The organism is Rhodococcus sp. KB6 (assembly GCF_001445685.1).
Taxonomy (GTDB): domain Bacteria; phylum Actinomycetota; class Actinomycetes; order Mycobacteriales; family Mycobacteriaceae; genus Rhodococcus_F; species Rhodococcus_F qingshengii.
The window spans coordinates 229,703-286,517 of record NZ_LNAK01000134.1; the positions used below are offsets into that span (position 1 = coordinate 229,703).

At 63.2% G+C, this 56,815-nt stretch carries 60 protein-coding genes (2 of these 60 cut by a window edge); 42 read left to right on the forward strand and 18 right to left on the reverse strand.

What is annotated here, in order from left to right; translation table 11 throughout:
- On the reverse strand, window positions 1-14 hold the 5' portion of the coding sequence (locus ASU23_RS21010) for a hypothetical protein (protein WP_050656479.1). 1,432 nt of this gene lie to the left of the window's left edge; the window shows 14 of its 1,446 coding nt (coding positions 1-14); the start codon lies at window positions 12-14; its stop codon lies beyond the left edge, outside the window.
- Window positions 15-89: 75 nt separating this feature from the next.
- The gene (locus tag ASU23_RS21015) at window positions 90-488 is read right to left on the reverse strand and encodes a hypothetical protein (RefSeq protein ID WP_007734954.1); all 399 of its coding nucleotides are present in this window, start codon (window positions 486-488) and stop codon (window positions 90-92) included.
- Between the two features lie 430 nt (window positions 489-918).
- Here ASU23_RS21015 and ASU23_RS34940 point away from each other — a divergent pair, with 430 nt between their 5' ends.
- Complete coding sequence (locus ASU23_RS34940; protein WP_232330026.1) at window positions 919-1,245, forward strand: GNAT family N-acetyltransferase; 327 nt, start codon at window positions 919-921, stop codon at window positions 1,243-1,245.
- A gap of 17 nt (window positions 1,246-1,262) precedes the next feature.
- Here ASU23_RS34940 and ASU23_RS21025 read toward each other — a convergent pair whose 3' ends face one another.
- From ASU23_RS21025 to ASU23_RS21040, 4 genes are all read right to left on the reverse strand, one after another.
- Window positions 1,263-2,339: an iron-siderophore ABC transporter substrate-binding protein gene (locus ASU23_RS21025; RefSeq protein WP_223304443.1), complete on the reverse strand. Its 1,077-nt coding sequence runs from the start codon at window positions 2,337-2,339 to the stop codon at window positions 1,263-1,265.
- Between the two features lie 142 nt (window positions 2,340-2,481).
- Window positions 2,482-3,318, reverse strand: coding sequence for an AraC family transcriptional regulator (locus ASU23_RS21030; protein WP_058038643.1), 837 nt, complete (start codon window positions 3,316-3,318; stop codon window positions 2,482-2,484).
- Window positions 3,319-3,373: 55 nt separating this feature from the next.
- Window positions 3,374-3,700 (reverse strand): multidrug efflux SMR transporter, encoded by a 327-nt coding sequence (locus ASU23_RS21035; protein ID WP_003942819.1) that lies wholly within the window; start codon window positions 3,698-3,700, stop codon window positions 3,374-3,376.
- A complete protein-coding gene (locus ASU23_RS21040) occupies window positions 3,697-4,047 on the reverse strand; it encodes a multidrug efflux SMR transporter (protein WP_003942817.1) in 351 nt (116 codons plus the stop codon). The genes ASU23_RS21035 and ASU23_RS21040 overlap by 4 nt, the downstream gene beginning before the upstream one ends.
- A gap of 53 nt (window positions 4,048-4,100) precedes the next feature.
- Here ASU23_RS21040 and ASU23_RS21045 point away from each other — a divergent pair, with 53 nt between their 5' ends.
- From ASU23_RS21045 to ASU23_RS21065, 5 genes are all read left to right on the forward strand, one after another.
- Entirely contained in the window at window positions 4,101-4,820 is a 720-nt protein-coding gene (locus ASU23_RS21045; protein WP_058038644.1) for a transglutaminase domain-containing protein, read from the forward strand.
- 29 nt (window positions 4,821-4,849) lie between these two features.
- Window positions 4,850-5,707, forward strand: coding sequence for a type I methionyl aminopeptidase (map, locus tag ASU23_RS21050; RefSeq protein ID WP_007734970.1), 858 nt, complete (start codon window positions 4,850-4,852; stop codon window positions 5,705-5,707).
- An 8-nt stretch (window positions 5,708-5,715) separates the two neighbouring features.
- Complete coding sequence (locus tag ASU23_RS21055; RefSeq protein WP_058038645.1) at window positions 5,716-7,227, forward strand: cobyric acid synthase; 1,512 nt, start codon at window positions 5,716-5,718, stop codon at window positions 7,225-7,227.
- A gap of 84 nt (window positions 7,228-7,311) precedes the next feature.
- The gene (locus tag ASU23_RS21060) at window positions 7,312-7,881 is read left to right on the forward strand and encodes an RNA polymerase sigma factor (protein ID WP_058038646.1); all 570 of its coding nucleotides are present in this window, start codon (window positions 7,312-7,314) and stop codon (window positions 7,879-7,881) included.
- A 76-nt stretch (window positions 7,882-7,957) separates the two neighbouring features.
- Window positions 7,958-8,791: a GAF and ANTAR domain-containing protein gene (locus tag ASU23_RS21065; protein WP_058038647.1), complete on the forward strand. Its 834-nt coding sequence runs from the start codon at window positions 7,958-7,960 to the stop codon at window positions 8,789-8,791.
- Here the strand turns inward: ASU23_RS21065 and ASU23_RS21070 are convergent.
- Both ASU23_RS21070 and ASU23_RS21075 read right to left on the reverse strand, forming a co-directional pair.
- Entirely contained in the window at window positions 8,788-9,213 is a 426-nt protein-coding gene (locus tag ASU23_RS21070) for a DUF6069 family protein (RefSeq protein ID WP_058038648.1), read from the reverse strand. The genes ASU23_RS21065 and ASU23_RS21070 overlap by 4 nt on opposite strands.
- An 85-nt stretch (window positions 9,214-9,298) precedes the next feature.
- Complete coding sequence (locus ASU23_RS21075; RefSeq protein WP_253741425.1) at window positions 9,299-10,168, reverse strand: PhzF family phenazine biosynthesis protein; 870 nt, start codon at window positions 10,166-10,168, stop codon at window positions 9,299-9,301.
- A 121-nt stretch (window positions 10,169-10,289) separates the two neighbouring features.
- Here ASU23_RS21075 and ASU23_RS21080 point away from each other — a divergent pair, with 121 nt between their 5' ends.
- Window positions 10,290-10,751, forward strand: coding sequence for a PPOX class F420-dependent oxidoreductase (locus ASU23_RS21080; protein WP_042925813.1), 462 nt, complete (start codon window positions 10,290-10,292; stop codon window positions 10,749-10,751).
- Between the two features lie 209 nt (window positions 10,752-10,960).
- Entirely contained in the window at window positions 10,961-11,506 is a 546-nt protein-coding gene (locus ASU23_RS21085) for an alpha/beta fold hydrolase (RefSeq protein WP_003942671.1), read from the forward strand.
- 77 nt (window positions 11,507-11,583) lie between these two features.
- On the opposite strand, the gene mtr is transcribed toward ASU23_RS21085, so the two are convergent.
- Both mtr and ASU23_RS21095 read right to left on the reverse strand, forming a co-directional pair.
- Window positions 11,584-12,960, reverse strand: coding sequence for a mycothione reductase (gene mtr, locus ASU23_RS21090; protein WP_042925811.1), 1,377 nt, complete (start codon window positions 12,958-12,960; stop codon window positions 11,584-11,586).
- Window positions 12,957-14,006, reverse strand: coding sequence for an alpha/beta hydrolase (locus ASU23_RS21095; RefSeq protein ID WP_058038650.1), 1,050 nt, complete (start codon window positions 14,004-14,006; stop codon window positions 12,957-12,959). Before ASU23_RS21095 ends, mtr begins: the two co-directional genes overlap by 4 nt.
- A gap of 146 nt (window positions 14,007-14,152) precedes the next feature.
- Here ASU23_RS21095 and mqo point away from each other — a divergent pair, with 146 nt between their 5' ends.
- From mqo to ASU23_RS21145, 10 genes are all read left to right on the forward strand, one after another.
- Window positions 14,153-15,691: a malate dehydrogenase (quinone) gene (gene mqo, locus ASU23_RS21100; RefSeq protein WP_003942820.1), complete on the forward strand. Its 1,539-nt coding sequence runs from the start codon at window positions 14,153-14,155 to the stop codon at window positions 15,689-15,691.
- A gap of 11 nt (window positions 15,692-15,702) precedes the next feature.
- The gene (locus tag ASU23_RS21105) at window positions 15,703-16,179 is read left to right on the forward strand and encodes a GNAT family N-acetyltransferase (RefSeq protein WP_003942808.1); all 477 of its coding nucleotides are present in this window, start codon (window positions 15,703-15,705) and stop codon (window positions 16,177-16,179) included.
- A gap of 224 nt (window positions 16,180-16,403) precedes the next feature.
- Complete coding sequence (locus ASU23_RS21110; protein ID WP_050656494.1) at window positions 16,404-18,365, forward strand: magnesium chelatase subunit D family protein; 1,962 nt, start codon at window positions 16,404-16,406, stop codon at window positions 18,363-18,365.
- 21 nt (window positions 18,366-18,386) lie between these two features.
- On the forward strand, window positions 18,387-19,001 hold the full coding sequence (gene cobO, locus ASU23_RS21115; protein WP_003942784.1) for a cob(I)yrinic acid a,c-diamide adenosyltransferase: 615 nt from the start codon (window positions 18,387-18,389) through the stop codon (window positions 18,999-19,001).
- Complete coding sequence (locus tag ASU23_RS21120; protein WP_030535626.1) at window positions 18,995-20,371, forward strand: cobyrinate a,c-diamide synthase; 1,377 nt, start codon at window positions 18,995-18,997, stop codon at window positions 20,369-20,371. The genes cobO and ASU23_RS21120 overlap by 7 nt, the downstream gene beginning before the upstream one ends.
- The gene (locus ASU23_RS21125; protein ID WP_253741428.1) at window positions 20,355-20,768 is read left to right on the forward strand and encodes a cobalamin biosynthesis protein; all 414 of its coding nucleotides are present in this window, start codon (window positions 20,355-20,357) and stop codon (window positions 20,766-20,768) included. The genes ASU23_RS21120 and ASU23_RS21125 overlap by 17 nt, the downstream gene beginning before the upstream one ends.
- Window positions 20,765-21,991: a uroporphyrinogen-III C-methyltransferase gene (gene cobA, locus ASU23_RS21130; protein ID WP_047271356.1), complete on the forward strand. Its 1,227-nt coding sequence runs from the start codon at window positions 20,765-20,767 to the stop codon at window positions 21,989-21,991. The genes ASU23_RS21125 and cobA overlap by 4 nt, the downstream gene beginning before the upstream one ends.
- 107 nt (window positions 21,992-22,098) lie before the next feature.
- A complete protein-coding gene (locus ASU23_RS21135) occupies window positions 22,099-23,499 on the forward strand; it encodes an MFS transporter (protein WP_228402275.1) in 1,401 nt (466 codons plus the stop codon).
- Between the two features lie 80 nt (window positions 23,500-23,579).
- The gene (locus ASU23_RS21140) at window positions 23,580-24,008 is read left to right on the forward strand and encodes a CBS domain-containing protein (protein WP_007735005.1); all 429 of its coding nucleotides are present in this window, start codon (window positions 23,580-23,582) and stop codon (window positions 24,006-24,008) included.
- Between the two features lie 35 nt (window positions 24,009-24,043).
- Window positions 24,044-25,552 carry a YdiU family protein gene (locus ASU23_RS21145; protein WP_058038651.1) on the forward strand — a complete coding sequence of 503 codons (1,509 nt, stop codon included), beginning with the start codon at window positions 24,044-24,046 and terminating at the stop codon, window positions 25,550-25,552.
- A 12-nt stretch (window positions 25,553-25,564) separates the two neighbouring features.
- On the opposite strand, the gene yaaA is transcribed toward ASU23_RS21145, so the two are convergent.
- A complete protein-coding gene (gene yaaA, locus ASU23_RS21150) occupies window positions 25,565-26,308 on the reverse strand; it encodes a peroxide stress protein YaaA (protein ID WP_047271360.1) in 744 nt (247 codons plus the stop codon).
- Window positions 26,309-26,363: 55 nt separating this feature from the next.
- Between yaaA and ASU23_RS21155 the strand changes: the two genes are divergently transcribed.
- The 5 genes from ASU23_RS21155 to ASU23_RS21175 all read left to right on the forward strand — a co-directional run bounded on the left by ASU23_RS21155 (window position 26,364) and on the right by ASU23_RS21175 (window position 32,107).
- Window positions 26,364-28,109, forward strand: coding sequence for a proline--tRNA ligase (locus ASU23_RS21155; RefSeq protein ID WP_054188575.1), 1,746 nt, complete (start codon window positions 26,364-26,366; stop codon window positions 28,107-28,109).
- Between the two features lie 79 nt (window positions 28,110-28,188).
- Window positions 28,189-28,860, forward strand: coding sequence for an O-methyltransferase (locus tag ASU23_RS21160; protein ID WP_058038652.1), 672 nt, complete (start codon window positions 28,189-28,191; stop codon window positions 28,858-28,860).
- A gap of 22 nt (window positions 28,861-28,882) precedes the next feature.
- The gene (locus ASU23_RS21165; protein WP_003942804.1) at window positions 28,883-29,542 is read left to right on the forward strand and encodes a rhomboid-like protein; all 660 of its coding nucleotides are present in this window, start codon (window positions 28,883-28,885) and stop codon (window positions 29,540-29,542) included.
- A 58-nt stretch (window positions 29,543-29,600) separates the two neighbouring features.
- Window positions 29,601-31,331 (forward strand): acyl-CoA dehydrogenase family protein, encoded by a 1,731-nt coding sequence (locus tag ASU23_RS21170; RefSeq protein ID WP_007735018.1) that lies wholly within the window; start codon window positions 29,601-29,603, stop codon window positions 31,329-31,331.
- The gene (locus ASU23_RS21175) at window positions 31,328-32,107 is read left to right on the forward strand and encodes a ketosteroid isomerase family protein (protein ID WP_030535621.1); all 780 of its coding nucleotides are present in this window, start codon (window positions 31,328-31,330) and stop codon (window positions 32,105-32,107) included. The genes ASU23_RS21170 and ASU23_RS21175 overlap by 4 nt, the downstream gene beginning before the upstream one ends.
- 75 nt (window positions 32,108-32,182) lie before the next feature.
- Here ASU23_RS21175 and ASU23_RS21180 read toward each other — a convergent pair whose 3' ends face one another.
- On the reverse strand, window positions 32,183-32,608 hold the full coding sequence (locus ASU23_RS21180; RefSeq protein ID WP_003942732.1) for a pyridoxamine 5'-phosphate oxidase family protein: 426 nt from the start codon (window positions 32,606-32,608) through the stop codon (window positions 32,183-32,185).
- A gap of 159 nt (window positions 32,609-32,767) precedes the next feature.
- Between ASU23_RS21180 and ASU23_RS21185 the strand changes: the two genes are divergently transcribed.
- A complete protein-coding gene (locus ASU23_RS21185; protein ID WP_042450882.1) occupies window positions 32,768-34,060 on the forward strand; it encodes an aromatic acid/H+ symport family MFS transporter in 1,293 nt (430 codons plus the stop codon).
- Between the two features lie 91 nt (window positions 34,061-34,151).
- Window positions 34,152-35,108 carry a DMT family transporter gene (locus tag ASU23_RS21190; RefSeq protein ID WP_007735024.1) on the forward strand — a complete coding sequence of 319 codons (957 nt, stop codon included), beginning with the start codon at window positions 34,152-34,154 and terminating at the stop codon, window positions 35,106-35,108.
- Here the strand turns inward: ASU23_RS21190 and ASU23_RS21195 are convergent.
- The 3 genes from ASU23_RS21195 to ASU23_RS21205 all read right to left on the reverse strand — a co-directional run bounded on the left by ASU23_RS21195 (window position 35,070) and on the right by ASU23_RS21205 (window position 37,126).
- Window positions 35,070-35,903, reverse strand: a complete 834-nt coding sequence (locus tag ASU23_RS21195; RefSeq protein WP_058038653.1) for an SDR family NAD(P)-dependent oxidoreductase — start codon at window positions 35,901-35,903, stop codon at window positions 35,070-35,072. The genes ASU23_RS21190 and ASU23_RS21195 overlap by 39 nt on opposite strands.
- Complete coding sequence (locus ASU23_RS21200; RefSeq protein WP_058038654.1) at window positions 35,900-36,397, reverse strand: nuclear transport factor 2 family protein; 498 nt, start codon at window positions 36,395-36,397, stop codon at window positions 35,900-35,902. Before ASU23_RS21200 ends, ASU23_RS21195 begins: the two co-directional genes overlap by 4 nt.
- A 93-nt stretch (window positions 36,398-36,490) precedes the next feature.
- Complete coding sequence (locus ASU23_RS21205) at window positions 36,491-37,126, reverse strand: TetR/AcrR family transcriptional regulator (protein WP_003942694.1); 636 nt, start codon at window positions 37,124-37,126, stop codon at window positions 36,491-36,493.
- An 83-nt stretch (window positions 37,127-37,209) separates the two neighbouring features.
- Between ASU23_RS21205 and ASU23_RS21210 the strand changes: the two genes are divergently transcribed.
- Window positions 37,210-38,634 (forward strand): MFS transporter, encoded by a 1,425-nt coding sequence (locus ASU23_RS21210; protein ID WP_047271367.1) that lies wholly within the window; start codon window positions 37,210-37,212, stop codon window positions 38,632-38,634.
- 53 nt (window positions 38,635-38,687) lie between these two features.
- Here the strand turns inward: ASU23_RS21210 and ASU23_RS21215 are convergent, their stop codons facing one another.
- Together ASU23_RS21215 and ASU23_RS21220 are read right to left on the reverse strand one after the other, a co-directional pair.
- Window positions 38,688-39,143 carry a ferritin-like domain-containing protein gene (locus tag ASU23_RS21215; protein ID WP_058038655.1) on the reverse strand — a complete coding sequence of 152 codons (456 nt, stop codon included), beginning with the start codon at window positions 39,141-39,143 and terminating at the stop codon, window positions 38,688-38,690.
- A complete protein-coding gene (locus ASU23_RS21220; RefSeq protein ID WP_042450877.1) occupies window positions 39,140-39,589 on the reverse strand; it encodes a hypothetical protein in 450 nt (149 codons plus the stop codon). The genes ASU23_RS21215 and ASU23_RS21220 overlap by 4 nt, the downstream gene beginning before the upstream one ends.
- Window positions 39,590-39,860: 271 nt before the next feature.
- Between ASU23_RS21220 and rimP the strand changes: the two genes are divergently transcribed.
- The 12 genes from rimP (at window position 39,861) to ASU23_RS21280 (ending at window position 51,580) form a co-directional block, all read left to right on the forward strand.
- Window positions 39,861-40,481 carry a ribosome maturation factor RimP gene (rimP, locus tag ASU23_RS21225; protein ID WP_050655155.1) on the forward strand — a complete coding sequence of 207 codons (621 nt, stop codon included), beginning with the start codon at window positions 39,861-39,863 and terminating at the stop codon, window positions 40,479-40,481.
- On the forward strand, window positions 40,478-41,509 hold the full coding sequence (nusA, locus tag ASU23_RS21230; protein ID WP_003942738.1) for a transcription termination factor NusA: 1,032 nt from the start codon (window positions 40,478-40,480) through the stop codon (window positions 41,507-41,509). Before rimP ends, nusA begins: the two co-directional genes overlap by 4 nt.
- A 44-nt stretch (window positions 41,510-41,553) precedes the next feature.
- Entirely contained in the window at window positions 41,554-41,904 is a 351-nt protein-coding gene (locus tag ASU23_RS21235; protein ID WP_019748063.1) for a YlxR family protein, read from the forward strand.
- Between the two features lie 108 nt (window positions 41,905-42,012).
- On the forward strand, window positions 42,013-44,967 hold the full coding sequence (infB, locus tag ASU23_RS21240) for a translation initiation factor IF-2 (RefSeq protein WP_058038656.1): 2,955 nt from the start codon (window positions 42,013-42,015) through the stop codon (window positions 44,965-44,967).
- 113 nt (window positions 44,968-45,080) lie between these two features.
- Window positions 45,081-45,371 (forward strand): DUF503 domain-containing protein, encoded by a 291-nt coding sequence (locus tag ASU23_RS21245; RefSeq protein ID WP_003942205.1) that lies wholly within the window; start codon window positions 45,081-45,083, stop codon window positions 45,369-45,371.
- Window positions 45,372-45,682: 311 nt separating this feature from the next.
- Window positions 45,683-46,162 (forward strand): 30S ribosome-binding factor RbfA, encoded by a 480-nt coding sequence (gene rbfA, locus ASU23_RS21250; RefSeq protein ID WP_003942248.1) that lies wholly within the window; start codon window positions 45,683-45,685, stop codon window positions 46,160-46,162.
- A gap of 12 nt (window positions 46,163-46,174) precedes the next feature.
- On the forward strand, window positions 46,175-47,167 hold the full coding sequence (locus tag ASU23_RS21255; RefSeq protein WP_058038657.1) for a bifunctional oligoribonuclease/PAP phosphatase NrnA: 993 nt from the start codon (window positions 46,175-46,177) through the stop codon (window positions 47,165-47,167).
- Window positions 47,168-47,243: 76 nt separating this feature from the next.
- A complete protein-coding gene (locus tag ASU23_RS21260) occupies window positions 47,244-48,581 on the forward strand; it encodes an MATE family efflux transporter (protein WP_301336404.1) in 1,338 nt (445 codons plus the stop codon).
- A complete protein-coding gene (locus ASU23_RS21265) occupies window positions 48,566-49,489 on the forward strand; it encodes a metallophosphoesterase (protein WP_058038658.1) in 924 nt (307 codons plus the stop codon). The genes ASU23_RS21260 and ASU23_RS21265 overlap by 16 nt, the downstream gene beginning before the upstream one ends.
- Before the next feature lie 13 nt (window positions 49,490-49,502).
- Window positions 49,503-50,162: a 4'-phosphopantetheinyl transferase gene (locus ASU23_RS21270; protein ID WP_003942126.1), complete on the forward strand. Its 660-nt coding sequence runs from the start codon at window positions 49,503-49,505 to the stop codon at window positions 50,160-50,162.
- A 24-nt stretch (window positions 50,163-50,186) separates the two neighbouring features.
- Entirely contained in the window at window positions 50,187-51,107 is a 921-nt protein-coding gene (gene truB, locus ASU23_RS21275) for a tRNA pseudouridine(55) synthase TruB (RefSeq protein ID WP_058038659.1), read from the forward strand.
- Window positions 51,104-51,580, forward strand: coding sequence for a GNAT family N-acetyltransferase (locus tag ASU23_RS21280; protein WP_058038660.1), 477 nt, complete (start codon window positions 51,104-51,106; stop codon window positions 51,578-51,580). The genes truB and ASU23_RS21280 overlap by 4 nt, the downstream gene beginning before the upstream one ends.
- A 9-nt stretch (window positions 51,581-51,589) precedes the next feature.
- Here ASU23_RS21280 and ASU23_RS21285 read toward each other — a convergent pair whose 3' ends face one another.
- Window positions 51,590-52,336, reverse strand: a complete 747-nt coding sequence (locus ASU23_RS21285; RefSeq protein ID WP_058038661.1) for a metal-dependent transcriptional regulator — start codon at window positions 52,334-52,336, stop codon at window positions 51,590-51,592.
- Window positions 52,337-52,453: 117 nt separating this feature from the next.
- On the opposite strand from ASU23_RS21285, the gene ASU23_RS21290 reads away from it, so the two are divergent.
- From ASU23_RS21290 to ASU23_RS21305, 4 genes are all read left to right on the forward strand, one after another.
- Window positions 52,454-53,434, forward strand: a complete 981-nt coding sequence (locus ASU23_RS21290) for a bifunctional riboflavin kinase/FAD synthetase (protein WP_003942148.1) — start codon at window positions 52,454-52,456, stop codon at window positions 53,432-53,434.
- Window positions 53,435-53,591: 157 nt separating this feature from the next.
- Window positions 53,592-53,861, forward strand: coding sequence for a 30S ribosomal protein S15 (gene rpsO, locus ASU23_RS21295; RefSeq protein ID WP_003942254.1), 270 nt, complete (start codon window positions 53,592-53,594; stop codon window positions 53,859-53,861).
- Window positions 53,862-54,313: 452 nt separating this feature from the next.
- On the forward strand, window positions 54,314-56,584 hold the full coding sequence (locus tag ASU23_RS21300; protein WP_020907444.1) for a polyribonucleotide nucleotidyltransferase: 2,271 nt from the start codon (window positions 54,314-54,316) through the stop codon (window positions 56,582-56,584).
- Window positions 56,585-56,711: 127 nt separating this feature from the next.
- Window positions 56,712-56,815 carry the beginning of a pitrilysin family protein gene (locus ASU23_RS21305; RefSeq protein ID WP_003942169.1) on the forward strand. 1,255 nt of this gene lie beyond the right edge of the window, so the window shows 104 of its 1,359 coding nt (coding positions 1-104); its start codon is at window positions 56,712-56,714; its stop codon lies beyond the right edge, outside the window.

Here is a 56,815-nt window from a genome sequence, read left to right on the forward strand (position 1 = left end):
GTGCCGTTTGCCATGATGGTCCTCCCGGGACGGAAACTACTGGCGCACAGTTGAAATGCTGAACTGCGAAGATGATTCGGCGGGTGACCTCAGATGACCTCGGGATTCCAGGTCGCGACGGCCCAGATGACGAATACGTCGAGCGCGATGATGATGATCGACCACCACGGCGAGTGGGGTAGCCACAGGAAATTCGCGAGGATCGACAGAGAACAGATGACTATCGCGCCTACCCGTGCCCACGTCGCGCCGGTGAAGAGCATGATTCCGACAGCGGTGACGAGCACACCGAGTACGAGGTGGATCCATCCCCACGAAGTGAGGTCGAATTGGTACGTGTATTCCGGGCCGACGACTGTCACGTCGTCCTCCGATATCGCCGAGATGCCTTGGAGGATTTCGAGCACGCCGACTGTGATGAGGAGAACGGCTCCGCCCAGCGCGCTTCCTTTTGCCACACCCTGCTTTACCAGTGAATCCTCGGACATGACCGCCCCTAGATTTCAAGCGCGAAATAGCCTGGCATATTTCCCTGTCCCGACCTTTTACGGTGGTGAAGTAGCCCGTCGGAGGGCAAATCAAACATTGAGCGCTGCACAGCATTGCGATATTCATTCGCCTACGAATTCGAAAGAACCTACCGTGACGGCATGGATATGGCGGACGTAGGTGTGGCGATGAGGCCTGCACCGGGTGTGATCCGGACGGACCGGCTGGTGCTCCGTACCTACCGCCCAGGCGATCACCGGGATCTTCTCACCTTCTACGGGCGCAGCGACGTATGCCGATATTTGCTCAACGAACCCTGGAGTCTCGCGGAGGCTCGAGAGGCCGTGCAGACCAGAATGTCTCGCCGCGACCTGGCATCGGGCGCGGTGGCACTTGTTGTCGAGTACGGGGGGCCGGGTTGTCGGAAGCGTGAGTGCTTGGCGAGTCGAAGAATCTGATTGCACAGCCGAAGTCGAGCACACCGCCGAACTCGGGTGGGCATTTTCGCCCGAGTTCGGCGGCCGAGGATTCGCGACGGAAGCAGTGACCGCTCTGATCGACCTCGCGTTCGCGACACCCCGATTGCGCCGCGTGGTCGCGCGAATGGATTCGAGAAACGAATCCTCGGCGCGACTCGCGCAGCGGATCGGTATGAGGCGAGAGGGACATTTTCGGCAGAACGCGTGGATCAAGAACGAGTGGACCGACACCGTGGTTTTCGCGACACTTCGCGGTGAGTGGCCCTCAGTTGCTTGATCAGACCGAGCGGGCTGCTATTTTGCGACCAGTTCGGTCAACTGTGGCACGAGTTCGTCGGTCGCCCACGGAACACTCAGAAGGCTGACGTACATTGTCGCTGCAGTCAGGCGATTGTCGGTGATCCACAGGTCCTTGCCGTTGGCGATGACCGGCCACCGCGAGAACAGAGTGTTGGCCAATGTGCTGTCGACTTCCGACTGATCGCTTGCCCAACCGAGATACACGTCGGTGTCGATCGTGTCGAGCTTTTCCATACTGATGCCGAAAAGGAACGAGTCGCCGGCAAAGTTCTTGGCGCCGTTCACCACGTCGGGAGCGACTGTGAGCCCGAGGTTTTCGACAAACTTGACGCGCGGATCGTCCGGACCGTAGATGGCGGTTTCGGTTTCTCCTTCACGGATGTAGGAACCGAAGGCGAAAGTGACTCCGTTGAATTCGGGATGACTCGCCTTCGATTCCTGGACCGATTCCTCAACCGACTTGATCAGCGCCGCGGTTTGAGCGGGACGCCCGAGTGCCTTGCCGACATCGGTGGCGAGGTTTTGCCACGAGCTGGGCTGATACGGCTTGGTGTCGTACGGGAGGGTCGGGGCGATCGAGCTCAGGCGCTGGTAATCCTGCTCGGAGAAGCCCGAGTACGGGGCAAGAATCAGATCAGGCGCGGCATTGAGAATCTGCTCGAACAGTAGCTCGCCGCTGTCGGAGTAGTACGGCGCAGGCGTGGGCAGCGTCTGGCCCGACTTTTCGAGTTCGGCGCGGGTCCACGGCAGGAACCCGTCGGCGTCGCCGGCCCAAGAGTCCTTCTGCATCGCGATCGGAGTGACACCCAGGGCGATGACCGTGTCTGCCGCTGCGGAATCGAGGGTGAGGATCCGTGTCGGCTCCTTGTCGATGGTGGTCCCGCCGAAAGCGTGCTTGATCGTCACGGGATAGGCGCCGTCCTCGACGGCGGATGCCGATGAATTGTTTTCCTGGGCGTCCGATGACGACTGTGTGCAGGCGGTCAGAGGCAGTGCCGCCGCCAGCATGAGCGCAACAACGATTCGTCGCCTCCGCTGGGGACGAATTCTCTGACGGGCAGATCTGAACACGCGAAACTCCTCGGGATTGATCAGGGAAGTGCTTGCACGACTCAGCGCAGTACGCGCATGAGAGCAGGCTTACCTAAGTGAATGTAGGGCGCGTGCGTGTAGCGAAGGGGCCAGCCGATGTCGACAACAGGTCAGGCTCGAGTCAGTTGACAGCGGCGAGCGCATTGCCGGGGGTGTAGCCGACCGTCTTGCGAAAAGCGGCGATGAAGGAACTCGACGTCCCGTAACCGACACGGCGGCTGACGGCGTTCACACTCATTCCGGTCCCGAGCATGCCGAGGGCCGTGCTCATACGAACCAGAGTGCGCCACTGCGCAAAGCTCAAGGCGAGTTCCGCGGCAAAAATCCGGGTGACCGTACGTCGGCTGAGATTGAGAACGTGAGCCCACTGATCGAGTGATCGATCGTCGGCGGGATCCGACAGCACTTTGTCGACGAGCATCCGTAGCCGCGGATCTCGGGGGATCGGTACGTCGAAGTGAGGTGCCGATGCCGGGGTGAGGAGATCGACACAAACCTGCTGAGCCCGAAGGCGTTGTTCTGCAGGCATTCCGGTGTGGGCGAGGTGTATCAGCAGTGCCCGGGCTGCCTCACTCAGTGTCACGATGCACGGTTCGTTCCAGGCGGGAGTCCACAGCTCGGGGGTGAAGAGCGTGGCGCGGAATGCGACGTGGGGATTTGCCTGACCTTCGTGCAGGACCCCGCGGGGGATCCACAGGCCGACGCCGGGCGTGACGGTCCAGAGTTGATTGTCGATGATCATGTTGACGACACCGCGGTCGGACCAGATCAGTTCGTGCTCGATGTGAGCGTGCTCTGGCCACCGGGTGATGTGGTCGGTCTCGACGATGTACGTCGTGAGTTGGAACGGCGCCGGGACGGCGCGCGCCATCGGAGTGTGGCGGTCGGATTCCCGTAAGTGGGAATCGTCGTCCAGCTGTGGACCGTCGGCGATTTCACGAAGGGCAGGGATCAGCACCGTGGACTACCTCCAGAGCAAAGTTAGGTAAACCTTACACTGATGTGTGCAGCGATCAGTGACTCGCACCGAGTTCGATGAGAAGCACGCCTGCCGCGATGAGGCCGATCCCGACCATCATGAGCCTGGTCAGCGGTTCGCGAAAGAGAATGCGGGATGCGATTGCCGTCAACGCCACTCCACATGCGGTCCAGATTCCGTAGGCGACGCCGATGGTGAGGCCCGCGTCGAGCGCGAGGGTCAGGAAGGCGAAAGCGGCGAGATACCCCACGGTGACAACCGCGAGCCATCGTTTGTCGCTGCCGTCCTGCGACGCCATCCGTAGTGACAACGTCGCGGTGACCTCGGAAATAATTGCAGCGATCAGAAATACGAAGGTCATGCTGGGTCCGCCGGCCCGCTGTCGGCGGCAGCCTGAGAGCCGAGTTCGACGCACAGCACTCCGCCGATGACCAGTGCAATCCCGACGCCCATGGTGGCCGTCAGAGGATCTCCGAAAAGGGCCGTTGCGAATACTGCGGTCAGGACAACTCCGGTTGCGCCCCAGATTCCGTATGCAACACCGAGTCCCATGCCCTCCCGCAGGACGAACGACAAGGCGGTGAATGCTGCGAGATATCCGCCGACGACCACGATGTACCAAGCCGGGTGATCGAGGGCGGCGCGCAACGACAGCGTCGCAGACACCTCGGTGAGGATCGCGGTGATCAACAACAGCCATTTCTTCACGGTTGGGATTCTGTCAGGCTCCACCGATTCCGGTCGCGCACTACGGTTGAGACATGACGTGCGTACTGCTCGGTGGAATCCGCAAAGGTGACATCCGCCACGACGCGTCGGGTGGCGATGTGGCCGCAACTCCGATCCTCGACTGGGGCCACGACGACGTGGCCCGCCTCTACGAGGACATTGCAGAAGGTGCGATCCAGTCGGCGCAGGAGTTCCTGGTGTCGGCGCATCGCAGCGTCGCTGCAAATATTCGGCCGGTGTACGGCCTCGACGACCGGCAACCCGTCTCGGTGACATTGAGTCGAGAGCGCGGATCCTGCAGTCAGAGACTGGCTGTCGTCGAAGCGTTGGCTCGCCGCCGAGGTATCGCCACCCGAGTACGCGGTCTCGTACTACGCGGGGAATTCTGGTACCCGAGATTTCGGCGTCTACATGCGGTGATTCCGAAGTCAGTGCTGCTGGCGTGGCCGGAATTTCTGGTCGACGGACGCTGGCAGGACATCTCCGAGATCGTTTCACCTGCGGTGGTCTCAGCGCTCGAACCGTTCACGAATACCGGCAAGGAGACACTGTTCGACGCGATCGGACGCGCTCCGATCAGTTGGGGCAAGTCTGTTTCGTGTGATTGCTTGGACTTCTCCGAATTCGTCGACCGCGATCTGGGCACCTTCGAATCTCGCGACGTGCTCTTCGAGGAATTCGGACAGACGATGTCGACCCCCGTCAGAATTCTCGTCGACCCGGTTTTCCGGAACTGGAGTGCATCCGGCTGACGCGCGACGCGAGGTCTAGGCTGTTCTGCATGTCTGTGCGTACCCCATTGGTCCCTGGAACCGTCTCTCCCGTCCTCGCTGTGCCCTCGAAGATCGAGCGGCCCGAGTACGCGTGGAAGCCGACCGCCAAAGAGGGCAACGAGCCCTGGGTTCAGACGCCGGAAACGATCGAGGCGATGCGCATCGCCAGCAAGATCGCTGCAGGCGCGCTGCAGGAAGCCGGCAAGGCTGTCGCTCCCGGTGTCACGACCGACGAACTCGACCGCATCGCACACGAGTTCATGCTCGACCACGGTGCATACCCGTCGACGTTGGGCTACAAGAGCTTTCCCAAGTCGTGCTGCACGTCTCTCAACGAGGTGATCTGCCACGGAATCCCCGACTCGACTGTGATCCAGGACGGCGACATCGTCAATATCGACGTCACCGCGTACATCAACGGGGTACACGGCGACACCAATGCGACATTCCTCGCCGGTGACGTGTCCGAAGAGAACCGCTTGCTCGTCGAGCGCACACACGAGGCAACGATGCGGGCCATCAAAGCCGTCAAGCCCGGCCGCGCGCTCAACGTGATCGGACGTGTCATCGAGTCCTACGCCCATCGGTTCGGGTACGGCGTCGTCCGGGACTTCACCGGACACGGAATCGGCGAGACCTTCCACAACGGCCTCGTGATCCTGCACTACGACGAGCCCGCGGTCGAGACGATCATCGAACCGGGCATGGTCTTCACGATCGAACCGATGATCAACCTCGGTGGTATCGACTACGAGATCTGGGAGGACGGTTGGACCGTCGTCACCAAGGACCGTAAGTGGACGGCGCAGTTCGAGCACACCTTGGTGGTCACCGAGACCGGTGCAGAGATTCTCACCCTGCCTTGAGTTCGGAGATGCGCGGCGCTCTGCTGGTAGCCGGCACTACTTCCGACGCAGGCAAGAGCGTTCTTGTGGCCGGATTGTGTCGCATGTTGGCGCGTCGAGGCATCCGAGTGGCGCCGTTCAAGGCGCAGAACATGTCGAACAACTCCGTGGTCACGCTGGACGGCGGAGAGATCGGCCGTGCGCAGGCACTTCAGGCGCGTGCATGCGGTCTGGAGCCGAGTGTTCGATTCAATCCGGTGCTGCTCAAGCCTGGAAGTGACCGCACGTCGCAATTGGTTGTTCGGGGCAAGGCGATGACCACAGTGGGTGCTCGCGACTACATGCAGCATCGGCAGTGGCTTCGCGCCGTCGTGGCCGAAGATCTCGAATCGCTTCGATCCGAGTTCGACGTCGTGATCTGTGAAGGCGCCGGTTCACCCGCCGAAATCAACTTGCGCGCAACGGATCTTGCCAACATGGGATTGGCTGAGGCTGCGCGGATTCCGGTCGTCGTCGTCGGTGACATCGATCGCGGCGGCGTCCTGGCCCATCTGTTCGGGACCGTTGCTGTGCTCTCGCCCAGCGACCAGGCATTGATCGCGGGATTTGTGATCAACAAATTCCGCGGTGACGTTGCACTGTTGGAACCCGGACTGGAACAACTGCGCAGCCTCACCGGTCGACCCACTCTCGGAGTGATCCCGTTTGCCGACGATCTTTGGCTCGACGCCGAGGATTCGCTTGGCGTCACCGGCAATGCCCCGGTAGGGCGCCCGGGCCCACCCGTCGGTTCGGCCTGGCTCACCGTTGCTGCGGTTCGGCTCCCGCGCATCTCCAACTCCACGGACGTCGAGGCACTGGCATGTGAACCGGGCGTGGCAGTTTCGTGGGTGACCGATCCGTCGCGAATTCGCGACGCGGACCTCGTGGTGATCCCCGGTAGTAAGTCCACCGTGAGTGACCTCGAGTGGTTGCGAAGTACCGGCCTGGCCGACGAGATCGTCGCGCGAGCAGGACGCGGGCAAGCAGTCCTGGGAATCTGCGGCGGTTACCAGATGCTGGGTAATTCCATCGTCGACGACGTCGAATCAGGATCAGGGACCACCGCGGGACTGGGTCTGCTGGACCTCGATGTCGAGTTCGCTCCGGACAAGGTGCTGGCGCAGATGACCGGTACGGCAGACGGTATCTCGGTGTCCGGGTACGAGATTCATCACGGACGCGTCGTGCGCAACGGGGACCACCCATTGCTGGCGGACTCGAGCGGTATGCCGGAAGGCAGTGTGCGAGGGCCTGTTCGAGGGACACACTGGCACGGTCTCCTGGAAAGTGACGACTTTCGGCGCAGCCTGCTGCGTGAGCTCGCGGTTCCCGGTTTTGTTGCTGCACCCGACACCGCGGTTGCCGCGGTGCGAGAACAACAACTCGACCTTCTCGCTGATCTCGTCGAGCAGCACCTCGATCAGGATCTACTCGAGAAACTGATCAACGGTGGGGCGCCTATCGGGCTCCCCGTCATTGCTTCCGCACTCGAAGCCTGAGAGCGCTCCCGCGGGCGTCGACGTGGACGCGGTAGAATAGCCAGGCCTCACTCCCGCGACGGCTCCCTAGTAGGAGTGTGCGCGGTGACAGATCAATTCGACGGCTTGCTGACCGACTTCAGTGACGAGGTGCTGGTCGACTCGGCAATGCTCGGCGATCACGCGGCCTTCGACGTCATCGTCCGCCGATACGGCCCGCACTTGTATCGATTTGCCCGTCGACTGCTCGTGAGCGAGAGTGACGTCGACGACATCGTCCAGGAAACCTGCGTCGCTGCGTGGCGCCAACTTCCGGGGTTTCAGCGGCGCTCGAGCACCAAGACCTGGTTGTTCGCGATCTGTTCTCGCAAGATCTCGGATTTCTATCGAAAAGTCGGCTCCTGCGCCGCCGATATGGACGAACTCCGGGAAGAAGCTGATCCCCGTTTGCGTGATCCGAGCGAAGAAGTCTGCGGCACAGCATTTCTCGACGCCCTGGAATCCGAACTCGATCGCCTGCCACTGCGTCAGCGTGCTGCCTGGGTCTTGCGAGAAGTGGAGGGCATGACGTATCCACAGATCGCTGTTGTCCTGGAACTGAGTCCGGACGCGGTTCGTGGCCATCACACTCGGGCGAGGCGGAATCTGGGTCTCGCGCTCGACCGATGGCGATGACGACTCGGCGGTTTGCCGGGTTCTGTCACCGAACTCACTCTCCTGACGGCCCGGGTAGCTGGAAGAATGCTTCGTCGTGGATACCGCTTTCGACCCCAGAGGCTTCGACCCGAGAACCGAGGATTCGGTGCCGTCGGTACTGCCGGACGATGCGACGGCAACTGGTGCTGACGTCGCCGTCGAGGCTGCGGAAACTCGGCTGACGGCACGTGCGGTCAGAGAGTTGCTGGCAGCGCTCGGGGGAAGTATCGGCGACGAGGACGAACTCGTGGTTCTACTCCAACGCGCCGTCGAAATCGCGAACGACGCCATCGACGGCGCCGACAGCATCGGCGTCACCATCGATCTTGCCGGGCAGACCTACACCGCCGTTCACACCGATTCGCGGACCCTGCGCGTCGACATCGAGCAATACGACGCCGGCGACGGACCATGTCTGCACGCGGCTCGAACCGGTGAAACCGTAGTCGTTGATGCCGAGACCAGCGCAGATCGCTGGCCGCGGTTCGCGGCGGCCGCGAAGGACGAAGGGATCAAGTCCTTTCTCGCGGCGCCGCTCTTCACGCCGGATCAGCGACTCGGTTCGTTCAACTTGTACGGACGTGCCCCAGCGGCCTTCGACAGCGTCGACGCGGAAGTCATGGAGATTCTCACGACAACAGTCTCACGCGCGATCGGAGACTTCTCCCGTTTCAAATCTGCCAAGGCGGTAGCTGACGCCCTGCAACGCGCGCTCGAGACTCGGGCGCCGATCGAACAGGCCAAAGGCATGCTGATGGCCATCCATCGGATCGACGCCGACACCGCATTTCACATGCTGCGCAGGCAGTCTCAGACCACGAACACCAAGTTGCGTGACGTGGCAGCCGAGATCGTCGAGACGTATTCCGCGCCGCCTACCGCGGTCTAGTTCGACGGAGACCGACGTACGGCCTCGAGCGCGACGACCACGCTCGCGGCGACAACCACGTGCATCAGCGCGAGCGTGACCGTGCTGGCGGCGTCGAAGTCCGCGGCGATCGTCAGGGCGATGGTGCCGAGCGCAAACACTGCACCCACGACCTGAGCGATGCGGATGATCGGCTCCCACTTCAGTGAGATCAACATTGCGAACGACAAACCGACCAGCAACGGCACTACCGTAAGTGTGATGACCCCGCCGGGAGCTACGCTCGCCACCTTTCCCTGATCTGTCATCTCGAACGATCCGCCCGATGCCAGGCCGATCAACCACAGGATCAGGTTGGCGACGAGGGCCATGACCGTGGCCCCGAGTACGGCACGCGGCTTGGTGAGGTGGAGGTTGTGTGCGGTTGAAGCGATTGTAGACATGATGTTCTCCCGGCTCGATGCGATGCTCTTGTGACGTCGCTCTGGTGAATAGACCCGCCGGCCGGGAGAAACTCATCGCTGGTGGTTACCGGGGGTCGTCTGTCGGCACGGCGGTGCCGGTGACCGCGATACCGCCGTCGACCGGGATCTCGACCGCGAGAACGCTGGGTCGCCCGACGTGTCGGCCCTGGTGGATGGTGATCCGCCGCGGAGTGGCTGCGGGTTCGAGTTTGCGCAGGTAACCGCCGGTCGACGCCGCTGCGGACCCGGTTGCAGGATCCTCGACGATGTTTCCCACCGGAAACAGATTTCGAGCTTCGAAGGTGTTGTCGTCGAGGGGATGCAGGATCGTCACCGTGCCCGCCCACCCCTGCGCGTCCATCAGAGTTCGCATTGCGGATGGATCGAAGGTGAACTCGTCGAAGGCTGCCTGATCACGAAGTACGACAATCGGGTGCGTGTTGCCGGCGTACGAGAGCATTGCGGGATACCGCGCGTCGAGCGCAGACGAATCGACGCCGATGAGCCCGAGCAGTGCTGTCAGTACAGCATGATCGATCGGCGAGACCGATGGTTCGACGCTGGTGAAGGTCGCGGTGGACGTTCCGTCCTCGTCGGTCGCCGTGTCGATGGATACCGGTCCGATCGGTGTTTCGAATGTGAAGGTTCCGTCACCGTCTCGCTCGGTGAGAGCGATGGCCGTCGCAATAGTGGCATGACCGCAGAACGGTACTTCGGCGATGGGGGAGAAGTACCGGATCCGGCTGTGGCGCGGGTTGCCTCCGAGTTCCGGTTCGATGAGGAACGCCGTCTCGGCATACCCGACTTCGGCTGCAACAGATTGTAATTCGGAGTCGTCGAGTCCACGCGCGTCGAGCAGCACGCCGGCGGGATTACCGCCGGCCGGATCCGAACTGAACGCAGTCAGTCGGAGGATGTCGCGAGAAGTTGCCATGTCGACCATCTTTGTCCGCTGTCGTCCATCGGGGGAAGAGACATTGCGCGATTGCGGTCCGCGATCTTCGAACTGGACTGCCTCCGGAACAAACCGGCCGCACGGCGTCGTTGGTGCAGACATGAGCAATGACACAGACACCGACGACGCGTTGTTCGCACTCGTGGCCGAGGGAAAACAAGGTGTGTTGGCAACCGTCAAGCGTGACGGCCGCCCACAGTTGTCCAACATCATTTACCGCTGGGATGACGAGTCGAAGACGGCTTCCGTGTCCGTCACGGCCGATCGCGCCAAGAGTAAAAATGCGATCCGCGATCCGCGGGTTTCCCTTCACGTCAGCGCGCCCGACTTCTGGAGCTACGCCGTGATCGAAGGACTTGCCGTGGTGACACCCGTCGCGGCCGATCCTCACGATGAAGTGTCGGACGCCCTGGTCGAGCTGTACCGGGACATCAGCGGTCAGGAGCATCCTGATTGGGAGGAGTACCGCGAAGCGATGGTTGCGGAGCGTCGACAGATCCTCACGGTGCGCGCTGATCACGTCTACGGAATGACGAGGCTCCCCAAGCCGTCCGGTACCTAGAGCCGCGCCCCACTGGAGTTCGGCCCACCCCCACTTTCGAGCGAACGGTACGTCCGTCGCCTCAGATGCGCCGAAAGCCACTTTCGCTCCGAGTGGAGGCGGTACAGAGCGAACAATTCGGGCTCGTAGCGGCGCGTGAATGTATGAGTGGTCATACTTCTGTCGACTCCAGGGTCCTCCACTGTGTGGATCGCGTACCGTTTCCAGACATGGAATTGACTCGAGTAGCGGTGGGCAGTGGTTCGTGCACCGTTCGGATCGACGGGCCGGTCAGCAAGCATGCGGTACTCCTGCTTCCCGGCAAGGGCGACCCCGTCGACTTGTACGACGATGTGTGTGAGCGACTGCACCATTCGGATCTGCGGACCGTCGCGGTGGAATCGATCGAGAATCTCGACGAGACCTCGGCAGTGGTACTTCTGGACGAGTTGAACATCGCCTGGGTGAACCTGGTCGGTCACCGGGAGGGCGCCGATCTCGCGTGGCTGTTGGCTGCACGTCAGTTCGGCCGCTTCGCGAGTTTGATCGCCGTGGACCGTGGACATCCGTCGGCCAGCGATATTGCCGGCGTACCGCCGGTCGAGGTTCCGACCACCGTAGTCGTGGGCAGTGGAGGTCGGGCCATCGCCGACGCCAGCGGTCGTTTCGTGTACTCCGACTTCCGCGTGACGGAACTTCCGGGTGTCGACGACGTCGTCAAGTCGGCACCGGCCGAACTCGCAACCGAGATCGTGCTGCGTACCAGCCCCTGGTGAAACTCTGACCGACGAAAAGGCGGGCACTCCCATTGCGAGGAGTGCCCGCTTTTTCGGCGTCATAAGGGCTGCGGGGCTCAGATGTCGAGGCCGAGCAGCGCGTTCTCGACCACTTCGGCCAGGGCCGGGTGGATCCAGTACTGGCCGCGCGCCATGTCCTGAGCTGACAAACCGAAGCTCATCGCCTGAATGAGCGGCTGGATGACGGTCGGAGCCTGCGTACCCATGACGTGGGCGCCGAGGATGCGTCCGGTGCCGCGCTCGGCGATCACCTTGCAGATGCCCTCCTGATCCTCCATCGCCCAGCCGTACGCGACGTCGCCGTAAGCCTGCACCTTGACGGTGATGTCGAGCCCGGCGTCGCGAGCCTGCTTCTCCGTCATTCCGACGTCGGCGATCTGCGGGTCGGTGAACACGGCTGCCGGTACGAAGCGGTGATCGGTGCTGCGAAGCCCGGACGTGTCCTTCCACGCGTCCTGGAGCAGGTTGTGTTGAACAACGCGCGCTTCATGGTTGGCGACGTGCTTGAGCTGGTACGGCGAGGAGACGTCACCGAGTGCGAAGACGCCCTCGGCGGTGGTGCGTTGGTATTCGTCGACCACGATCGAGCCCTTGTCGTCGAGTTCGACGCCGGCCTTGTCGAGACCGAGTAGGTCACCGTTCGGCTGACGACCCACCGCGACGAGGAGAACGTCACCGGAAACGACTGTGCCATTTGCCAGTTCGACGGCGATGTTGTCGCCATCGCCGCGTACCGACGTGAGGGGGGAGCCCAGATGGACGTCCCACTTCTGTTCGGCCAACTCGGTGAAGCGCTCGGAGATCTCGTCGTCGAGGTGCCGCAGCAGTCGCTGGCTGCGACCGATGATCGACACGCGAGAACCCAACGCGGAGAACACGTGTGCGAACTCGGTGGCGATGAATCCGGAGCCGACGATCACGAGGTGCTCGGGAAGTTCGGGCAGTCGCATGATGTCTTCGTTGGTGTAGTACTTCACACCACTCGACGCGATCTCGTCCGGGATGATCGGACGCGAACCGGCTGCGATGACCACCTGGTCAGCGGTGATCGTCTCGCCGGTTCCGGTGTCGATCGTCTTGTCGCCGGTGAACGTGGCGTGGCCGCGGTAGACGGTGGTGTTGGGACTGTCTTCGCTGCGGTACCGCTCACCACCTGCAGAAATGGGATCGATGCGGCCGAAGACGCGCTTGACGATGTCGGACCAACGAACGCCGTCGAGCGTGGCGTCGACGCCGTACTTCTCGGCAGTGGTGACGGTGCGTGCCACCTCGGCGGCGTAGACGAACATCTTGGTCGGGATACACCCGACATTGAGGCACGTTCCGCCGAAGGTGCCCTCTTCGAGGATTGCGATCTTCTTGCCGTCGAACCGCTCGTCTGGCAGCGAGTTTCCGGATCCGCTGCCGATGATTGCAAGGTCGTAGTGCGTCACTGCGCGATCTCCTGTGTGTTGCTTGCTGTGCTTGCCGAATTTTCTGCGGCCGGCGTGAGGTGGCCGTCGAGCCACTCCAACCACAGGTCGAGTTCGGAAAAGGCTGTGGCCAAGGGCTTCTCGGTCGAAAGGAACACGTCGTGACGGGCGCCGTCGATCGGGACTATGGTGGTGCGATCGCCGAGGCAACCGGCCCAACGTGCGATCTGCTTGACGTCGAGCACGGAATCGGCGAGGTCGACGCTCGGGTTGTACGCCTTCGCGAACTGTGACTTCTTCGAGCGCAGAATCAGCGCGGGCACTCCGATGTCGAGGCCGCGGTGAAGTTTTGCGTGACCCGCTCGGACGGCCCGCATCCAGCCGAAGGTAACGGGGCAGCCGGCCAGTGGCTTCCAGTCGAGGTTGTAATCCCAGACGCCGTTGGCCGAAACATGAAGACTGGAACCGTAAGTCGGTAATCCAGTTCCCGGGATCACCGTCTTCGCCGATACCCGTCCGAGCGCATCGATCGCCGTAGTACCGACGTTGCGCACCACTGAGGGACCCTGAAGGTCGAACCAGGGGCTGTTGAGTACCAGCCCGCAGATTCCGGCGCCGTCGCTGCCACCGGGCTTGCGCTGCAAACGGTTCAGCCAGAGCGGAACGATCAGACCGCCGGTGGAGTGCGCCATGAGCAGCACCTCGCTGCCCTCGGTCTCGCTGCGGACGATGCGCAGCGCTTCGTTCAGTTCGGCGTCGTAGAGCGCAAGGTCGGAGACGTAATGAGCTGTGTGCCCCGGTTTGAGGGAGCGGCCGCACTTACGCAGGTCGAGTGCGAAGAAGGCGTAACCCTGCTCGGCAAAGTGCTCGGCGAGGTGCTTCTGGAAGAAGTAATCGGTGAAGCCGTGCACGTACAAAACGGCACGGTGTGTCTTCACCGCCTCCTTCTGCGGTTGGTAGCGGACCAGTGTTGCGTCCACCTCGCCTTCGCCGTCCGGATCCGCTCCGAGCGGGATCGTCAGCTGCTGATATCCGTCACCGAGGACGTCTGGAACCCAAGTAGTCACAAATCACAATCTAATCGTCGTTTCGAGTGCGCGTTGTAGAGCACAATTGGGGGTGGTGAACCGCGCGTGTACGCACGGGTAACCTATTCGGCGTAACACAGCAGGCGGATGCGCGCACGGCTAATGACAAGGAAGTCGATTCTCCAGTGTCGAATCAGAACGCGGTAGAGACGAAGACGGATGTAGTGCTCGTGGGCGCAGGCATCATGAGCGCCACGCTGGGTGCATTGCTGCGCCAGCTGCAGCCCGATTGGTCGATCTCGACCTTCGAGCGGCTCGATGCCGTCGCAGCCGAGAGCAGCGACCCCTGGAACAACGCGGGAACCGGTCACTCAGCCCTGTGTGAGCTCAATTACACACCTGAGAACTCGGACGGCACGGTCGACATCAAGAAGGCCGTCAACGTCAACGAGCAGTTCCAGGTGTCACGCCAGTTCTGGGCACACGCGGTAGAGCAGGGCGTCCTGACACAGCCCAAGGAATTCATCAACCCCATCGCGCACGTGAGCTTCGTTCACGGTGAGGCCAACGCCAAGTACCTCCGTGCTCGTTACGACGCACTTGCCGGCCACACGCTCTTCCGCGGTATGGAGTACATCGACGATCCGGCCGAGTTCAGCAAGCGTTTGCCGCTCATGGCCAAGGGACGCGACTTCTCCGATCCCATCGCCCTGAACTGGAGCCAGGACGGCACCGACGTCGATTTCGGAGCGCTCACCAAGCAGCTCATCGGCTACATCGGCAAGACCGGCGGCAAGATGTACTTCGGCCACGAGGTCACCAACCTGACCCAGAACTCGGACAAGTCCTGGACCGTCAAGGTCACCAACCGTCGCACCGGTGAAAAGCGCACCGTTCGCTCGCGCTTCGTGTTCGTCGGTGCCGGTGGCGGCGCCCTGCACCTGCTGCAGAAGTCGGGCATCAAGGAAGCCAAGGGCTTCGGTGGCTTCCCGGTCAGCGGTGCCTTCCTGCGATGCACCAACCCCGAACTCATCGACCAGCACAGCGCCAAGGTCTACGGCAAGGCTGCCGTCGGCGCCCCGCCCATGTCGGTGCCTCACCTGGACACCCGTGTCATCGGCAACAAGCCGGGTCTGCTGTTCGGTCCCTACGCTGGTTGGTCGCCGAAGTTCCTCAAGCAGGGTCGCGTCACGGACCTGCCCGGCTCGGTCAAGCCGAACAACATCCTCTCGATGCTCGGTGTCGGTGTCAGCGAGCTCGGCCTGGTCAAGTACCTGGTCAGCGAGCTTGCCAAGAACGAAGCCGGTCGCATCTGGGATCTGCGTGAGTTCGCGCCCAAGGCGCAGGCCCAGGACTGGGAACTCATCACCGCGGGCCAGCGCGTCCAGGTGATCCGCCGTGCCAAGGGCAAGGGTGGTGTCCTCGAATTCGGTACCGCTGTGGTCGCCGCTGAGGACGGTTCCATCGCCGGCCTGCTCGGTGCTTCGCCCGGTGCGTCCACGGCCGTCCCGGCGATGCTGGACGTACTCGAGCGCTGCTTCCCGACCGAGTTCCAGGGTTGGAAGGGCAAGCTCCGCGAGATGGTTCCGTCCATCGGCGTCAAGCTCACCGACAACGAAGGCCTGTTCAACCAGGTCTGGGATTGGTCCTCGAAGGTTCTCGAGCTCGATTCCGCCGGTGCTTCCGAATCGGCTCCGGTCGCGGATACCGCCGCGACTGTGTGATAGTCCAACCCATGACGGCAACAGCAGCTTTGAAGCGTTCATGGGCACTCGATCTCGACAACAAGACGTTCTACGAGTTGTTGAAGCTTCGAGTGGAGGTCTTTGTCGTCGAGCAGGCTTGCCCGTATCCCGAGTTGGACGGGCGGGACCTGCTGACGGAAACACGCCACTTCTGGCTCGAGCAGGACGGCCAGGTGGTGTGCACGCTCCGGCTGCTCGAAGAGCACGACGACGGAAACAAGAGCTTCCGAATCGGACGCCTGTGCACGTCGCGTCAGGCTCGCGGCCAGGGCCACACGACCCGTCTCCTGCAGGCCGCACTGGCCGAGGTCGGCGAAGCGCCGTGTCGGATCAACGCCCAGACCTACTTGGTCGAGATGTACGCCAAGCACGGATTCAAGGCTGACGGCGAAGAGTTCATCGAAGACGGCATCCCGCACACCCCGATGCGTCGTGGTGGGGGAGAGCCTTTCGTGGCCGTCAGCTAGTTTGTCGGAGAATTGACCCTGGTCGGCTCGTGGGAAAGCGAGCCGACTAGGGTTTTTTCGATACCGAATGTTCGCGGGGAAGTCCTGTTCGATCCAGGCGCGGTCCCGCCACTGTGAAAGATCTCTCCTCTACCGATAAACCAGGAGATCTCAGCCAGGTTGCCGCGACATTCGAGTGCAGCCAAATTCTCGGCGAGGAAACCGAGAGGTGGAGGGATATCGACGTGCGAAGTGAAGAAGATCGACCAGTGGCGGGCTTCCCGTTCAGTGCTGTGGTCGGCCAGGATCAATTGCGATTGGCGCTGATCCTGTGTGCGGTGCATCCAGGGATCGGCGGGGTCTTGGTCCGCGGTGAGAAGGGAACTGCCAAGTCGACGGTCGTGCGCGCGCTGACTGCGCTGCTGCCCGCGGTCGACGACGCCGGAACGACACGACCGGCCCGCTTGGTCGAACTGCCCGTGGGCGCCACCGAAGACCGGGTGATCGGTTCGATCGACCTGGAGAAGGTTCTGCGTGACGGTGAGCGCGCATTCCAACCTGGACTGCTCGCCGCCGCTCACCAGGGTGTTCTGTACGTCGACGAGGTGAATCTGCTTCACGACCACCTGGTCGACGTGCTTCTCGACGCCGCGGCGATGGGCCGGGTTCACATCGAGCGTGACGGCATCTCCCATTCGCATCCGGCCAAGTTCGTACTCGTCGGCACGATGAATCCCGAAGAGGGAGAACTGCGTCCGCAACTTCTGGACCGTTTCGGTCTGGCTGTCGACGTCGCCGCTTCCCGCGACGTCGACATTCGCATGGAAGTGGTGCGTCGCCGACTCGACTACGAGCGTGACCCCGAGGCATTTGTCGCTCGGTACGTATCCGCCGATGAGGAGTTGGCGTCCGAAATCCTCACGGCGCGTGAGAAATTGGACTCGGTCGAGCTGAGCAACCGCGAACTGCGTCGTATCGCCTCGCTGTGTGCGTCGTTCGACGTCGACGGTATGCGCGCGGACTTGGTGCTGGCGCGCACCGCGACGGCCCACGCTGCCTGGCGCGGCGACAGTGAAGTCACTGCGGAGGACGTACGAGTAGCGGCGGAACTGACGCTGCCGCATCGCCGCCGCCGCGATCCGTTCGACGAGCCAGGCTTGGATCAGCAGCAGTTGGACGATGCGCTCGAGCAGGCCGATCAGGATGCTCAGTCGCAGGTAGAGGACGACGCGCGCGACGGAGAGCCCGAACCTCCCGAAAATCACGAAGACCGTGGCCCGGAAGATGGCGGCTCCGATGACGGCGGTCCCGGAGACGAAGGGCCGGACGACGACGGGCCTGACGACGACGGCCCGGACGACCCTGACGGACCTGGTGGGGGAGTACGCGCCACCGATCGCCCCTCGGCTCCACCGGCCGGCGAATTCAAGGCCAAGCTCCTCGAAGTTCCGGGAGTCGGTGAAGGTGCACCGGGACGACGCTCGCGGTCCATGTCGTCCCGTGGACGAGTTGTGCGGTCCACGCGGGAGCGTGGGCACGGATTGCATCTGACGAGCACGGTCTTTGCCGCAGCCGAGTCTCAAGTTGCCCGTGGTCGCACTGCTGGACGGTTGCGGCTGGCACCGGCTGACCTCCGCGGCGCGATACGTGAAGGGCGAGAAGGCAATCTGATCGTCTTCGTTGTCGACGCGTCGGGGTCGATGGCAGCACGCGACCGCCTCTCCGCGGTCACCGGTGCGGTTGTCTCGTTGCTCCGCGACGCCTATCAGCGCCGCGACAAGGTCGCCGTCATCACCGTCCGTGGTCGTGAAGCGGAGCTCGTACTGCCGCCGACATCTTCGGTGGACATCGCTGTCCGTCGCTTGCAGTCGATGCGTACCGGCGGCAAATCCCCACTCGCAGAGGGATTCCTGCGTGCTCGCGAAGTGGTTCTGCGTGAACGACTTCGTGACCCGCAGCGTCGCGCCCTCGTCGTCACACTCACCGACGGCCGGGCTACCGGCGGCAAGGACGCGCTGCACCGCGCCCGCGTCGCCGCGCATCTTCTCGCCGACGCGTCCGTCGCGTCCATCGTCGTCGACTGCGAGACCGGCCTCGTGCGTCTGGGGCTGGCGGCGGAGTTGGCGCGAGAACTACGTGGCGGATACGTCCGCCTCGCCGAATTGTCAGCGCAGCAGGTCGCGGGTGTCGTCCGCGCCGCAGCCTAGATCCCAGTTCAGGAGTTCACGATGCCCAAGGGTGTTCCCGAGACAGTTCCCGACGACGGTCTGACCACGCGTCAGCGTCGTAACGCGCCGGTACTTGCCGTGCACACCGGCCCGGGAAAGGGTAAGTCCACCGCCGCTTTCGGCATGGCGCTGCGTGCCTGGAATCAGGGGTTCGACATCGGCGTGTTCCAGTTCGTGAAGAGTGCCAAGTGGAAGGTCGGAGAGGAAGCCGCGTTCCGCGCGCTCGGAAACCTGCACGACGAAACCGGCGTCGGTGGGCCGGTGCAGTGGCACAAGATGGGCGAAGGTTGGTCATGGACACGCAAGGCCGGTAGCGAGGAAGATCATGCTGCTGCCGCTGCGGAGGGTTGGCAGGAGATCGCGAGAAGGCTTGCGAGCGAGGAACATCGATTCTATGTCCTCGACGAGTTCACCTATCCGCTCAAGTGGGGCTGGGTCGACGTCGACGAGGTCGTGCAGACACTGCGTGATCGTCCGGGCAACCAGCACGTTGTCATCACGGGACGCGACGCCCCGCAGGCGTTGATCGACGCCGCCGACCTCGTGACCGAGATGACCAAGATCAAGCACCCGATGGATGCCGGCCGAAAGGGCCAACGGGGCATCGAATGGTAAGTCCTTCCACTCCGGCCGTGGTGATCGCCGCTCCTGCCTCGGGTAGCGGAAAGACTACGGTGGCAACGGGATTGATCGGCGCGCTGCGACGGTCCGGTAGCAGCGTTGCGCCCTTCAAGGTGGGGCCGGACTACATCGACCCGGGTTATCACGGACTCGCGGCAGGGCGGCCCGGACGCAACCTCGACACTGTTCTGGTGGGCCCGGATCGCATCGGACCGCTCTACCGGCATGGAACCGCTGGTTGCGACATCGCCGTGGTCGAAGGCGTCATGGGTCTGTTCGACGGGAAGATCGACGAGGCAAACTCGCAGCCGTCGGCGGAGGGATCGACGGCGCAGGTCGCGTCGATCCTCGGTTCGCCGGTAGTCCTCGTGATCGACGCCCGTGGGCACAGTCAGAGTCTGGCCGCCGTACTCCACGGCTTCGCGACCTACGACGCAGGTGTGCGCATCGGCGGCGTCATTCTCAATCGCGTCGGGAGCGCTCGTCACGAGCAGGTGTTGCGTCATGCGTGCGACAAGGTCGGCGTCGCAGTGCTCGGAGTTGTGCCACGGTTGACGGAACTCGAAGTTCCCTCCCGGCACCTCGGCCTGATTCCGGCGGCCGAGCACGGCGCCGCCGCTGTGGCCGCAGTGGACGCGATGTCCGACTTGATTGCCTCGCACGTCGATCTGGGTGCTGTTCGCGCACTCGCCGCCTCGAACGTGAGTGCAGCTGCATGGGATCCGGTTGCCGAGGTCGGCGCACACGCAGAGTCTCGGCCTGTGGTTGCCATGGCGGGCGGCCCTGCCTTCACCTTCGGCTATGCCGAGCACCGGGAGCTGTTGACCGCAGCCGGCGCGGACGTGCAGGTGTTCGACCCGTTGCGGGACGAGCTTCCTGCGGGAACTGCCGCTCTTGTCCTTCCTGGCGGGTTCCCGGAAGAGCATGCGGTGGACCTCGCGGCCAATACCGTTCTGCTGCAGCAGGTTCGTGACCTGGCGGACGGCGGCGCACCGATCCACGCCGAGTGTGCCGGTCTGCTCTACCTCGCTCGCAGCTTGGACGGTCACAGCATGGCCGGTGTTGTCGGGGTGGATGCGACGTTCGGGAAACGCCTGACCCTCGGGTACCGCGAAGCAGTGGCGATCAGCGACTCCAGCCTCTTCGAAGCAGGCTCCCGCGTCACCGGTCACGAGTTCCACCGAACGTCTCTCGTCTCGGCAGACGCGGACGGTTGCGGAAGTGCGTGGGGGTGGCGGCCCTGGGACGGCGGCAGTGTCCGCGAAGGATTTGTTCGCGGCGGCGTCCACGCGTCGTATCTCCACACTCATCCGGTGGGGCAGCCCGAATCGATCGCGAAGTTCGTCGATGCCGCACGGGGATGACCTCTGTATCGGCGTGGGATTCACGACGAGTGTCACCGCGAAGGACATCGTCGCTGCGGTGAAGGCTGTGCCCGCGGCGCAAGGGAAGATCGTGGTACTCGCCACTGTGGCGGCAAAAGCTGCGTCTTCGGCTCTTCTGACAGCGGCCCATGAACTGAACGTCCCGATTGTGAGTTTCGCCCCGGACGTACTTGCGCGAGTTCAAGTTCCGTCACCATCGCCTCGCGTCGAGAACGCCGTCGGAACGGCAAGCGTCGCGGAAGCGGCTGCGATCCTCGCGTCCGGGGGCGGCCGACTTGTGCTGGCCAAGACTGCCAGGGATGGAGTGACCGTGGCCGCGGCCCGTAAAGTTCCCTCCAGCTTGACCAATTCTGACAACGAAACGGAGTGCGAGTGAGCGAGTCCACCGCAGACGAGACCAACTACCTGGTCGGCCTCAACCTGACCGATCGACGCGTGGTCGTGTTCGGTGGCGGCACTGTGGCTCAGCGCCGACTCGGACTGCTGGTCGCCTCTGGTGCCCGCGTTCACGTCATCAGTCGCGCGTTCACTCCAGCCGTCGAAGGTATGGCCACTGCCGGTCAGATCACGGTCGAAGAGCGCCCGTACGCCGACGGCGACCTCGAAGGTGCGTGGTACGCCATCGCCTCGACCGACGAGCCGGAAACCAATGCGGCGATCGTCGCCGAAGCGGAGCGTCGCCACATCTTCTGCGTGCGCGCCGACAACGCGAAGCACGGCACCGCCGTCACTCCCGCCAGCGCCGAGTACGACGGTATGAGCATCGGAATTCTGGCGGGCGGCGATCACCGTCGTTCGGCAGCAGTCCGCACCGCCGTCGTCGAAGGTCTTCAGTCGGGCGTGCTCGCCGATACGGCCGAGCCTGCCGCTGCGGGTGTTGCTCTCGTCGGTGGTGGCCCCGGTGATCCCGATCTGATCACCGTGCGCGGACGCCGTTTGCTCGCCCGCGCCGACGTCGTCGTGGCCGACCGATTGGCTCCGCCGGAGTTGCTCGCCGAACTGGGTCCGGACGTAGAGGTGATCGACGCCGCGAAGATCCCGTACGGCCGTGCCATGGCTCAGGAGGCCATCAACGCCGCGCTGATCGACAACGCGAAGGCAGGCAAGTTCGTGGTCCGTCTCAAGGGCGGGGACCCGTACGTCTTCGGACGGGGATACGAAGAACTCGAAGCGTGTGCCGCTGCCGGCGTTCCGGTGACCGTAGTGCCCGGAATCACGAGCGCGATCTCGGTCCCGTCGGCCGCAGGCATCCCGGTCACCCACCGCGGCGTCACCCACGAGTTCGTCGTCGTCAGTGGGCACGTGGCTCCGGATCATCCGGATTCGCTGGTCGACTGGTCGGCACTGGCCAAGTTGCGCGGCACGATCGTGCTGCTCATGGCGGTCGAGCGCATCGATCAGTTCGCGAAGGCACTCGTCGACGGTGGACGCCCGTCAACCACGCCGGTCACCGTGATCCAAGAGGGCACTCTGCGCACCCAGCGTGAACTTCGGGCCGATCTGGCGACCGTTGCTCAGCGCGTCAAGGACGAGGAGATCAAGCCTCCGGCGATCATCGTGATCGGGCCGGTCGCGGGCTTTTCCGTCGACGCTGGGTAACGTGAAGTCTTGTGTCTGATTCCCCAACATCTGAAACCGCTTCGGCGAATGCCCCGGTAGCGACTCGAGTCATCGGGCTCGCCATCATCGTCCTGAGTGGTTTGCAGATGATGGTGGTGCTCGACGGCACCGTCGCGAACCTCGCGCTGGCGCCATTGCAGGCAGACCTCGGGCTGAGCGACAGTGGTCGCAACTGGGTGTTGACCTCGTACGCGCTTGCGTTTGGTGGGCTCATGCTCCTCGGTGGTCGGCTCGGCGACGCGTTCGGACGCAAGAAGATGTTCATCGCGGGAGTCTCGCTGTTCACGGTGGCGTCGTTGCTCTGTGGACTCGCCCTGAACGAGGGCATGTTGATCGCAGCGCGGGCGCTTCAAGGTGTCGGCGCAGCCGTGGCGTCGCCCACTGCCTTCGCCCTTGTTGCCACGACTTTCGCCGCGGGTCCGGCTCGTAATCAGGCCATCGCGATTTTTGCCGCCATGACGGGCGTCGGATCGATCGCCGGTCTGATCATCGGCGGCGCATTGACCGAGGTGTCGTGGCGTCTGATCTTCCTCATCAACGTCCCGATCGGCATCGCGCTCGTCGGCATGGCGTTCCGCGCCCTTCGCGAGACGAATCAGACGCGTCTGGCTTTGGATGTCCCCGGCGCGATCCTCGCGACCCTCGGTTGTACCGGTGTTGTTTTTGCTCTCACCGAAGGCCCGGAAATGGGATGGGGGAGCATCGCCGTCATCGGTGCATTGGCGGCCGGATTGGTCGCCCTCGCCGCCTTCCTCTTTGTCGAGCGAACTGCAGACAACCCGCTCTTGCCCTTCTCGTTGTTCGCCGATCGCAACCGTGTCGCGACGTTCCTCGCCATCTTCTTCGTCGGTGGCGCGATGTTCAGCATGACGGCCTTCGTCGCACTGTTCGTGCAGGACATCATGCAGTATTCGCCGTTGCGTGCCGGTATCGCGTTCATTCCGTTCGCGTTCGGATTGGGCGCCGCCGCGTCGGTTGCTTCCAAGCTCGCCGTGAAGGTTCAACCCCGCTGGCTGGTCCTCACCGGCGTCGTGATCATGATCGTCGGACTCCTCTACGGCTCTACTCTCGATTCCGACTCCACCTACCTGGCCAACTTGTTCGTGCCCGTGATCGGGATCGGATTCGGTATCGGCCTCGCGATGGTGCCCTTGCCACTGTGCGCGATCGCCGGTGTCCCGGAGACCGAGATCGGCCCGCTGACCGCAATCTCCCAAGTTGCCCAGACGCTCGGTGGACCATTGGCGCTGTCGGTGATCGGTGCAATGGCGACGTCCAAGACGCTCTCGCTCGGCGGCACTTCGGGCAAGGCAGCGGACATGAATCCGGCGCAATTGATTGCACTCGGAGAGGGGTACACCTTCGCACTTGTGGGCTGCGCGGTCTGCGCCGTGTTCGCCGGTATCGCGGCGCTGTGCATCAGGTTCACACCTTCTCAGGTAGCCCAGGCTCAGGCTGCGGAGAAGGCAGCTCAGGGAATCGCCTGATCAGTCCTGTTTTTCCGCTTCGCTAGCCGATACGATCGTTGCAGGACGTGCCGAGAGTCTCGACGGATCGGGGTGCCGTGATGCGGATCGCGGACATATTGCGAAACAAGGGCAACAGCATCGTCACGATCGACGCCCACACGACGGTCAACGGGCTGCTGTGCGATCTTGCCCGCCACAACATCGGAGCCATGGTGGTGGTCGACGACGACGCGGTGGTCGGCATCATCTCCGAACGCGATGTCGTTCGACGCCTGCACGAGCGTGGCCCGGACCTTCTCGGGATCCAGGTTTCCGAGGTCATGACCGCTCTGATGTACACGTGCGTTCCGGCAGACGCAGTGGACAGCATTGCCGCGATCATGACCGAGCGTCGAATCCGGCATCTGCCGGTGATCGAGGATGGCAACCTCCTCGGCATCGTCAGTATCGGTGACGTGGTGAAGAGCCGCATCGACGAGCTCAAGAGCGAACGCGATCAGCTCGAGTCGTACATCGATCAGGGCTGATCGATAGGTTGTCGCACGGTGACTACTCTCGTGTGATGGCCGCATTCCAGGAATCCACAGCAGACACGGTCACCATCGTGGCCGGCCTCGAGAGCACGTTCGCCGACGAACTCGGCGCTCTGACGGTGCCGTGGCAAGGTGCTGCCGCCCCTGACCCGCAGTTGCTCGTGGTGAACGAGCAGCTGGCTGCGTCGTTGAGATTGGACGTAGCAGCGCTGCGAAGTGTGGACGGGATCGGCGTCCTGTCCGGGTCGACGGTGCCGGTCGGGGCCACACCGGTGGCGATGGCGTATGCGGGTCATCAGTTCGGTGGGTACGCACCGATTCTCGGGGACGGTCGGGCGTTGTTACTCGGCGAACTCGTCAGCAGTGCCGGGCAGCGAGTGGACTTGCATCTGAAAGGCTCCGGGCGCACACCGTTCTCTCGGGGCGGCGACGGGTATGCGGTCGTAGGGCCGATGCTGCGCGAATATCTCGTCAGCGAGGCGATGAATGCCCTCGGTGTCCCCACTACACGCGCGCTGTCGGTGGTGGCGACGGGCCGAGACGTTCGCCGCAACGGCGCAGAACCCGGTGCCGTGCTTGCACGGATCGCGTCGAGTCACCTACGCGTTGGGACCTTCGAGTTCGCGGCCCGGCAGGGCGAGGTCTTGCAGCCGCTCACCGACTACGCGATCGCCCGGCACTACCCGGAGCTGACCGAACTTCCGTCAACGGGTACACACAATCGCTATCTGAGGTTCCTCGAGGCGGTCGTCGAGGCGCAGGCGTCACTGGTGGCGAGGTGGATGCTCATCGGTTTCGTGCACGGGGTCATGAACACCGACAACACGACAATTTCGGGAGAGACCATCGATTACGGTCCGTGCGCCTTCCTCGACGCATTCGATCCGGCGGCAGTGTTCAGCTCGATCGACCACGGGGGCCGCTATGCGTTCGGCAATCAGCCCGCTGTACTGAAGTGGAATCTGGCGCGCTTGGCAGAAACACTGTTGCCGCTGATCGATTCCGCACCCGACAATGCGATTTCCGCGGCGTCGGCAGTTCTCGAGACCTTCGACGAGCGCTACGAGGGACACTATGCGGCCGGTCTCGCGGCAAAGATCGGTCTGGCCCAGCCGTTTGTCGATCGGGCGCTCGTCGACGATCTGCTGACGTTGTTGGCGGAACACGGAGCTGATTGGACAGGCAGTTTCCGCGCACTCGCGGACGAATTGCGCGGAAATTCGGCGCCTCTCGACCAACTCGTGCCACGGGAGCACATCGCGCCCTGGTTGCAGCGGTGGCAGGGAGCCCTGACCGAAAACGGACAAGGGGCCGCGGAGACCGCGAGCGCGATGGATCGCGTCAACCCGCTGTACATTCCGCGTAATCATCGGCTCGACGCTGCCCTGCGCGCCGCGACCGACGGCGACCTCGCTCCATTCGAGAAGCTGCTGGAGGTTGTCACGCATCCATTCGACCGACGCGACGAGTGGGCTGACTACACCGAGGCGGCTCCGCGGTCTTTCAGCGAGACGTTCCAAACCTTCTGCGGCACTTGACAGACGAAGCCATCAATCCGTCAGGATGATCAGTTCACGCTCCGACGCGATTTCCACCCGCAGGCCGGCCTTCGACGCCACCCGCGCGACACCCTTGATATCGGTCGGTTCGGCGCGCGAGACCACCAGCGCACGGGCGAGCAGACCCTTGTGGTGCTTGTTGAAGTGACTGACCACCGTCCGGGTGCCGTCCGGCTTCTCGGTGAGGACTGTTGCAATCAAGGCGTCCGGAACGGGACCGAGGTCTTGGTACGTACCCGATCGCAGATCGACGACCAGCCCGTCGGCTTCGGCAGCCAACGCCTTCGGCAGTTCCGGCTTCCACAGGGAGCGGAGCGTGCCCATTCCGGGCAGCTTGGACCCGCCGGAAAGGCGGTAGGCGGGGATCAGATCTCCTGCGCGGACAGCACCGAACAGAGCGGAACCAATGGCGATCCGATCGAGCGCCTTCGCCTTCTGGGCGCGGGTGAACGACTTTGCGTCGAGGGCGTCGAAGAGCACGCCGGTGTAGCGCTGCAGTGCGGGCCGCGTCGCGGACACCCACAGCTTGGCGTTGCGTTCCACTTCGTCTGCTTGCGTCGGACCGAGCCCGAGCGCTTCGCACGACGCCTCGACGTCAGCGGCCAGATCGACCAGCGTCTGAACCAGCAATTCGCGCGTTTCGGTCAACTGTGGCATCGACAGTTCGGCCAGATCGAGGGGCGCATCCTTGCCGCCGTCGGACTTGGTTTCTGAGGGAGGCAGCAGTACAAGCACGCTGTAACCGTACCGAGGCCCGCTCGGCCGACTGCGGCGACTATCCTTACACCTCGTGATTACCCGTCTGTCCCACCTGTTCCTGCGTACCCTGCGTGACGATCCCTCGGACGCCGAAGTTGCCAGCCACAAACTGCTGGTTCGTGCCGGCTACGTGCGTCGTATCGCTCCAGGCGTCTACTCGTGGTTGCCGCTGGGATTGCGGGTGCTGCGCGAGGTAGAGCGTGTCGTCCGTGAAGAAATGAATGCCATTGGCGGACAGGAAATCCTGCTGCCTGCGCTGCTCCCGCGCGACCCCTACGAAGCGTCGAACCGCTGGACCGAGTACGGCCCCAACCTGTTCCGCCTCAAGGACCGCAAGGGCAACGACTACATGCTCGGCCCGACCCACGAGGAGCTCTTTGCTCTGACGGTCAAGGGCGAGTACAACTCCTACAAGGACTTCCCGGTCACCCTGTACCAGGTGCAGACCAAGTACCGCGACGAAGAGCGTCCGCGTGCCGGCATTCTGCGTGGCCGCGAGTTCCTCATGAAGGATTCCTACTCCTTCGACCTGACCGACGAAGGCCTGACGGAGTCGTACCAGGCGCATCGCGGCGCCTACGAGAAGATCTTCACGCGTCTGGGCGTCAAGTACGTCATCGTCTCGGCCACCTCCGGTGCGATGGGCGGCAGCGCGTCCGAGGAGTTCCTTGCCGAGAGCGAGATCGGCGAAGACACCTACGTGCGCTGCCTCGAATCCGGCTACGCCGCCAACGTCGAGGCCGTCAAGACTGTCGTTCCCGACTCGATTCCGTTTGACGGGCTGCCCGAAGCCAAGGTGTACGACACCGCGAACACACCCACCATCGACACCCTGGTGGACTGGGCGAACGGCGCTGATCTCGGCCGTACCGTGACCGCCGCCGACACTCTCAAGAACATCATGGTCAAGACCCGCCTGCCCGGCGGCGAATGGGAACTTCTCGGCATCGGCATCCCCGGCGACCGTGAGGTCGACGAAAAGCGCCTCGAGGCTTCGCTGGAGCCGGCCGAGTTCGTGATGATCACCGAGACCGACTTCAAGAACAACCCGTTCCTGGCCAAGGGTTATATCGGCCCGAAGGCGCTGCAGGCCAACGGAGTTCGCTACCTTGTCGACCCGCGCGTCGTCGACGGCACCAGCTGGATCACCGGCGCCGACGAAGACGGCAAGCACGTGGTCGGCCTCGTTGCCGGTCGCGACTTCACCCCTGACGGAACCATCGAAGCCGCCGAGGTTCGTGACGGCGACGCCTCTCCCGATGGAGCCGGCACGCTGGTCTCGGCTCGCGGTATCGAGATCGGGCACGTCTTCCAACTCGGCCGCAAGTACACCGACGTCTTCACCGTCGACGTCCTCGCCGAGAACGGCAAGCCCGTCCGCCCGACCATGGGTTCGTACGGCGTCGGCGTCTCGCGTCTGGTGGCCGTCATTGCCGAGCAGCACCATGACGAGAAGGGTCTGCGTTGGCCCGCTGAGGTCTCACCGGCCGACGTTTACCTCGTCATTGCGAACAAGGACGAGACCGCTCGCGAAGGCGCCGAAGGCCTCGCCGCGCAGCTCGACCGCGCGGGACTCGAAGTGATCCTCGACGACCGTAAGGCGTCGCCGGGCGTGAAGTTCAAGGACTCCGAGCTGATCGGCGTTCCGCTGATCGTTGTCGTCGGCCGTGGTTGGGCCGACGGCAAGGTCGAGATTCGCGACCGCTTCACCGGCGAGAGCCGTGAGATCGACGCCGACTCGGCGATCGAGGAGATCATCAGCGCAGTTCGCGGCTGATTCGAATAGTCGTCAGGGCCGCCGCAGCCACCTTCCGAGGTGTCTGCGGCGGCCCTTCTTTTCTGCCACAATCGTGGCTATGGAACGCGAACCGGATTGGGCAGAAGTCGACGGCTATCTCGTTTCCACGTTGGTAGGTGAAGATCCGGTTCTCGACGCGGCACTCGCCGCCAATTCCGAGGCAGGTCTCCCGCCCATCGACGTGGCGCCGAACCAGGGCAAGCTCCTCAACCTTCTGGCGCGAATGTGCTTGGCGCGCAATGTTCTCGAGATCGGAACGCTCGGCGGATACAGCACGATCTGGCTCGCTCGCGCGGTCGGTCCCTCGGGCCAGGTCATCACGCTGGAATTCGATCCCACCCACGCGGATGTCGCTCGGGCAAATATCGAGCGCGCCGAACTGGCTGACCGTGTCGACATCCGCGTCGGGGCTGCGCTCGACAGTCTCCCGTTGATCGCGAAAGAAGAGTTGGGACCTTTCGACTTGGTCTTCATCGACGCCGACAAGGAGAACAACACCGAGTACGTGCGGTGGGCGCTGGCTCTTTCGCATCCCGGAACCGTCATCATCGTGGACAACGTGGTGCGTGGGGGACACGTGTCCAACCCGGAGATCGACGACGAGCGCGTCAAAGCGAGTCGAGCGGTGTTGGAGATGATCGCGGCCGAGCCAAAACTCGACGGCACCGCCATTCAAACCGTGGGTTCGAAGGGATGGGACGGGTTTGCCGTTGCAGTAGTGAACGAGTGAGCGCAGACTCGAAGCGGTGAGGATGCTGGGGGCAGCAAAGGCGGCATGGCGATGGGTGCGCAGTGCTCCCGGTACCTACGTCTGGTTGCTGGCCCTGCTGTTCACCACGCTGTTCCTGCGGCATCTGCCTGACAATGTCGAGGAGCGTTTTCTCGGCAAGCGCTCGACCAATCTGCATCACCTGGCCGAAGACCCGCTACGAGTCCTGTTCTCGAGTGCCTTCTGGCTCGAAGGTGGCGGTTGGTTGGGATACCTGGTTCTCTTCACCATCTTTCATGCAACGGCTGAGCGTTGGCTCGGGACATGGCGGTGGCTGTGTGTTGTCGTCATCGCCCACGTCGGAGCCACGTACATCAGCGAAGGTGTTCTGTACGAAGGTATTCGGCACGGATACGTGGCGGAGTCGGCGGTCAACACTCTCGACGTGGGTGTGAGTTACGGTCTGGCCGGCGTCATGGGGATTCTGGTATATCGAATCGTCGATCCGTGGCGATACGTCTATCTCGCGGGGTTGCTGCTCTTCTATGGTGTACCTCTGATTTTCGCCACCAATTTCACCGCCATCGGCCACATGTCTGCGTTGTTGCTCGGGTTGGCGTGCTACCCGATCACGCGCGCTCGGGCCGGCACGTGGAATCCGATGGACCTGTGGCATTCGCGAAGAATCGCAGGTCTTCCATGAATCGCACCGCGGAAAGTTACCCGCTGGTAGTTTAGCGTCATCGACGAAAGGTAATGACGTGTCTGGCACCGATGGATTGCTCTTCAACCCCCATACTTACGACCCCGCTCAGTTCGATCCGGAGACCCGCCGTTTGCTGCGAGCCACCATCGAATGGTTCGAGAGCCGCGGTAAGAAGCAACTGCTTCAGGACGACCTCGACGCCGTGTGGGTCTCCGACTTTCTCGAATTTGTCGGCAAGGAGAAGTTGTTCGCGACGTTCCAGACTCCGGCGGCATTCGCCGACGGTGACGAGAACCGTCGTTGGGACGGTGCCCGCAACGCGGCCTTGAGTGAGATCTTCGGTTTTTACGGACTCGCTTACTGGTACGCCTGGCAGGTCACGATCCTCGGACTCGGACCGATCTGGATGAGTGACAACGACGCTGCGAAGAAGCGTGCAGCGCAGGAACTTGCCGACGGTGGTGTCATGGCGTTCGGGCTGTCCGAGCGCGACCACGGCGCCGACGTGTACTCCACCGACATGCTCCTCACTCCCACCGACGGCGACGTCGCCTTCCGCGCGAGCGGCGAGAAGTACTACATCGGAAACGGCAACGTAGCCGGAATGGTGTCTGTGTTCGGGCGTCGTACCGACGTCGAGGGCCCCGAAGGCTACGTGTTCTTTGTCGCCGACAGTGCACATCCGAACTATCAGCTAGTGGACAACGTCCTGCGCGGGCAGATGTATGTCAGCAATTTCCGCCTCGACGATTACCCGGTGCGCGAGGAAGACATTCTGCACACCGGCGTCGCCGCATTCGAGGCCGCGCTCAACACGGTCAACGTCGGAAAGTTCAACCTCTGCACCGGCTCCATCGGCATCACCGAGCATGCGTTCTTCGAGGCAATCACTCACGCGCAGAATCGAATTCTGTACGGCAATCCCGTCACGGATTTCGCCCACGTTCGCGCCGCCTTCGTCGACGCGTACTCACGTCTGATCGCGATGAAGCAGTTCAGTGCGCGGGCGGTCGACTACTTCCGCAGCGCCAGCCTCGAGGACCGTCGCTACCTGCTGTTCAATCCCATGACCAAGGCCAAGGTCACCTCCGAAGGTGAGAAGGTGGTCGGGTTGCTGCACGATGTGATCGCAGCCAAGGGATACGAGAAGTCCACGTACTTCCGCGAGGCAGCGCAGATGATCGGCACGCTGCCCAAGCTCGAGGGCACCGTCCACGTCAACGTCGGCCTGATTCTCAAGTTCTTGCCGAACTATCTGTTCAACTCGGCGCAGTTCCCGGAGATCGTCACGCGCGACGACGCCGCCGACGACGAGTTCTTCTGGAACCAGGGGCCTACCCGCGGCGCTGCGAAGATTCAGTTCCACGAGTGGAAGCCCGTCTACGAGAAGCACTCTTCGATTCCGAACGTCGCCCGTTTTTACGAGCAGGCGATCGCGCTCACCGAATTGCTCACTGCTGCAGCGCCGGACGCACAGCAGCAGAAGGATCTCGATTTCATGCTCAACGTCGGGCACCTGTTCTCTCTCGTCGTCTACGGTCATCTGATTCTCGAACAGGCCGAGATCAGCGGGCTCGACGCCGACGTTGTCGATCAGATCTTCGACTTCCAGATTCGTGACTTCTCGGGATACGCGATCGCACTGCACGGAAAGCCGTCGTCGACACCCGAGCAGCAGAAGTGGGCCCTGGCCGCGGTGCGGAAGCCTGTTGTCGACAGTGAACGCTTCGACCGGGTGTGGCAGCAGGTCAAGGCGTACGACGGTGCATACGAGATGCGCGCATGACCGCGCCGGTGACGCGCGAGCAGTTGATGGCCGTCGTGGAGGGATCCCCGAAAGCCGTCGGCGCGCATGACCGCTCGACCTGGGTGGCCCTGTTTGCCGGCGACGGACAGGTCAACGACCCTGTAGGTTCACGTCCGCACAACGGTCAGGCGGCGATCGAGAGTTTCTACGACACGTTCATCGCCCCCAATTCGATCACCTTCCATGTCGAGCGCGACATCGTGTGCGGCCGGACGGTGTGGCGCGATCTGAGCCTCGCTACCGAGATGTCGACCGGAGTCGTTCTCGACGTTCCGATGCACTTGCGCTACGACTTGGTGGGGGAGCCCGATTCCTTGCGGATCGGAACCCTCTATGCGCATTGGGAATTGGCGACGATGTTGAGCCAGCTCGCGACTGCTGGTGTGGCGGGGGTGAAGGCGGCCGCGAAGTTGACGCCGCAGTTGCTCTCGAACCAGGGGATCGGCGGGGCGCTCGGGTTCTCGCGCGGCATCTTCGGCGTCGGAGACAAAGGCAAGAAGGCAGCGTCGCGGTTCCTCGATGCGGCCGCTGTCGGCCGAACGCCGCCGGTACCCGTCGAGCTTCCGGCGGGGACGCAGTTGTCCAACGCTGATGTCAACGCTCTGCTCACCGGCGTGACGAAGAGCAAGATGCTGGTTGCCGGTCGCACCGTGACGGCGAGCGTCATCGTGTGCGGGGAACCGGCCATCGCATTGTTCGGCTTCGAGGCGAGCGGTCATCGACTCAATCGGGTGCGTTTCTTCACCGAGAGCTGACATAGAGCCCTCCACATGCAGGTCAGGCTCGGCGCGCCACTCCGGCGCGCCGAGCCTTCGCTTTTCTGAGAATTGTCAGATCGCCCCGAGATCCGCAGACAGCCAGTGCTGCGGATTCATGTAGATCGCTACCTGTTCGCCCAACTGCGATCGCGCGAATTCGAGATACCCGTCGACCTTGTCCGGAGCCAGGTAACGCCGCGAGACTTCGACCAGCATCTCGTCGGTGCCCGGAACGATCTTGTCGACGGATCCGCTGACGCTGACGTAACGGATTGTCGGATCGAGCCTTTCGGCCATCAACGAGAAATGCCCGGCCGACTCGATGAGTCGTGCCTTTCGCGAATCCTTGCCCGTGAGGATCCATGGTTTGCCACCGGGTGAGTACAGGTACCAGATCGGGACGGTCAACGGACCGCGCTCGGTGCCGTCCGCCACGGACAGCGCCCCGATGTGGGGTTCGGCCAGGAACTGTTCACGCTCATTTTCGGAGAGTGCCATTCCTCGAGATTACCGCGACGTTTGACATGGCGTTGTGACTCCGTACACAATCGATGTGCTCATTATGAACAGGCGTTCGCAATGCGAACACGTTTCGATCCGAACTACTGGATCCCAACCGGTCGCGAACGCCCACAAGCAGTGAATGTCGAGGATCCGATGACCGCACATACGCAGTCGAGTTCAATCACCGGTTCGCCTGGGGCGCGTGCCGCAATGTGGGTAGCACCGTTGTGTTGGATCGCTGTGCTTCTGGACGGATTCGACCTGGTCGTACTCGGCGCGGTCATTCCTTCGCTTCTCGACTACGACGCGTGGGGTTTGAGTACGGGCACGATCACGATGATCTCGACCTTCGGGCTCATCGGCATGACCATCGGCGCCCTCGTCATCGGCACTCTCACCGACGTCATCGGTCGACGCCGCGCGCTGCTGTACGCCGTTGCCGCATTCTCGATTCTGACTCTGTTGTGCGCAATTGCGCCCAATCCGTTCATCTTCGGGCTGCTGCGCTTCCTTGCCGGTGTGGGGCTGGGTGGCGCCCTACCGACGGCATTGGCTCTGGTCAACGAATTCTCGAAGAAACAAGGCGGTGGATCTGCGTCGACCATGCTGATGACCGGCTACCACGTCGGCGCCGTTGCCACCGCAGCGCTGGCGCTCGTCGTGATCGAACCTTTCGGTTGGCGAGCGATGTTCGTTGTGGGCGCACTTCCTGCCGTCGCCCTGATTCCACTCATGTTGCGGTATCTGCCGGAATCCCCGTCGTACCTTCTCGCTCACGGAAAGCGTGCCGAAGCCGAGGAAATCGCTGCCCGTTACGGAGTCGAACTCGAGATTGCGCCCACGTCCGAAGTTGAGCGCGCCGAAGCCGCCAATCCCGTTCGCGCACTGTTCTCTTCGAAGTTCCTGCGCAACAGCATCGCCATCTGGATCACCAGTTTCATGGGCTTGCTGCTCGTCTACGGATTGAACACGTGGCTTCCGACGATCATGCGTGAGGCCGGTTACAACCTCGGGGCGTCGTTGACGTTCCTTCTGATCCTCAATGCCGGCGCCGTCGTCGGGCTGTTGATCGCCGGGGGTGTCGCGAACAAGATCGGCCCGCGGACTGCAGCCATCGTGTGGTTCGCCGGAGCTGCACTGTTCCTGGCGCTTCTGAGTGTGAAGGTGTCGTTCGGAATCTACGTGATGGTCTTCCTCGCCGGATGCTTCGTGTTCAGTGCGCAGGTACTGGTCTACGCCTTCACGAGCGCCAATCACCCACCTCAGATTCGCGCGACCGCGCTCGGATGGTCGGCAGGTGTCGGCCGGGTCGGTGCGATCTGTGGCCCGATCCTGGGCGGAGTCCTCCTGGGCGCGGGTTACGCCGTGCCGTGGGGCTTCTACGCTTTCGCGCTCGTCGGACTGCTCGGAGCAATTTCTATCTCCTGCACACGGGTGCGCACCTGAAATACCAGTTTCGCTGGTTGGCGTGCTGCTGCTATCGTAAAACATGAGTATGAAGAGTAGCGCTATCGTCGCGCCGCAGGCACCGCTACCGATGCCATCGTCTCGATCCGGTTTGTGGTGGGGCTTGCTCGGTGTGCTGGCGTTCTCGTTCACCGTTCCGCTCACGCGGGTCGCCGTCGCGGATCTCGACCCCCTGTTCGTCGGCGCGGGCCGCGCCGTCGTTGCCGGGGCCCTTGCGATTGTGATGCTGTCGGTTACTCGCGCGACGCTTCCGACGCTTCGGCAGTGGTTGCGCATCGCACTCGTGACTGTTGGTGCGGTACTGGGGTTTTCACTGTTCACCACGTTTGCGTTGCAGACATCGCCGGCGAGTCACGCGGCAGTCGTGATCGGGCTACTTCCCGCTGCGACCGCGGTATTTGCGGTCGTCCGAGGAAAAGAGCGTCCCAGTAAGGGATTCTGGTGGGCAAGCGCCGCCGGCGCGGTATCGGTCGTAGGGTTCGTGGCGATTGCAAACGGCGGACTCGGCTCGTTTCATCTCGCTGATCTTCTTCTGTTCGCCGCGGTTGTGTGTGCAGCGCTGGCATATTCGGAAGGTGCGTTGCTGGCCCGCGAGATCGGGTCGTGGCAGACGATTGCCTGGGCATTGATTCTCGGACTGCCGGTCACGATTGCGTTGACGGTGGCGTCCATGGCCCAGGCTCCGGTCTCTGCCGATGTGAATTCGTGGCTTTCGTTTGCCTACCTGGGATGCGTGAGTATGTTTCTCGGGTTCTTTCCTTGGTACCGGGGTCTGGCGATCGGTCCCATTTCCACTGTGAGCCAAACACAGTTGGTTCAACCGGTGCTCAGCATTGCCTGGTCGGCGCTGATACTCGGTGAGACGTTGTCGCCCTCGATCGTGGCCGGCGGTGTCGTCGTCATCGGGTGTGCCTGGCTTGCCCTGAAGGCGCGAGTGGCAGCGCCGCGTGCTGTGCCGGCACGCGACGCGACCACTGCTACTGATGAATCAGAAAAGCGGGCCGCCACCGAAGGCACTGCGGTGTGACGCCGGTTGTTTCCCGTTGGCGTCGGTGATTCCGTACTCGACGGCCGTCTCGGCGGTGATCAGTGTGTGACCGCTGCGCGCGTTCACTTCTGGATCGTTGGCCAATGCAGTGATGACTTGGCCGACGAATTCCGGGGTTTCGGCCTCGGCCAGTGAGAAGCCTTCGAAGCTCTCGATCCCACTCGCCTCCATCCGCTCGTTGCGGATCAACCCGAGCCAGAAGGAAAGTGCGGTGACGCCGGTCCCCTTCAATTCGACAGCCATGTCCGCGGCCATCTTGTCCAAACCTGCCTTCGACATCCCGTACAGGACAGAGTGCAGGTACCCGCGGGTGCCGAACGACGAGATGTTGCCGATCACTCCACTGCCCCGGGGAACCATCAATTTCGCCGCTTCCACCGAAGCAACGTAGTGGGCGCGCAGTCCGATTCCGATCAGCGAATCCCAATCGTCGATCGGCCTCTTCCAGAACGGATCGGCGAAGCCTGCATAACCCGCCGGGTTTGCCCAGACGTTGTTGACCAAAAGATCGAGGCGGCCTGACCGCTCTTCGGCGATGCGGGCAAACAGGTTGACGATCTGCTGATCGTCGCCGTGATCGCACTGCACGGCAATGCCGTGACCACCGCGCTCGGTGATCTCCGCCGCGGTGTGATCGAGTGGGCCGTCGGCGCCGACGGTTCCTCGTGCCGTCACGTACACCGTCCACCCGTCGCTTCCCAGAGCGAGGGCAATGCCCTTGCCGACGCTCCGGCTGGCACCGGTTACGAGCGCAACTTTTCCGTTCGTCGTCATCGCCGCCCACCCAACGAACCCTCGGCGATGTCAGCGTCCGGGGAAAGGGGAGTGGTGATCGACCACGTCTCCGTGAAATGGCATTGACTCATTTTCCACATACCGTCCTCGATCACGTACTTGTCGTCGTATTCGCCGGTCATCAACTTCTCGGTGCGCCCGACGGTGTCGATCTGGCGGAACTGCAGAGCCCATCGCCCCACCGCCGACGTCTCCGAGGTCAGTGTGATGTCGGGATGCAATCCGTGATGCATGTCGAGGACCGCGTACCGGCCGTCGACCTTGCGAAGAGCGATCTTCTCGAAGATGTCCGCCATCGGCCCCGCGTCGTCGAAGGCGCCGAGGCGGCCGTAGTCGATCGACGCTCCGGAACGGATGAAGCTGTTGCGGAACCCAACTGGATCCTTGGCATCACATGCTCGCCAGTAGCCGTGCTTGAGCTTCTTGATTTCCTCGATCTGTTCGAGCGCGTCGAGGCGTTGTGCGAGATCCAACGTCGGTCCTTTTCGTCTGGGTTTCCCGGAGACATGTCGGATCGACTGTAGGGTGTCCTCAGTCACATGTGTGTAGTTTTTCCCAGTGACCGGTCAGGAATCGGTGTCGGTTTCGCTCGAGGATTCGTCGCCGGTGAGCGTGATCGCAGTCGAGTCGCTGAAGACGCTGCCCCAGAGCTCGCCGAGGGCTGGATCTTCTTCGGCGTGTTCGGGCGCCATCATTGCGAGCAGATTGTTGATCAGCATCCCGTTCGCGATGAACAAACGCGCTTGCTCGGGTGTGCAACCGGTGCGCTCGCGCAGCAAGGTGTAGATGCCGGACATGGCGTTCCGGGAGACGGCGGCGACATCATCGGTGCTGGTGGCGAAGCCGTGCAACATGACAAGCAGTAGATCTCGGTCGAGAACCAGCTCGCCGTAGGCGGATCCGAGTTCGGCCCAGAACTGCGGATTGCTCGGATCGATCGTGACCGTATCCAATTTGTCGTTGAAGGTGCGGACGATTTCGTCGAGCGCGCGCGTGAACACTGCGTGGAACAAATCTGCCTTGGTTCCGAACATACGCACGACGTAGGGCTGCGAGACACCGGCTTCCTTGGCGACGGCGTCCGTACTGGTCCCCGAGTATCCACCCTTTGCGAAAGCTCGCGTTGCCGCGGCAAGGACCAACGCGCGACGTTCCGGTGCGCTCATCCTGCGGGTACGTGGTTCAGCTGCACCGATCGACATGTTGACACGTTATCACCGGATAGCTTAGTTTCGACTTAAGTAATCATCCGATGCCTTAAGGCACCTTCACTCGAGGAATCACGATGACCGTTTTGACGAAGTCCGGATCGGACGCCGCATCCGGGTCGGAAAGCAGTGGAGGACGTAAGGTTCCGATCGCGATAGCGATGGTTGCTGCCTCTCTGCCCATGTTCATGGCCACCCTCGACAACCTCGTGATGACGAGCGCGCTGCCGGTGATCGAGAAGGAGCTGAATGCGTCCGTCGGGCAACTTCAGTGGTTCATGAATGCGTACACGCTCTGCTTTGCGACGCTGATGCTTTCGGCGACGACGCTCGGCGATCGGTGGGGGCGCCGCAAGATGTTCGTGTTCGGGATCGGGCTGTTCACGGCGGCGTCGATTGCTTCGGCGTTGTCGACGACACCAAGCCTGCTCATCGCGGCCCGAGCCTTTCAGGGCGCCGGCGCTGCCGCGATCATGCCGCTCTCACTCACTCTCCTCGTGGCAGCGGTACCGGAAGCCAAGCGTGCCATGGCAATCGGCGTGTGGGGTGGCGTCTCCGGCCTGGGGATCGCGATGGGTCCCGTGGTCGGTGGAGCGGTAGTCGACGGGTTCTCGTGGCAGGGGATCTTCTGGATCAACGTGCCGGTTGCGATCGTCGCTGTTCCTCTCGCGTTGTATGCGTTGCGTGAATCGACCGGTCGCACACAGCCTCTCGACCTTCCCGGTGTCGCACTCGCCGGACTCGGTGTGTTCCTGGCGGTGTGGGGGATCGTTCACGGCAACGACGAGGGCTGGGGGTCGCTTGGAGTAGTTGCGTCGTTGGTCGGTTCCGCAGTCGCGTTGGCACTGTTCGTGCTTCGCGAGATGAAGACCTCGCATCCGGTCATGCCCCTACGTCTGTTCCGCTCACGCAGCTTCTCGATGGCGAACGTCATCGGCTTGACCTTCTCGATCGGAATCTTCGGGGCGGTGTTCCTGCTGTCGCAGTACCTCCAGATCGTGATGGGCTACAGCCCGTTCCAAGCAGGCCTGCGGACGCTTCCGTGGACGGCAGCGCCGATGATCTTCGCGCCTCTCGCCGGTTTTCTGGCGCCGAAGGTCGGGCTCCGTTCGCTTCTGCTGACCGGTCTGTTGCTCCAGGCCGGAGCATTGTTCTGGTTGGCAGCGTTGATCGGTCCCGACGTGACGTACGGGTCGCTGGTTCCGGCTCTACTGATGGCGGGCATCGGCATGGGCCTGACCTTCGCGCCGAGCTCGACGGCGGTACTCGTCGACATGGACGAGCCTGATCACGGAACGGCCAGTTCGACCAACTCGACGCTTCGTGAGATCGGTGTTGCACTGGGAATCGCGGTTCTCACTGCGGTCTTCCTTGCCGCCGGCGGTGCCCTCACGCCCCTCGGTTACGGAGATGCGCTGACACCTGCACTGCGCGTCGGCGGTTGCTTCGTGTTAGTGGCCGTGGTCGCGGCGTGGTTCGTGCCCTCGCATCGCAAGGCCTGAGCACTGCTGTGCGCCTTTATTAACCGCCGGGGGTTAATAAAGGCGCACAGCAGTTACGAAGTCGGGTCCCCCGGGAACGCTGAGGTGGCCGGAGCGGTTCCCAGCGCGGACCGCCATCCGGCGCCGCGGATTGCCGCATCGGTCAGGCCGTCGATTCCGAATGTGCGGAGTTGGTCGGTATCGACCTGTTCGACGAATGCCCTGTAGGTCACGGCGGTGTCGGATTCGATCTGTGCTGCCAGTTGTGCCGCGGTAACGGCGTCCGTCACCGGAAACGGGATCTCGTACGCTGCCGCGGCTGTCGGCGGGGTCACGCCCGCGTCGGTCGACAGGGCAACCAGCGCATCACGTCGTGCGCGGTGCGCTGCTGTGTGCGTGGCAACCTCGTTGACACGGGCAGGATTCGAAAACGCGGCAACCACTCCGTAAGCGAAGATCGCGGCATTCTCTGATTCGATTGCGGTCAGCAAGGCAGAACTCTCGGATCGACGGGTGTGCGAAATGATCACGGAAGCAACACCGCAACCTGAGTCGAGCACGACGCGCTGATCGAACCGAGCAGGCCCGCGCGATAGCCGGACATCGTCCGAGCGAGGTCCGCGGCACTGCGCGCCGAATCGGCCAGCGAGGTACTCAAGGTTTCGACGCCCGTAGGAGCGTTTGCGACCGAGGTCGACGGGGGCGCTGTGGTCGTAGCGGCGCCGCTGCCCGCTGCTCGCGCAATCTCGGCGTCGAGTTCGAGTGCATGCGCTGTGCGTTCGGCGCTGATCGTGGTCAGTGATGCCGACTTGTCCGGCGCAAGAGCGATGGCGGCGGTTGCGGCTGCCGCGTCGGAGCGGGCTCGATCGGCCTGGGCCGTCAGCTGGTCGACTTCTGCAGCCGCCTCCGCTGTGCCGTTGTCGGTGCAGGCGGACAACGAGAAGGCAGCAGCGCCCAACGCTGCTGTTCCCGTCATCTTGAGCGCACTCCGCCGGGAGAGTGGGGTAGTAGTCATGGGCGTCAGCACCAGTCCATCGTGCCAGGTGGTCGGCCGATCGTTCGAATCCGCGGCACGTGTTCAAGTGTGACGTGCGTCGGGCACTCTGGTCACGGAGACGCGCAATGAGCGGTACTCTTGGATGCTTGCAGCATGTGGCACCTGGTGTCTTTTCATGCTCGCAGCCGCCCACGTCGACAGTCGACACAAGTCGGACAATCGACGACAACTGAAATGAGGAGTTCGCGAGATGCCGGTGCCATCCAGGGAGAGGGTGATCGAGCTGATCTCCGAACTCGTGCACGCCCAGGGTTACGACGTCGACGACGTTGTCGTGACCAGTGCGGGCAAGCACAGCGCGGTGCGCATCATGGTCGACAGCGATGCTGGGATCGAGCTCGATGCCGCCGCGGAGATCAGCAGACTCGTTTCGGAACTTTTCGACACCCTCGAGGAAATCGGTGAAACGCCGTACACCCTCGAGGTGACCTCCCCGGGAATTGACCGCCCACTGACGCTCGATCGTCACTGGCGTCGGGCTCGCGGACGTAAAGCGCGAATCGATCTGGCCGGCGAGACCGTGGTGGGCCGTATCGGAACGATGAACGACGATTCCGTGGCAGTTGTCATCGGTGGCCGTGGCGGACTGACCGTGCGCGAGATTGCACTGGGCGACGTTCAAAAGGCTGTAGTTCAGGTGGAGTTCTCGAAGCCCAGTGAGGCGGAGTTGGAACTCGCGGGCGGCATCCCGGAGGGGCGCGCAGTTCCTTCGGATGCGGTTGACCTCACCGAGGACTCGGGCGTGGACAGTGTCGAAGACGACGAAGCAGAATTAGAAGACGTAGAAAACGAAGAAGGGTTCGACAAGTGAATATCGACATTGCAGCGTTGCGAGCGATCGAAGCCGAAAAAGGTGTCTCGATCGAAACTGTGATCGCCACGATCCAGACCGCGCTGCTGACGGCGTACCGCCACACCGAGGGGCACAAGCAGAACGCTCGGATCGATGTCAACATCAAGACCGGTTCGGTGCGAGTGATGGCGCACGACACCGATGCCGACGGCAACATGATCGGTGAGGAGTGGGACGACACTCCCGAGGGATTCGGACGCATCGCGGCGACCACCGCACGCCAGGTCATCCTGCAGCGTCTGCGCGACGCCGAGCACGAGCGCAGTTTCGGTGAGTTCTCGACCCATGAGGGTGAAATCGTCGGTGGTGTCATTCAGCGTGACACGCGTGCGAATTCCCGCGGAATGGTCGTCGTCCGAATCGGCAGCGAATCCAATGGCGCCGAGGGATTGTTGCCGCCTGCAGAACAGGTTCCCGGCGAGAACTACGAGCACGGTGAGCGAATCAAGTGCTACGTCGTCGGAGTTGCTCGCGGAGCCCGCGGCCCACAGATCACCCTCTCGCGGACCCACCCGAACCTGGTTCGCAAGTTGTTCGCACTCGAGGTTCCAGAGATCGCGGACGGCAGCGTCGAGATCATCAACGTCGCGCGCGAAGCGGGACATCGTTCCAAGATCGCCGTTGCCTCACGTGTGCAGGGGCTCAACGCAAAGGGTGCATGCATCGGCCCGATGGGTCAGCGCGTCCGCAACGTCATGAGCGAACTCGCGGGGGAGAAGATCGACATCATCGACTTCGACGAAGATCCCGCGACGTTTGTGGGCAACGCACTTTCCCCGTCGAAAGTGGTCTCCGTCACTGTCGTCGATCCCGAGGCTCGTGCGGCCCGTGTCATCGTGCCCGATTTCCAGCTTTCGTTGGCCATCGGAAAAGAGGGTCAAAATGCCCGCCTGGCTGCGCGGTTGACGGGTTGGCGTATCGACATTCGTAGCGATGCGGCACCCGTTGGCGACGCGTCCGACCGGCCCGCCACGTCCAACGGATAACGGTGGAATGCAGTGATCGAGACGGTTCGGCGGTAGAGTGGACAATGGTTCGACGTGAGTCCTCGGATTCTGCGCGCGTGAAACCCGGTTCGCCGGTCAGAACGTGTGTGGGATGCAGGGAACAAGGGTCGGCTGTCGATCTGTTGAGGGTCGTGGTTGGTGAGCAGGGGCCGGAGGGTTCCCCGCTCGTCCCCGACGTATCGCGAAGACTCCCCGGTCGAGGTGCATGGCTGCACCTGGATCCGAGTTGTCTGAGCCTGGCAGAGCGGCGCCGAGCATTCAGCAGAGCACTGCGAGTGTCCGGAAATCTGGACACGTCCGCTGTCGACCAGCTGGTCGACGCAGTTCACACAAAAGCAGTACCTCTCGAGAAGAACAGGCACAAGCACTCATGAGCACACCGTGAAGCACCAACGATGAACGTCCATCGGCGATAACCCGAGGTCGTGCGGGACCCACATCTGTGGGATGCCTCCTGCTCGACCTCATCAGTGAGGAGAGCAGTGGCAGGCAAGGCCCGCGTGCACGAGTTGGCTAAAGAACTCGGTGTCACCAGCAAGGAACTACTCGCAACGCTCAAGGAGCAAGGCGAGTTCGTGAAGTCTGCGTCATCCACAGTGGAGGCGCCCGTCGCCCGTCGTCTGCGGGAGTCATTCCCGTCGGCAGGCGGAGCAGAAACCAAGTCCGAGACCGGCGCAGCCGCTCCGGCGGCTCGCCCCGCGGCAAAGCCCGGCGCACCGTCGCCGTCGGCTGCAAAGCCTGGCGCACCGCGTCCCGGCCCCAAGCCGGCCGCACCCGCACCGGCTGCTCCCGCAGCTCCGGCCCCGGCAGCCCCCGCGGCTCCCGCAGCCGCTGCTCCGGCAGCACCGTCAGCGCCGTCAGCGCCGGTCCCCACCCCGACGTTCAACGCTCCGAAACCAGCACAGCCGGCACGTCCGGCTCCGGCTGCTCCCGCAGCGTCGGCACCGGCAGCCCCCGCGGCTCCGGCCGCACCGTCCACCGGCGCAAAGCCCGGCGGACCGCGTCCGGGACCGAAGGCACCTCGCGTCGGTAACAACCCGTACTCCTCGGCACCCGCCGAGCGTCCGGCACCTCGTCCGGCTCCCGGCGCACCGCGTCCGGGCGCAGGTCAGGGCGGTTCTCGTCCGGCTCCGGGTCAGGGCGGTCCCCGTCCGGCTCCCGGTCAGGGTGGACCTCGTCCGGCTCCGGGTCAGGGCGGTCCCCGTCCGGCTCCCGGCCAGGGTGGACCCCGTCCGCCTGCAGGTCAGGGCGGACCCCGTCCCAGCCCCGGCTCCATGCCTCCTCGCCCGAACCCGGGTGCAATGCCTGCTCGTTCCGCTCGTCCCGCGCCCGGTGGCGGCGGACGTCCGGGTCGTCCCGGTGGCGCTCCCGGTGGTCGTCCGGGCGGCGGCGGCGGTGGATACCGCGGCGGCGGCGCTCCCGGCGCCGGTGCTGGTGCAGGTGCTCCCGGTGGAGCAGCTCCGGCCGGTGGATTCCGCGGTCGTCCCGGCGGCGGTGGCCGTCCCGGTCAGCGCGGCGCAGCGGCAGGTGCATTCGGTCGTCCCGGGGGAGCAGTTCGCCGTGGACGTAAGTCGAAGCGGGCGAAGCGCGCCGAGTACGAAAGCATGCAGGCTCCCGCAGTCGGCGGCGTCAGGCTGCCACGCGGCAACGGTGAGACCATCCGTCTCGCTCGCGGCGCATCGCTGTCGGACTTCGCGGACAAGATCGATGCGAACCCCGCAGCACTCGTGCAGGCGTTGTTCAACCTCGGTGAGATGGTCACGGCAACTCAGTCGGTCAACGACGAGACGCTGGAGCTGCTCGGCGGCGAAATGAACTACGTCGTGCAGGTCGTCAGCCCGGAGGACGAGGACCGCGAGCTGCTCGACAGCTTCGACCTCACCTACGGCGAGGACGCCGGCGGAGAAGAGGACCTCGAGTCCCGTCCGCCTGTGGTCACCGTCATGGGCCACGTCGACCACGGTAAGACCCGTCTGCTCGACGTGATCCGTAAGGCGAATGTCCGTGAGGGCGAAGCCGGCGGCATCACGCAGCACATCGGTGCCTACCAGGTGCTGACCGAGCTCGAGGGCAACGAGCGTCTCGTGACGTTCATCGACACCCCCGGTCACGAGGCCTTCACGGCCATGCGTGCTCGTGGTGCCAAGGCCACCGACCTCGCGATCCTTGTTGTCGCAGCCGACGACGGCGTCATGCCGCAGACGGTGGAAGCGATCAACCACGCCCAGGCGGCCGACGTGCCGATCGTGGTCGCGGTGAACAAGATCGACAAGGAAGGCGCGAACCCGGACAAGATCCGGCAGCAGCTCACCGAGTACGGACTGGTGGCCGAGGAGTACGGCGGAGACACCATGTTCGTCGACATCTCGGCGAAGCAGGGTCTCAACATCGACGCACTGCTCGAAGCAGTGCTGTTGACGGCCGACGCTTCCCTGGATCTGCGCGCCAACCCTGACATGGACGCTCAGGGTGTTGCCATCGAGGCGCACCTCGACCGTGGCCGCGGCCCCGTCGCTACCGTGCTCATTCAGCGCGGAACGCTGCGGGTCGGCGACTCGATCGTTGCCGGCGATGCTTACGGCCGCGTCCGCCGCATGGTGGACGAGCACGGTCAGGACGTCCACGAGGCACTGCCTTCACGTCCGGTCCAGGTCATCGGCTTCACGTCGGTCCCCGGTGCAGGCGACAACCTGCTCGTGGTCGACGAGGACCGTATCGCTCGTCAGATCGCGGACCGTCGCAACGCACGTAAGCGCAACGCGCTTGCAGCGAAGAGTCGTAAGCGCATCAGCCTCGACGATCTCGATGCAGCTCTGAAGGAACATTCACAGCTGAACTTGATCCTCAAGGGTGACAACTCGGGAACCGTGGAGGCCCTCGAAGAGGCTCTCCTCGGAATTCCGATCGACGACGAGGTGCAGTTGCGCGTCATCGACCGCGGTGTCGGTGGCATCACGGAGACCAACGTCAACCTGGCTGCTGCGTCCAACGCGATCATCATCGGCTTCAACGTCCGCGCCGAAGGCAAGGCAACGGAGCTGGCGAACCGCGAGGGCGTCGACATTCGCTACTACTCGGTGATCTACCAGGCCATCGACGAGGTCGAGAAGGCACTCAAGGGTCTGCTCAAGCCGGTGTACGAAGAGGTCGAGCTGGGCAAGGCAGAGATCCGCGCCATGTTCCGTTCGTCCAAGATCGGCAACATTGCCGGTTGCTTGGTCACGTCGGGCAGCATCCGTCGCAACGCCAAGGCACGTCTCATCCGCGACAGCAAGGTCATTGCCGAGACGGTCACCATCTCCTCGCTCAAGCGGGAGAAGGAAGACGCTACCGAGGTTCGCGAAGGCTACGAATGTGGTTTGACCGTTACCTATTCCGATATCAAGATCGGTGACGTTCTCGAGTGCTACGAGCTTCGCGAGAAGCCGCGCGACTGATTATGTCGACACGGGCGTTGGGGCGGACGCACGTGAGTACTAGCTGACATGGACTCTCTCGGACTTGAACATACAAGTCCGAGAGAGTCCATTCGGCTCTGTATAGGGGGAAAATGTTTGTAGGGGCACTGGAGTTCGACATCCTTTTCGGCGATGTCCACTCACTCAAGGAAAAGCGTTCGATGCTGTCGCCGATCCTGACGGAACTCCGTCGATTCGGTGTGAGTGCAGCGGAGGCGGGGGAGCAGGGACGCCTGCGTCGTGCGCTCGTGGGCGTCGGTGTGGTCAGTTCGTCCGTCGATCACCTGCACGATGTTCTCGATCATTGTGAGCGGGCGGTCGCTGAGCGTCCGGAGATTCAGTTGCTGGCTGTGCGAAGGCGAATTTTCGGCCCGGAAGACTGAGCGTCATCGGGCGGTGTCGCTTTAGCCACTCTTCCAGACGCCGTAACGAATCGAGTTCGTCGGCAAGGGATTCGGTGGCTTCGGGTCCAACTGTGGCGGTGTTTGTGCTCACGCTCGACACATGCGACAACTGTGGAGATCGACGACGGCCCTGGCGGCGGTGGCTCGTGGTCGAAGACCTCTACCGATGGTGATTTGGTTGCCGGGTAGCCGATGGACGAGACTGTTGTCGGTAATAATTCTTGTTAACCAGAACTTTGATCGATCGAGTCACCTCGATTCGAGTGGCCAGGTAGAGGAGACTGACAGTCATGGTAGATCCAGCCCGGGCACGCAAGTTGGCAAAGCGTATCGGAACCATCGTCGCGACGGCGATCGATCACGAGATCAAGGATCCGCGACTCGCATTCGTGACCATCACGGACACCAAGGTCACCAACGATCTGCACGACGCGACGGTGTACTACACAGTCATGGGCGAGAAGGTCGATTCCGCACCCGATGTGGAAGCCGCCGCCGCAGGTCTCGAGAAGGCCAAGGGTGTTCTGCGCTCGAAGGTCGGTGCCGGAACCGGAGTTCGCTTCACACCGACTCTGACGTTTGTCGCCGATACCGTTCCCGACACCGCGCGTCATATGGAAGAACTGCTGGCCCGTGCCAAGGCCGCCGACGACGAGGTCGCCAAGGCGCGTGAGAATGCACAACCGGCCGGAGATGCAGATCCGTACAAGGAGCCGCGAGTGGCTTCGGACGAAGACGAGGCGTCGCCAGATGTTCGTGAAGCCGACTGACGCGCACCGAGAATGACGATCACCGCACTTTCGGACGTCGACCCCTGCGAGGCGAAGTTCGCTCAGGTGGCCGAGGTTCTCGAATCGGCACACACGGTGACAATTCTCTGCCATGTGCAGCCGGATGCGGACACGATCGGCAGCGGACTTGCGCTCGGTCTCGTTCTCGAGCGTCGGGGCATTTCGGTGCAGGTCGCGTTCAGTCGGCCGTCGGCGCTGCCCGAGTCGATGCGCGATTTCCCCGGTCTCCACTTGCTCGTGGCGCCCACTGATGTTCGGGAAAGTGTCGATGTACTGGTGACGGTGGATGTCGGCAGCGAGGGCCGTCTCGGTGAGTTGTCGAGTCGACTCGCCGGCGCGAATCGCACGATCGTCCTTGATCACCATCGCTCCAATTCCGAATTCGGAAGTATCAACGTCGTCGACGAAACCGCTGCTTCGACGACGGCGCTCATCGCACGATTCTTCGATGCGTGGGGAGTCGCGATCGATCGCGATATCGCGCACTGTCTCTATGCCGGACTGGTCACCGACACCGGCTCCTTCCGGTGGGGAGGTCCGCTTCCGCACGTGCTCGCGGCGCGTTTGCTGGCGACCGGCATCGACGGCGACGCGATTGCGCGAAAGCTGCTCGACACCCATCCATTCGGGTGGTTGCCGATGCTGGCTTCGGTACTCGGGTCCGCGGTGCTGGTCCCGGAAGCCGCGGACGGCCGTGGGCTGGTGTACGCGGTCATCCGACGCAGTGACATCGGCGATCTTCGCTCCGAGGAGATCGAGAGCGTCGTCGATATCGTGCGAACCACTTCGGAAGCCGAAGTTGCCGCAGTACTTAAAGAGTCGGTTTCCGGAAGCTGGTCGATCTCGTTGCGTGCAAAGTCGGCGATCGACGTGTCGGCGGTCGCTGAAAGTCTTGGTGGCGGCGGACATCGGCTGTCGGCCGGATACACGTCGACCAGTTCCAGCGACGAGATTGTTGCCGCGCTCGTCGCGGCACTCGGCTGAATCCGCGGCATTGAGCGAATCTGACGCCACCTCGGCGGGATCTTCGGCAGCTGATTTCGACGTCACTGGGCGACGAATCTTTTCCCTGGCGTTTCCGGCACTCGGGGTGCTGGCAGCCGAACCCCTCTATCTGTTGTTCGACATCGCCGTGGTCGGCCGACTCGGGGCACTCCCGCTGGCCGGGTTGGCAGTCGGTGGTCTGATCCTGTCGTTGGTGAGTACGCAGCTGACCTTCTTGTCGTACGGCACCACGGCGCGGGCCGCACGGCTTCACGGGGCGGGCCGCGAGCGTGATGCGGTGGGCGAGGGTGTTCAGGCGACCTGGCTGGCGGCCGCGATCGGCTTGGCCTTGGTCGTGATCGTGCAGGTGATCGCCGGCCCGCTGACTTCGGCGGTGGCCGGGACTCCCGACATCGCCGCGGCTGCGGAAAGTTGGCTCCGGATAGCGGTGTTGGGTGTTCCGCTCATCCTGGTGGCCCTGGCCGGCAACGGCTGGATGCGCGGGGTTCAGAACACGGTGCGACCGCTGCGGTTCGTCCTTGTCGGCCTGGGTATTTCGGCGGTGTTGTGTCCGATTCTGGTGCACGGCTTGCTCGGTGCTCCGCGTCTGGAACTCGAAGGATCAGCTGTTGCGAATCTGGTGGGCCAGAGTGTTTCGGGTGTGCTGTTCGCCTGGGCGCTCTTTCGTGAACCGGTTTCGGCTCGACCACATTTTGCGATCATGCGGGCGCAGATGCTGATGGGCCGTGACCTGATTCTGCGCAGCCTCGCATTCCAAGCGTGTTTCGTTTCCGCGGCTGCAGTGGCGTCGAGGTTCGGTGCGGCTGTAGTCGGTGCCCACCAAGTTGTCCTCCAACTGTGGAACCTGGTTTCGCTCCTTCTCGATTCCTTGGCGATCGCAGCTCAGACGCTGATCGGAGCGGCGCTAGGCGGTGGATTCGCAGCCGCGGCGAAAAAGATGACCTGGCGGATCACCGCTTGGTCGACGGTATTTGCCGTGGTGCTCGCGATCTTCTTCGCCGCCGGCCACTCCGTGATCCCCGGAATCTTCACGTCCGACGTCGAGGTGCTCGGTCAGATGTCGATCGCATGGTGGTTCTTCGTCGCGATCATGCCGGTGGCGGGAATCGTCTTCGCACTCGACGGTGTTCTGCTCGGCGCCGGGGACGTGGTGTTTCTGCGCAACGCGACCATGCTGTGCGCCGTTCTCGGGTTTCTGCCCGCGATCTGGCTCTCTCTCGCCTACGACTGGGGGCTGGCCGGAATTTGGGCAGGGCTTACCGTGTTCGTAGTACTTCGGATGGTCGCGGTGTCGTGGCGAGCGTTTTCCGGCAAGTGGGCCGTGACAGGTCCGGCGACGGCGAAGCGCGGAAGTTCAACTGAGGAAGCAGAGGGATCGTGGCAGCAAAGCTGATGGCGGTGAGCGACATTCATGTCGGTCACAACGGCAACAAGCCGATGACGGAGGAACTGTTTCCGGATTCGCCTGACGACTGGCTCATTCTCGCCGGAGATGTTTCCGAGAAAACTGACGACATTCGGTGGGCGTTGAAGCTCCTTCGCAGCCGATTCGCAAAGGTCATCTGGATTCCGGGCAACCACGAACTGTGGACGACCGCCAAGGATCCGGTTCAGATTCACGGAGCGCCGCGCTACGAGTACCTGGTCAACATGTGCCGCGAACTCGACGTCATCACACCCGAGGACCCGTTCCCGGTGTGGGAGGGAGACGAGGGACCGGTCACGGTCGTCCCGATGTTTCTTCTCTACGACTACTCCTTCCTGCCGGAAGGTGCGCGAGACAAGGAACACGGGCTCGAGATCGCGCGTGACAAGAACGTCGTCGCCACCGACGAGTTCCTACTCTCACCGCAGCCGTATGCGACGCGCGACGCATGGTGCCGGGCGAGGATCGAGTACACCCAGGCGCGGTTGGATGCGCTTCCCGAAGACACAAGAACCGTTCTCGTGAACCATTTCCCGATGGTCCGGCAGCCGACGGACGTGCTCATGTATCCGGAGTTCGCACTGTGGTGCGGAACCACCGCTACCGCCGACTGGCACGTGAAGTACAACGCGGTGTGCTCGGTGTACGGGCACCTGCACATCCCTCGAACCACGTACTACGACGGCGTCCGCTTCGAGGAAGTCTCACTCGGATACCCGCGCGAGTGGCGTCGGCGTGGACTGCCGGAGAAGTTGTTGCGTCAGATTCTTCCCGTTCCGGAGTACCCGCCGGGAACGCTCAACAAGTGGGGTGGCCACTTCAAGGTCACGCCGGAGCAGGAAGCCGAAGTCGAGCGCATGCGCGCCGGACGCTGAGAGGTATCGCTACGTGATCGAACAGATTCTTCCCGGTGGAGTTGCGACGGCCGAGGCCTTCGTGGATCCGCCCGGTCTGGTTCCGCACCCCAGTGAGGAGGCGTTGATCGGCCGCGCGGTCGAGAAGCGTCGTCGTGAGTTCGTGACCACCCGGCACCTTGCGCGTCAGGCGATGGGCAAGCTCGGTGTTCCGTCTGCCGCTGTCATGCGCGGTGAGCGTGGTGCGCCGCTCTGGCCGCAGGGAGTGGTCGGGAGCCTCGCCCATTGCGACGGCTACCGCGGCGCTGTCCTGGCGTACTCCATGCAGGTCCGCTCACTCGGTATCGACGCCGAACCGCACGGCCCGCTGCCGGACGGGGTATTGCCCGCGGTCAGCATCGAGGCGGAACGAACGTGGTTGGACACTCAGGAAACCGGCGGTCCGGTGCACTGGGATCGAGTGCTCTTCTGCGCGAAGGAAGCCACGTACAAGGCGTGGTTTCCGCTCACCGGGCGCTGGTTGGGTTTCGAGGACGCCCACATCACGTTTGAGGCGGAGTCGGAAACGTCCGGCACTTTCAACTCGCGTCTGCTGGTCCCCGGTGAGGCGACGTCCGGTCCGCCGCTCACCTCTTTCGACGGCAGGTGGTTGGTGTCGGACGGACTCATCCTGACGGCAATTTCGGTGCAGTGAGCGCGACTGGCAGAATCGGCACACGTGTCAGCTCGTGAAAAGCCTTCCTCCGGTCTTGTCGGCGCCGGAATTCTGATTGTCGACAAAGAGGCGGGTATCACCAGCCACGACGTGGTCGCTCGGTGCCGCAAGTTGTTGAACACCCGCAAAGTGGGACATGCCGGGACGCTGGATCCCATGGCGACCGGCGTCCTTGTTCTCGGTGTGGAGCGTGCGACCAAGTTGCTCGGACTCCTGGCGCTGACCACCAAGGCGTATTCGGCGACCATTCGCCTCGGTGCAGCGACGGACACGGACGACGCCGAGGGTGAGGTCCTGACTTCCACAGACGCATCGCAAGTGACGGACGCGGAGATCGCGGCGATCGTGGCCACGCTGACCGGAGACATCAAGCAGATCCCGGCGAGCGTGAGTGCTATCAAGGTCGACGGTCAGCGCGCACACGCGCTGGTGCGAGCCGGAGAAACCGTCGAACTCGCGCCTCGCTCGGTAACGGTGTCGACTTTCGAGGTTCTGGCGCGGCGAGATGTCCCGGGAGGATTCGTCGATCTGGACGTCGACGTGGAGTGCTCGTCCGGTACGTACATCCGCTCGCTCGCCCGCGACCTCGGTCGTGAATTGGGCGTCGGCGGTCATTTGACGGCACTGCGCCGCACCCGCGTCGGGCCGTTCACTCTCGAACATGCGCGCACGCTCGAAGATCTCGCGGAACAGCCGGGTGTGAGCCTCGACATCGATCAGGCCGCGCAGACGGCTTTTCCGCATCGGCAGATCACGGCGGAGGAAGCCGAGGCGATCAGCCAAGGGCGCTGGCTCGAGCCGATCGGGATGAAGGGGATCTGTGCGGCGATCGATCCCACCGGTCACACGATTGCGCTTCTGCAGGAGAAGGGTCGACGCGCCAGTTCGGTGATGGTCGTGCGACCGGCGACGCTTCGCGGGTGATCGTCCGCGAGCGTGTCGACGGCGACCTCGACGGTTGCGTCGATGCGCTGGCACAGGTCCACGAGTGCGACGGATATCCGAACACGTGGCCGCAGAACCCGCACCGCTGGCTCAGTTCGCCCACGGTGGTGAAGGCGTGGGTCGGTGAGAGTGACGGTCGTGTTGTCGGTCATGTGGCCGTCGACAGCGAGGTCGCAGGTGTGCCCACAACCGCGGGATCGACAGCCGTGTCGCGATTGTTCGTTCATCCTGGCTCACGTGGAAACGGCCTCAGCGATGCGCTACTCGATGCTGTGACGGATTTCGCAGCCGAGAGTCGGTTGGAACTGGTGCTCGCCGTCGTCGACGACGCTCTGCCGGCGATCGCACTGTACGAGCGTCGAGGGTGGGTGTACGTCGACGAGAGGCTCGCCGACTGGACCCGGACCGACGGCGTCCGGCCCGTGGAACGCCGATACCGACTGCCGCTTTGACTACCTCGGCTAGACGAGCCAAATTGCTTGAGCGACTGGACTTCCCAAGTCGATGGTGTCGGGGCTGTCGCCGAGTCGAACGGACACTGTCCCGGCGAAATCGCGGCGCTCCTCGACGGTGATCTCGACATCGAGACTGACGCCGACGGAATCGAAGTACCGGAGCATTTCGGGATCGGAATCGGAGATCCGGGCAACGCGGCCCCGCTCACCGTTGGCGAAGTCGCTGAGCTGGCGGGCCGGGGGAGTCGGCACCGAACCGTCGGTGGCGGGAATGGGATCACCGTGCGGGTCACGTTCGGGGAAGCCCAGTTTGGCGTCCATCCGCGAGATCATCAGATCGGAAACGGCGTGTTCGAGGACTTCGGCCTCGTCGTGGACTTCGTCCCAGCCGTATCCGAGTTCCTGAACCAGATAGGTCTCGATCAACCGGTGGCGCCGGACCATGGAGACGGCGGCGGCGCGGCCGCTGTCGGTCAGGGCGATGGATCCGTAGCGGGCGTGATCGACCAGGCCCTGGTCCGAGAGTTTGCGGATCGCCTCGGACACCGTCGAGGCCGAGACGCTCATTTTCTCGGACAGGAGCTTGGTGGAAACCCGCTCGTGGGACCACTCCTGGATAGTCCAGATGACCTTGAGGTAGTCCTGGGCCACCGACGAGAGTGCGAGCGTGTCGATTGCCGCGTCCTGCGCCGAAGTGCTGTCGCCATCCGACGTCGATGATGCTTCCGAGGTTCCGGTCTTGTGAGCTGCCACAACGCTTAGCTTAGGCTACGAAATCCGGAACTTCCGTACGTGAGCGGCAGCACAGCGGTGATTCGCTGGGCGGGTCCGAACGTGACCCGCCGCCGGTGGACCCGTAGGCTGCCAATCGTGCTGAGATGGCGTGGTCTCGACGAAGTTCCGGCCGATTGGGGTCGTTGTGTGCTCACTATCGGTGTGTTCGATGGTGTGCATCGTGGGCATGCCCAATTGATAGCGAGAGCGGTTACCGCTGCCCGCAAACGTGGTGTTCCGAGCGTGTTGATGACGTTCGACCCGCATCCTATGGAGGTTGTGCGACCGGGTAGTCATCCAGCCCAGTTGACGACGCTGCAACGGCGTGCGGAATTGGCTCAGGATCTGGGCATCGACGTGTTCTGCGTGATGCCGTTCACCGCTGATTTCATGAAGCTGACGCCGGAGCGCTACGTCCACGAGATTCTCGTCGAACGTCTACATGTCGCCGAGGTCGTGGTGGGGGACAACTTCACCTTCGGCAAGAAGGCGCTCGGCAATGTCGATCTTCTTCGTGAAATGGGCGCTCGCTTCGGCTTTGCCGTCGACGGCGTCCAGCTGCTCGCCGAGCATGCGGTGACGTTCTCGTCGACCTACATCCGCTCGTGCGTCGACGCAGGCGACATGGAAGCGGCTACCGAAGCTCTGGGCCGTCCACATCGTGTCGAAGGTGTGGTCGTCCACGGTGACAAGCGTGGACGCGAGTTGGGGTTCCCGACGGCCAACGTTGCACCGCCGATGTTTTCGGCGATTCCGGCCGACGGCGTGTACGCGGCGTGGTTCACGGTGCTCGGTGCCGGCGAGGAACTCGGAACCGTCGTTCCCGGTCGCCGATACCAAGCCGCGGTGTCTGTGGGTACCAATCCGACCTTCTCGGGCCGGACCCGAACCGTGGAGGCATACGTTCTCGACACCGAAGCAGACCTGTACGGACAACACGTCGCGGTCGACCTGGTTTCGCGGATTCGCGGTATGGAGAAGTTCGACTCGATCGAGTCGCTCATCACGGCGATGAACCGAGATGTCGAACGCGCACGCCGGATTCTGAGTGAGGATGCAGAACGCAGCGTCGGTTGAGCTGCTCCTGTGTCAGTGGCGGCCGCCACATTCGCTCCAGGTGGGCGAAAGCGCCTCATTGCTGCTGGTAGGATCTTCTCTCGGTGCGTGCTGCGGTTTGCGGTGGCCGCACCGATCTAGTTCCTTTCACGCAAACGTCATCACAGGAGTGAATCAAGTGGCATTGACCACGGAAGAAAAGAAGGTCGTTCTCGGCGAGTACGGCTTGCACGAGACCGACACGGGATCGCCTGAAGCTCAGGTGGCAATGCTCACCAAGCGCATCACCGATCTCACCGAGCACCTCAAGACCCACAAGCATGACCACCACTCGCGTCGTGGACTGCTCTTGATGGTCGGTCGCCGTCGTCGTCTGCTGAAGTACGTGGCAAAGACCGACGTCGCTCGCTACCGCACGCTCATCGAGCGTCTCGGCCTGCGTCGCTAGATTTTTCTCACGACGCTGATCGAAAGCAACACGGCATGCTTCGGTTTGCCGAACACTCCGTCAGCCGGCGAAGCCACGCATATACTGGGCTTCGCTGGCTTTCGGCGTTAGCTGCCGCAAGGCAGTTTCCGCTGTCGGCGCTATGCACAGTTGTCCAGGCGCAGTTGTCTAGGCGCAGTTGTGCAGTGCGCAGCCAGCACACCGTATGCACCAGAGAACGTGGTGTCGGTTGTCGGTAGTGGTTCTCCGGACCGGGCAAGTGCCCGAAAGCTCCGGCGGACTTCGATCGACGGCCGCCCGAACGTCGTGACGTCCCGAAGCAGAAATCGCTCGCATCGCAAGGAGCGTCTGCAATTCAAGAGGGGGACGTCCCTCGGTGCGCAGTTTCCACCAGGAGGGTGGAAACGCCCGCGCGGGTACGGCGAAGACGAGAGGGAAGTGAAGAGAAAAGAATGACAGAGAATTCCGTAGTAGAGGTCGACGAAGGCGTGTTCGAATCCACCGCCGTGATCGACAACGGGTCCTTCGGTACCCGCACCATCCGTTTCGAGACCGGACGCCTTGCTCAGCAGGCCGCCGGCGCCGTCGTTGCTTACCTGGACGACGAGACCATGCTGCTGTCCGCCACGAGCGCCAGCAAGCACCCCAAGGAGCACTTCGACTTCTTCCCCCTGACGGTGGACGTCGAAGAGCGCATGTACGCAGCGGGCCGCATCCCCGGTTCGTTCTTCCGTCGTGAGGGACGCCCCTCCACCGACGCGATCCTGACCTGCCGCCTCATCGACCGGCCGCTGCGTCCGTCGTTCGTCGACGGTCTCCGTAACGAGATCCAGGTCGTCGTCACGGTCATGAGCCTCAACCCGCAGGATCTGTACGACGTCGTGGCTATCAACGCCGCTTCCGCGTCGACGCAGATCGCGGGCCTGCCGTTCTCCGGCCCCGTCGGTGGCGTGCGTGTTGCACTCATCGTCTCCGAGGACAACAAGGCCGGCCAGTGGGTTGCATTCCCGACGGTCGATCAGCTCGAGAACGCTGTCTTCGACATGGTCGTCGCCGGCCGCGTCGTGTCCGGCAGCGGTGACAACGCCGACGTCGCGATCATGATGGTCGAGGCCGAGGCCACCGACAACGTCATCGCGAAGATCGCCGACGGCGCTCAGGCACCGACCGAGGCCATCGTCGCCGAAGGCCTCGAGGCCGCCAAGCCGTTCATCGCACGTCTGTGCGCTGCACAGGCAGCACTGGCATCCAAGGCTGCAAAGCCCACGGGTGACTACCCGGTCTTCCCGGCGTACCAGGACGACGTTTTTGCTGCCGTCGAGGCCGCTGCGTCCGAAAAGCTCAATGCCGCACTGACAATCGCCGGCAAGCAGGAACGCGACGACAAGACCGACGAGGTCAAGGTCGAGGTTCTCGAGCAGGTTGCACCGAACTTCGAAGGCCGCGAAAAGGAACTGGGAGCAGCGTTCCGCTCGCTCACCAAGAAGCTGGTTCGCCAGCGCATCCTGCGCGATCAGTTCCGCATCGACGGCCGCGGCGTCACGGACATCCGTTCGCTGTCCGCCGAGGTCGCGATCATCCCGCGCGCACACGGCTCCGCACTGTTCGAGCGTGGCGAGACCCAGATCCTGGGTGTGACCACTCTCGACATGGTCAAGATGGCTCAGCAGGTCGACTCGCTCGGTCCCGAGACCACCAAGCGCTACATGCATCATTACAACTTCCCGCCGTACTCCACCGGTGAGACGGGCCGCGTCGGTTCGCCGAAGCGTCGCGAAATCGGTCACGGTGCACTCGCCGAGCGCGCTCTCATGCCGGTTCTGCCCAGCGTCGAAGAGTTCCCTTACGCGATTCGCCAGGTCTCCGAGGCGCTGAGCTCCAACGGTTCCACCTCGATGGGCTCGGTGTGCGCGTCCACGCTCGCACTGCTCAACGCCGGTGTGCCGCTTCGCGCTCCGGTTGCCGGTATCGCCATGGGTCTGGTTTCCGACCAGGTCGACGGCGAAACCCGCTACGTCGCGCTGACCGACATCCTCGGCGCCGAAGACGCCTTCGGCGACATGGACTTCAAGGTCGCAGGTACCAAGGACTTCGTCACGGCCCTGCAGCTGGACACGAAGCTCGACGGCATCCCGTCGCAGGTCCTCGCCGGTGCACTCTCGCAGGCGAAGGACGCACGGACCACGATCCTCGAGGTCATGGCGGAAGCCATCGACACCCCGGACGAGATGAGCCCGTTCGCTCCCCGCGTGACGGCCATCAAGGTCCCCGTCGACAAGATCGGTGAGGTCATCGGCCCCAAGGGCAAGATGATCAACTCCATCACCGAGCAGACCGGTGCCAACATCTCCATCGAAGACGACGGCACCGTGTTCGTCGGCGCCACCGATGGACCGTCTGCACAGGCCGCGATCGACATGATCAACGCCATTGCCAACCCGCAGCTCCCCAAGGTCGGCGAGCGGTTCCTGGGCACGGTCGTCAAGACCACCGCCTTCGGTGCCTTCGTTTCGCTCCTGCCGGGACGCGACGGACTGGTGCACATCTCGAAGCTGGGCAGCGGTAAGCGCATTGCCAAGGTCGAAGACGTGGTCAACGTCGGATCCAAGATCCGCGTCGAGATCGCCGACATCGATGCACGTGGCAAGATCTCGCTGATCCCGGTCGAAGAGGGCAACGACGAGGCTGCCGCTCCGGCCGCCGACGAGGCTGCTTCCGAGTAGATCTCACTTCGTACTCTGATGCGGCCCCGCGCGGATTTCCGTGCGGGGCCGCATCTGTACTGTCTGTAGACACAGAGCCTGTAGATACCTGATTGACCACTTGCACCGAGGACTGCTGAACCTTTTCATGGCAAAGACCACTCCCAACACCACGCGCAGCCGCAGCGCTGTGCTGAAATCGCCGATCGATGCGACTCCCGAATCCGGAGTACAGCGCACGGTCCTTCCCGG

Bases quoted from the DNA above. Each gene is read 5' to 3' on its own strand.
- ASU23_RS21015 (WP_007734954.1), bottom strand. From the start codon at position 488: ATGTCCGAGGATTCACTGGTAAAGCAGGGTGTGGCAAAAGGAAGCGCG.
- ASU23_RS21035 (WP_003942819.1), bottom strand. From the start codon at position 3,700: ATGACCTTCGTATTTCTGATCGCTGCAATTATTTCCGAGGTCACCGCG.
- ASU23_RS21045 (WP_058038644.1), top strand. From the start codon at position 4,101: ATGACGTGCGTACTGCTCGGTGGAATCCGCAAAGGTGACATCCGCCAC.
- map (WP_007734970.1), top strand. From the start codon at position 4,850: ATGTCTGTGCGTACCCCATTGGTCCCTGGAACCGTCTCTCCCGTCCTC.
- ASU23_RS21055 (WP_058038645.1), top strand. From the start codon at position 5,716: ATGCGCGGCGCTCTGCTGGTAGCCGGCACTACTTCCGACGCAGGCAAG.
- ASU23_RS21070 (WP_058038648.1), bottom strand. From the start codon at position 9,213: ATGTCTACAATCGCTTCAACCGCACACAACCTCCACCTCACCAAGCCG.
- ASU23_RS21075 (WP_253741425.1), bottom strand. From the start codon at position 10,168: ATGGCAACTTCTCGCGACATCCTCCGACTGACTGCGTTCAGTTCGGAT.
- ASU23_RS21080 (WP_042925813.1), top strand. From the start codon at position 10,290: ATGAGCAATGACACAGACACCGACGACGCGTTGTTCGCACTCGTGGCC.
- ASU23_RS21085 (WP_003942671.1), top strand. From the start codon at position 10,961: ATGGAATTGACTCGAGTAGCGGTGGGCAGTGGTTCGTGCACCGTTCGG.
- ASU23_RS21105 (WP_003942808.1), top strand. From the start codon at position 15,703: ATGACGGCAACAGCAGCTTTGAAGCGTTCATGGGCACTCGATCTCGAC.
- cobO (WP_003942784.1), top strand. From the start codon at position 18,387: ATGCCCAAGGGTGTTCCCGAGACAGTTCCCGACGACGGTCTGACCACG.
- ASU23_RS21120 (WP_030535626.1), top strand. From the start codon at position 18,995: ATGGTAAGTCCTTCCACTCCGGCCGTGGTGATCGCCGCTCCTGCCTCG.
- ASU23_RS21125 (WP_253741428.1), top strand. From the start codon at position 20,355: ATGCCGCACGGGGATGACCTCTGTATCGGCGTGGGATTCACGACGAGT.
- ASU23_RS21135 (WP_228402275.1), top strand. From the start codon at position 22,099: ATGATGGTGGTGCTCGACGGCACCGTCGCGAACCTCGCGCTGGCGCCA.
- ASU23_RS21140 (WP_007735005.1), top strand. From the start codon at position 23,580: ATGCGGATCGCGGACATATTGCGAAACAAGGGCAACAGCATCGTCACG.
- ASU23_RS21145 (WP_058038651.1), top strand. From the start codon at position 24,044: ATGGCCGCATTCCAGGAATCCACAGCAGACACGGTCACCATCGTGGCC.
- ASU23_RS21160 (WP_058038652.1), top strand. From the start codon at position 28,189: ATGGAACGCGAACCGGATTGGGCAGAAGTCGACGGCTATCTCGTTTCC.
- ASU23_RS21165 (WP_003942804.1), top strand. From the start codon at position 28,883: ATGCTGGGGGCAGCAAAGGCGGCATGGCGATGGGTGCGCAGTGCTCCC.
- ASU23_RS21175 (WP_030535621.1), top strand. From the start codon at position 31,328: ATGACCGCGCCGGTGACGCGCGAGCAGTTGATGGCCGTCGTGGAGGGA.
- ASU23_RS21180 (WP_003942732.1), bottom strand. From the start codon at position 32,608: ATGGCACTCTCCGAAAATGAGCGTGAACAGTTCCTGGCCGAACCCCAC.
- ASU23_RS21185 (WP_042450882.1), top strand. From the start codon at position 32,768: ATGACCGCACATACGCAGTCGAGTTCAATCACCGGTTCGCCTGGGGCG.
- ASU23_RS21190 (WP_007735024.1), top strand. From the start codon at position 34,152: ATGCCATCGTCTCGATCCGGTTTGTGGTGGGGCTTGCTCGGTGTGCTG.
- ASU23_RS21195 (WP_058038653.1), bottom strand. From the start codon at position 35,903: ATGACGACGAACGGAAAAGTTGCGCTCGTAACCGGTGCCAGCCGGAGC.
- ASU23_RS21205 (WP_003942694.1), bottom strand. From the start codon at position 37,126: ATGTCGATCGGTGCAGCTGAACCACGTACCCGCAGGATGAGCGCACCG.
- ASU23_RS21210 (WP_047271367.1), top strand. From the start codon at position 37,210: ATGACCGTTTTGACGAAGTCCGGATCGGACGCCGCATCCGGGTCGGAA.
- ASU23_RS21220 (WP_042450877.1), bottom strand. From the start codon at position 39,589: ATGACGGGAACAGCAGCGTTGGGCGCTGCTGCCTTCTCGTTGTCCGCC.
- rimP (WP_050655155.1), top strand. From the start codon at position 39,861: ATGCCGGTGCCATCCAGGGAGAGGGTGATCGAGCTGATCTCCGAACTC.
- ASU23_RS21235 (WP_019748063.1), top strand. From the start codon at position 41,554: ATGGTTCGACGTGAGTCCTCGGATTCTGCGCGCGTGAAACCCGGTTCG.
- ASU23_RS21245 (WP_003942205.1), top strand. From the start codon at position 45,081: ATGTTTGTAGGGGCACTGGAGTTCGACATCCTTTTCGGCGATGTCCAC.
- rbfA (WP_003942248.1), top strand. From the start codon at position 45,683: ATGGTAGATCCAGCCCGGGCACGCAAGTTGGCAAAGCGTATCGGAACC.
- ASU23_RS21255 (WP_058038657.1), top strand. From the start codon at position 46,175: ATGACGATCACCGCACTTTCGGACGTCGACCCCTGCGAGGCGAAGTTC.
- ASU23_RS21300 (WP_020907444.1), top strand. From the start codon at position 54,314: ATGACAGAGAATTCCGTAGTAGAGGTCGACGAAGGCGTGTTCGAATCC.